At 74.5% G+C, this 47,889-nt stretch carries 37 protein-coding genes and 1 pseudogene (1 of these 38 cut by a window edge); 17 read left to right on the top strand and 21 right to left on the bottom strand.

The window, feature by feature from the left end; all coding sequences use genetic code 11:
• From AB0O91_RS25500 to AB0O91_RS25490, 3 genes are all read left to right on the top strand, one after another.
• A partial coding sequence (locus tag AB0O91_RS25500) for an alpha/beta hydrolase (RefSeq protein WP_363437197.1) occupies positions 1-1,134 on the top strand: 1,134 nt, incomplete at its 5' end.
• Positions 1,131-1,694, top strand: coding sequence for a hypothetical protein (locus tag AB0O91_RS25495; protein ID WP_363437195.1), 564 nt, complete (start codon positions 1,131-1,133; stop codon positions 1,692-1,694). The genes AB0O91_RS25500 and AB0O91_RS25495, both read left to right, overlap by 4 nt.
• 261 nt (positions 1,695-1,955) lie before the next feature.
• On the top strand, positions 1,956-2,366 hold the full coding sequence (locus tag AB0O91_RS25490; protein ID WP_363437193.1) for a hypothetical protein: 411 nt from the start codon (positions 1,956-1,958) through the stop codon (positions 2,364-2,366).
• A gap of 183 nt (positions 2,367-2,549) precedes the next feature.
• On the opposite strand, the gene AB0O91_RS25485 is transcribed toward AB0O91_RS25490, so the two are convergent.
• Positions 2,550-3,263: a TetR/AcrR family transcriptional regulator gene (locus AB0O91_RS25485; RefSeq protein WP_363437190.1), complete on the bottom strand. Its 714-nt coding sequence runs from the start codon at positions 3,261-3,263 to the stop codon at positions 2,550-2,552.
• Between the two features lie 221 nt (positions 3,264-3,484).
• Between AB0O91_RS25485 and mca the strand changes: the two genes are divergently transcribed.
• Complete coding sequence (gene mca, locus AB0O91_RS25480) at positions 3,485-4,477, top strand: mycothiol conjugate amidase Mca (RefSeq protein WP_363437188.1); 993 nt, start codon at positions 3,485-3,487, stop codon at positions 4,475-4,477.
• Entirely contained in the window at positions 4,474-5,022 is a 549-nt protein-coding gene (locus AB0O91_RS25475) for a PaaI family thioesterase (RefSeq protein WP_363437186.1), read from the top strand. The genes mca and AB0O91_RS25475 overlap by 4 nt, the downstream gene beginning before the upstream one ends.
• A gap of 121 nt (positions 5,023-5,143) precedes the next feature.
• On the opposite strand, the gene AB0O91_RS25470 is transcribed toward AB0O91_RS25475, so the two are convergent.
• The 4 genes from AB0O91_RS25470 to AB0O91_RS25455 form a co-directional block, all read right to left on the bottom strand.
• Positions 5,144-6,142, bottom strand: a complete 999-nt coding sequence (locus AB0O91_RS25470; protein WP_363437184.1) for a YdcF family protein — start codon at positions 6,140-6,142, stop codon at positions 5,144-5,146.
• A 143-nt stretch (positions 6,143-6,285) separates the two neighbouring features.
• On the bottom strand, positions 6,286-7,248 hold the full coding sequence (gene pip, locus AB0O91_RS25465; RefSeq protein ID WP_363437181.1) for a prolyl aminopeptidase: 963 nt from the start codon (positions 7,246-7,248) through the stop codon (positions 6,286-6,288).
• 212 nt (positions 7,249-7,460) lie between these two features.
• Positions 7,461-7,952, bottom strand: a complete 492-nt coding sequence (locus tag AB0O91_RS25460; protein WP_363437178.1) for a hypothetical protein — start codon at positions 7,950-7,952, stop codon at positions 7,461-7,463.
• Between the two features lie 69 nt (positions 7,953-8,021).
• On the bottom strand, positions 8,022-8,699 hold the full coding sequence (locus AB0O91_RS25455) for a TetR/AcrR family transcriptional regulator C-terminal domain-containing protein (RefSeq protein ID WP_363437175.1): 678 nt from the start codon (positions 8,697-8,699) through the stop codon (positions 8,022-8,024).
• A 215-nt stretch (positions 8,700-8,914) separates the two neighbouring features.
• Between AB0O91_RS25455 and AB0O91_RS25450 the strand changes: the two genes are divergently transcribed.
• Positions 8,915-10,486 (top strand): MFS transporter, encoded by a 1,572-nt coding sequence (locus AB0O91_RS25450; RefSeq protein WP_363437172.1) that lies wholly within the window; start codon positions 8,915-8,917, stop codon positions 10,484-10,486.
• Between the two features lie 137 nt (positions 10,487-10,623).
• Here AB0O91_RS25450 and AB0O91_RS25445 read toward each other — a convergent pair whose 3' ends face one another.
• The 8 genes from AB0O91_RS25445 to AB0O91_RS25410 all read right to left on the bottom strand — a co-directional run bounded on the left by AB0O91_RS25445 (position 10,624) and on the right by AB0O91_RS25410 (position 22,081).
• A complete protein-coding gene (locus AB0O91_RS25445) occupies positions 10,624-11,487 on the bottom strand; it encodes a lysophospholipid acyltransferase family protein (RefSeq protein WP_363437169.1) in 864 nt (287 codons plus the stop codon).
• Positions 11,484-12,317, bottom strand: a complete 834-nt coding sequence (locus tag AB0O91_RS25440; RefSeq protein WP_363437166.1) for a GNAT family N-acyltransferase — start codon at positions 12,315-12,317, stop codon at positions 11,484-11,486. Before AB0O91_RS25440 ends, AB0O91_RS25445 begins: the two co-directional genes overlap by 4 nt.
• 393 nt (positions 12,318-12,710) lie before the next feature.
• Positions 12,711-14,108, bottom strand: a complete 1,398-nt coding sequence (locus AB0O91_RS25435; protein ID WP_363437164.1) for a serine hydrolase domain-containing protein — start codon at positions 14,106-14,108, stop codon at positions 12,711-12,713.
• Positions 14,109-14,253: 145 nt separating this feature from the next.
• The gene (locus AB0O91_RS25430; protein ID WP_363437162.1) at positions 14,254-15,648 is read right to left on the bottom strand and encodes a M1 family metallopeptidase; all 1,395 of its coding nucleotides are present in this window, start codon (positions 15,646-15,648) and stop codon (positions 14,254-14,256) included.
• A 56-nt stretch (positions 15,649-15,704) separates the two neighbouring features.
• Complete coding sequence (locus AB0O91_RS25425) at positions 15,705-19,694, bottom strand: Pls/PosA family non-ribosomal peptide synthetase (protein WP_363437160.1); 3,990 nt, start codon at positions 19,692-19,694, stop codon at positions 15,705-15,707.
• Between the two features lie 367 nt (positions 19,695-20,061).
• Positions 20,062-20,928, bottom strand: a complete 867-nt coding sequence (locus AB0O91_RS25420) for an NmrA family NAD(P)-binding protein (protein WP_363437157.1) — start codon at positions 20,926-20,928, stop codon at positions 20,062-20,064.
• On the bottom strand, positions 20,925-21,446 hold the full coding sequence (locus AB0O91_RS25415) for a hypothetical protein (protein ID WP_363437155.1): 522 nt from the start codon (positions 21,444-21,446) through the stop codon (positions 20,925-20,927). Before AB0O91_RS25415 ends, AB0O91_RS25420 begins: the two co-directional genes overlap by 4 nt.
• Before the next feature lie 113 nt (positions 21,447-21,559).
• Complete coding sequence (locus AB0O91_RS25410; protein WP_363437153.1) at positions 21,560-22,081, bottom strand: MarR family transcriptional regulator; 522 nt, start codon at positions 22,079-22,081, stop codon at positions 21,560-21,562.
• 170 nt (positions 22,082-22,251) lie between these two features.
• Between AB0O91_RS25410 and AB0O91_RS25405 the strand changes: the two are divergent.
• Both AB0O91_RS25405 and AB0O91_RS25400 read left to right on the top strand, forming a co-directional pair.
• Positions 22,252-22,368, top strand: a pseudogene (locus AB0O91_RS25405) (TetR family transcriptional regulator); the annotation flags it as partial.
• A 226-nt stretch (positions 22,369-22,594) separates the two neighbouring features.
• A complete protein-coding gene (locus AB0O91_RS25400; RefSeq protein ID WP_363437150.1) occupies positions 22,595-24,217 on the top strand; it encodes an alpha/beta hydrolase in 1,623 nt (540 codons plus the stop codon).
• Between the two features lie 919 nt (positions 24,218-25,136).
• On the opposite strand, the gene AB0O91_RS25395 is transcribed toward AB0O91_RS25400, so the two are convergent.
• Entirely contained in the window at positions 25,137-25,886 is a 750-nt protein-coding gene (locus AB0O91_RS25395; protein WP_363437147.1) for an ABC transporter ATP-binding protein, read from the bottom strand.
• A gap of 406 nt (positions 25,887-26,292) precedes the next feature.
• Between AB0O91_RS25395 and AB0O91_RS25390 the strand changes: the two genes are divergently transcribed.
• From AB0O91_RS25390 to AB0O91_RS25380, 3 genes are all read left to right on the top strand, one after another.
• The gene (locus tag AB0O91_RS25390) at positions 26,293-29,628 is read left to right on the top strand and encodes an ABC transporter permease (protein ID WP_363437144.1); all 3,336 of its coding nucleotides are present in this window, start codon (positions 26,293-26,295) and stop codon (positions 29,626-29,628) included.
• Positions 29,625-32,432, top strand: coding sequence for a hypothetical protein (locus tag AB0O91_RS25385; RefSeq protein ID WP_363437142.1), 2,808 nt, complete (start codon positions 29,625-29,627; stop codon positions 32,430-32,432). Before AB0O91_RS25390 ends, AB0O91_RS25385 begins: the two co-directional genes overlap by 4 nt.
• A gap of 193 nt (positions 32,433-32,625) precedes the next feature.
• Positions 32,626-33,612, top strand: coding sequence for an ABC transporter ATP-binding protein (locus tag AB0O91_RS25380; protein ID WP_363437139.1), 987 nt, complete (start codon positions 32,626-32,628; stop codon positions 33,610-33,612).
• Between the two features lie 7 nt (positions 33,613-33,619).
• Here AB0O91_RS25380 and AB0O91_RS25375 read toward each other — a convergent pair whose 3' ends face one another.
• From AB0O91_RS25375 to AB0O91_RS25360, 4 genes are all read right to left on the bottom strand, one after another.
• Positions 33,620-33,802 carry a hypothetical protein gene (locus tag AB0O91_RS25375; protein WP_363437137.1) on the bottom strand — a complete coding sequence of 61 codons (183 nt, stop codon included), beginning with the start codon at positions 33,800-33,802 and terminating at the stop codon, positions 33,620-33,622.
• A gap of 150 nt (positions 33,803-33,952) precedes the next feature.
• Complete coding sequence (locus AB0O91_RS25370) at positions 33,953-35,587, bottom strand: AMP-binding protein (protein WP_363437134.1); 1,635 nt, start codon at positions 35,585-35,587, stop codon at positions 33,953-33,955.
• A 99-nt stretch (positions 35,588-35,686) separates the two neighbouring features.
• Entirely contained in the window at positions 35,687-35,893 is a 207-nt protein-coding gene (locus AB0O91_RS25365) for a hypothetical protein (protein ID WP_363437132.1), read from the bottom strand.
• A gap of 246 nt (positions 35,894-36,139) precedes the next feature.
• Positions 36,140-37,147: a hypothetical protein gene (locus AB0O91_RS25360; RefSeq protein ID WP_363437129.1), complete on the bottom strand. Its 1,008-nt coding sequence runs from the start codon at positions 37,145-37,147 to the stop codon at positions 36,140-36,142.
• 537 nt (positions 37,148-37,684) lie between these two features.
• Between AB0O91_RS25360 and AB0O91_RS25355 the strand changes: the two genes are divergently transcribed.
• From AB0O91_RS25355 to AB0O91_RS25345, 3 genes are all read left to right on the top strand, one after another.
• Positions 37,685-38,926, top strand: coding sequence for a serpin family protein (locus tag AB0O91_RS25355; protein ID WP_363437127.1), 1,242 nt, complete (start codon positions 37,685-37,687; stop codon positions 38,924-38,926).
• Between the two features lie 139 nt (positions 38,927-39,065).
• The gene (locus AB0O91_RS25350; RefSeq protein ID WP_363437125.1) at positions 39,066-39,818 is read left to right on the top strand and encodes an alpha/beta fold hydrolase; all 753 of its coding nucleotides are present in this window, start codon (positions 39,066-39,068) and stop codon (positions 39,816-39,818) included.
• Between the two features lie 255 nt (positions 39,819-40,073).
• Complete coding sequence (locus tag AB0O91_RS25345) at positions 40,074-41,336, top strand: styrene monooxygenase/indole monooxygenase family protein (protein ID WP_363437122.1); 1,263 nt, start codon at positions 40,074-40,076, stop codon at positions 41,334-41,336.
• Between the two features lie 40 nt (positions 41,337-41,376).
• Here the strand turns inward: AB0O91_RS25345 and AB0O91_RS25340 are convergent, their stop codons facing one another.
• Together AB0O91_RS25340 and AB0O91_RS25335 are read right to left on the bottom strand one after the other, a co-directional pair.
• Positions 41,377-42,033: a response regulator transcription factor gene (locus AB0O91_RS25340; RefSeq protein ID WP_363437120.1), complete on the bottom strand. Its 657-nt coding sequence runs from the start codon at positions 42,031-42,033 to the stop codon at positions 41,377-41,379.
• Positions 42,021-43,307 (bottom strand): histidine kinase, encoded by a 1,287-nt coding sequence (locus AB0O91_RS25335; protein ID WP_363437117.1) that lies wholly within the window; start codon positions 43,305-43,307, stop codon positions 42,021-42,023. The genes AB0O91_RS25340 and AB0O91_RS25335 overlap by 13 nt, the downstream gene beginning before the upstream one ends.
• Before the next feature lie 165 nt (positions 43,308-43,472).
• On the opposite strand from AB0O91_RS25335, the gene AB0O91_RS25330 reads away from it, so the two are divergent.
• A complete protein-coding gene (locus tag AB0O91_RS25330) occupies positions 43,473-44,405 on the top strand; it encodes a CPBP family intramembrane glutamic endopeptidase (protein ID WP_363437115.1) in 933 nt (310 codons plus the stop codon).
• Positions 44,406-44,523: 118 nt separating this feature from the next.
• On the opposite strand, the gene AB0O91_RS25325 is transcribed toward AB0O91_RS25330, so the two are convergent.
• On the bottom strand, positions 44,524-46,014 hold the full coding sequence (locus tag AB0O91_RS25325; RefSeq protein WP_363437113.1) for a carboxylesterase family protein: 1,491 nt from the start codon (positions 46,012-46,014) through the stop codon (positions 44,524-44,526).
• Positions 46,015-46,109: 95 nt separating this feature from the next.
• Between AB0O91_RS25325 and AB0O91_RS25320 the strand changes: the two genes are divergently transcribed.
• Positions 46,110-46,781, top strand: a complete 672-nt coding sequence (locus AB0O91_RS25320) for a TetR family transcriptional regulator C-terminal domain-containing protein (protein WP_363437110.1) — start codon at positions 46,110-46,112, stop codon at positions 46,779-46,781.
• 69 nt (positions 46,782-46,850) lie between these two features.
• A protein-coding gene (locus tag AB0O91_RS25315; protein WP_363437108.1) for a TIGR03617 family F420-dependent LLM class oxidoreductase crosses the window boundary here: on the top strand, positions 46,851-47,889 show its 5' portion. It continues 8 nt past the right edge of the window; only the first 1,039 of its 1,047 coding nucleotides appear in the window; the start codon lies at positions 46,851-46,853; its stop codon lies beyond the right edge, outside the window.

The following is a 47,889-nucleotide window of genomic DNA, read 5'->3' as shown; positions in this document are numbered from 1 at the left end:
GACCAGCAGCAGCGGATGATCCTCAACCACCCCGACCAGGTCGGCAACCTGGACGGCATCCCCGCCACCGACCGCAACCAGGCCAACCGGATCAATCTGACGAACCTGATCCAGGACTACGACCGTCGGCTCGCCGGTCTCGGCCCCGAGCCGAAGAAGATGCTGAGCGTGGCCGAGACCAACGGCGGGCCGGTGGAGAACCCCGACTACACGGCGTGGAAGCGCAAGCACGACGATCTGACGCAGAAACTCGCCGGCTTCCAGTCCATCCAGGACCGGCTCGACGGCAAGGTGGACGGTGGTGTCGGCGGGCCGGGCTCCAACCCGCCGCTGCTGTTGCTGGGGATCGGCGACCAGGGGCAGGGCCGCGCGATCATCTCCTGGGGTGACCCGGACAAGGCCAAGAACGTCTCGTCGCTGGTGCCCGGGCTGAACAGCACCCTCGCAGGCGTCGGAGGCGGTGACGCCAGGACGGCGAAGCGCATCTACGATTCCGCGGAGAACAGCGCCAGGGCCAACGGTGACGTGCCGTCGAGTGTCGCGTCCGTGTTCTGGCTCGGGTACGACGCCCCGCAGTTGGAGGGCACCGGCTCCTCGGTGCTCGGGCAGGACCGGGCGGAGAAGGGCGGGGCCGCGTACAACGAGTTCCTCAACGGACTCCGGGCCAGCCACGACGGCGCGCCGGCGCACATGACCGCGCAGGGGCACAGCTACGGCTCCCTGGTGGTCGGGAAGGCGACCCAGCAACCCGGAGGCCTGCCCGTCGACGACATCGTCCTGGTGGGCAGCCCGGGCGTCGGGGTGGACAAGGCGTCGCAGCTCGGGATCGGTGCGGATCACGTGTACGTCGGCACGGCCAGGTACGACCCCGTCGCGATGGCACCGGCGCCCGGGATGCTCGTTCCCGGGCTGGCCGCCTACGAGGCGATCGCGAACCCCGACGGGTTGTGGCACGGCACCGATCCGGCGAGCCAGCACTTCGGCGCTCAGCGCTTCTCGGTGGCGGACGGGACCATCACCGACTCCCATGACGACTACTTCGGGAAGGACGGCAAGGGCGGCGATTCGCTCGCGAACATCGGGAAGATCGTGAGCGGCCACGGGAACACGATCACCAGGGAGGATCCGAGATGAGGGCCGCGGTATGGCGCACGGCCGTGCCGGGGGCACTGTTGGCGCTCCTGGTCGGTTGGTACGCCTGGCCGGAGCCGGCGGAACCCGCCGTGCCGGTCGGGCAGGCGCAGCACCGGATCGAGGCCGAGCTCGCCGATGTCGCGGGGGCCTTCCATCCGGGGCTCCAGTGGGGCGAGGCGAGGTACGACAGCGACCCCGATCTGAAGGGACTCTGCGGTACCTCCGGGTGCGAGAAGACGGGTCGGTCGGAGATGCAGGCCCGTCAGGCGGCCCGGGTCAGGATCGCCTCCGGGCGGGAGGCCGAGCCGCTCGACACCGTCCAGGCACTGTGGGCGGCCAAGGGGTACCCGGTCCGTCGTGAAGGGCGGTCCCTGGAGGTGAAGGACTCGGGGTTCGGGCTCTGGTTCGTCTCGGACGCGAACGGCTGTGCTGAGGTGCAGGTCTCCGTGTTCAACGTCACCGACATCAGTGGTGAGAACGGGAAGGGCGGGTTCGGCCAGGGCCCGCTCGACTACGCCGCCCAGTGCGCGACGGTCGACGACCCCTACTGGTCGCACTGAACCGGTGCCGGTCGCAGCCGTCGTGGAACGGCGGGGGCCGGCGCCGGGGCGCCACCGCCCGACCCGACACGGTCCGTGCCCCGGCGGGCGGTGGTGCGACCCTCGGCCAATTCGCTTGGTAACGAGGACTGTTACCCGACAGTGACGTTTTGTGCACAATCAATGGCGCTGGGTGGGGAATTCACTTAGGTGACAGCGTCCGTGCGGCACCGACCGTGCCCTCGGGCCGAACGACCACCCTCCCCTGAAAGGGGTGCACCCGTGATCGTCTCCAAGCGGAACTCCCTGCGCCTGGCCGCCGTCGCCACCCTCGGTGTGCTCTTCCTCGGGGCGGCCGGCCCCGCGTTGGCGGCGGCCGACCCCGCGCCGGTCGCCGCCGCCTCGGCCGCCGCGTCCGTCGCTGCCTCGATCACCGCCAAGCCGTCGGCCGCGTCCGTCCAGGCCTGGCAACTGTTCCGGGTCACCGGCACCACCACCGGTCTCAAGGCCGGGAGCACCGTGACGCTGGAGCAGAAGCAGCACGGATCCTGGGTCGCACTGCCGGCCTCCGTGCAGACGAACCGCAACGGCTCCTACTCCCTGGGCGTGAAGCTCGGCCTCAAGGGCGTGAACGAACTGCGCGTCGTCAGTGGCAGCACCGCCTCGCCGGTGTTCACCGTGACCGTGCGCTGACGTCGCGTCCGGTCCTGGCCGGGGCGGCGCCGAGGGCTGACCCGGTGCTCCGCTCCGGCTCGGTCCGGGGCAGCCCGGCTCGGTTCGGCTTTGCTTCGGTTCAGGTCTGGTTCGACGGTCCGTCGTGCGCAACCACGTTGCGTGCGGCGGGCCGTTGTCGTTCCGGGAGTGCTCCCGGCCCGGTCAATCGGCGCGGACGGCGTAGGAGCCCAGGGCGCCCTCCAATCGGTCGAAGGCCCGGACGGCGGCGGGGTGCACCGCGGCGGCGACGGTGCTGTGGTCCTCCCCGGCCAGGATGCGGCGGAAGACCTCCGCGAGCACGGCCCGGTCGACGGCGGCGAGCAGGGCGGCGGCGACCCGGCTCTCGAAGTCGACGCCCTCGCCCCTCCCGTCGGACCCGTCGGGTCCGTCGGGGTGGCCGGATTCGGCGGCGGGGTCGGCGGCGGGTGGGCCGGCGGCTGCGGCGAGTGCTTCGGCGAGCGCGGCCTCGCCCTGCTCGTGCAGTTCGCGGAGCCAGCTGCCGAGGGCCGGGCTCTCGGCGATGGTGCGGGCGAAGTCCGCTCCGGAGAAGCCCAGCCGGGGATCGTGTCGGCCCAGCCCGGCCAGGCAGTCGCGACGCAGGGCGGCGAGGGCGGACTCGCCGACGGCGCGACCGGCGACGGCGCGGGCGAGCCGGTCGACGAGCTCCTCGTGCAGGTCGAAGAAGAGGTCCTCCTTGCGCGGGAAGTGGTTGGTGACGGTCATCTTGGCGACCCCGGCGGCCGCTGCGACCTCGGCGATGGTCGTGCGGTCGAAGCCGTGCTCGATGAAGAGCCTGGTCGCGGCGTGCGAGATCGCCTCGCGGGTGCGGCGCTTGTTGAGCTCGCGAAGGTTCGGAACGGCTCCGGTGTCGGTCATGGCGGTGAGCCTAGCGCACTTCACTGGGTCGGGCACAGTAATTATGCTTGACCTAGTGAGTGGGTCCGTCCTAAGTTCTCCTCGGGCGGTCGGAGCGGCCGCCGGAGGAGCGTGCGGGCCGGGGCGGAGCGGCCTTCGCCACGGTCCTCGGGTGGCCGCTCCGACCGCTCCGGGAGCCGTCCCGGTCTCCCGTCCACGATCCCGACCTCCTGGAGGCACCCGTGTTCACCAAGCACCCCGACGGCCTGCGTCTGCTCACCGTGCACGCCCACCCCGACGACGAGTCCAGCAAGGGAGCGGCGACCCTCGCCCGCTACGCGGCGGAGGGCGTGGACGTCCTGGTCGCGACCTGCACCGGCGGCGAGCGCGGGTCGGTGCTCAACCCGGCGCTGGACCGGCCCGAGGTCCGTGCGGACCTCACCCGGATCCGACGCGCGGAGATGGCGGCCGCGCGGGAGATCCTCGGCGTACGGCAGCACTTCCTCGGCTTCGTCGACTCCGGGATGCCGGGCCCGGGCGAACCGCTGCCGGAGGACTGCTTCGCCGCCCTGCCGGTGGAGGTCGCGGCGGCGCCGCTGGTCGCGTTGATCCGGGAGTTCCGTCCACACGTCGTCATCACCTACGACGAGACGGGCGGGTACCCGCACCCGGACCACGTGATGACCCACCGGGTGGCCGTCGAGGCCTTCGAGGCCGCGGCCGACCCGGGGCGCCATCCGGGGCGCGGCGAGCCCTGGCAGGTGGCGAAGCTCTACTACCACCTGGCCCTCTCCCTGGCCTGGTTCCGGACCTTGCACGACGCCATGACGGAGCGCGGAGTCCCCTCGGGGATGGACGGAATCCTCGCCGGGTGGCCCGACACCCCGCCGGCGCTCGCGACCACCACCCGGATCGCCTGCGCCGAGCAGTTCGCCGTACGGGACGCCGCACTGCTGGCGCACGCCACCCAAGTCCAGCCCGGTGTCGCGTTCATGGCCCACCCCCGGGACATCGAGCGGGAGGTCTGGCCGACGGAGGACTACCACTTGGCGCGCACTGTCCTGCCGAGTCCAGGCGGCCCGGCAGGTCGGGCAGGTCCGGCAGACCCGGCGGATTCGGTGGACCCGACCGGGGCGACCGGTGGGGCGGGCGGGGTCGAGACCGACCTGTTCGCCGGGCTGCGGTTCGGCGGCGGCTTGAGTCGGCCGTCCGGAGGGGGCAGGTTGATCCCATGACGAATCCTCAGCCCGCCTCCGCTGGACCGCAGCCCCCGACCGGCCGGGAACCGCGCACCCGCACCCACACCTGGACGCCCGCTCCGCCGATCTCCGAGTACGCCCACCTCTCCGGTGAGGAGATCCTCTTGGAGTGGATCGCGGGGCGGATCCCGGAGCCTTCCATCTGCAGCACCATGGGATTCCACCTGACCGAGGCCAAGCCGGGAACGGCGGTGTTCGAGGGGGAGTTGGGGGACCACCTCTTCAACCCGATGAACACCGTGCACGGCGGGTACCTGGCCACCCTGCTCGACTCGGCGCTCGGCTGTGCCGTGCTGAGCAAGCTGCCGGCCGGGATCGGCTACACCACCACCCAGCTGAACATCCACCTGCTGCGCCCACTGTTCGGCGATTCGGAACTGCTGCGCTGCGAGGGCGTGGTGTTGCATCTCGGCCGGACGATGGCGACGGCGGAGGCGAAGGTGGTGGGTACGGAGAGCGGCAAGCTCTACGCGCACGCGACCACCACCTGCGCCATTCTGACGCCGCGCCCGGCCGCCTGACGCACGGCGCTGGCCTGCCGACGCCGATTCGAACACCCGTGAAGAGCGGAGGAGTGGGGGAGAGGAACGGACGGACAGAGGAACAGGAGAGCCGAGAATCCGGACAACCAGGAGGTGGGGCTCAGAGCACCGCCAGCACCCCGCAGAGCGCAAGGAGGCCGCAGATCCCGAAGTTGATCAGCTTGTGCGAGAGGAAGACCGCCGCGAACTCGCGGATGGTCGCGCTCGGCCAGTAGTACCGGGCGGTGGGCGAACCGAAGACGTGCCCGTTGACACCGGTCTTGCGGGCGATCAGGGCCGCCCGGAAGGCGTGGAAGTTGTTGGTCACCACGACGCAGTGGTAGTCCGGCTTGGCCTGCTCCATGATGGCCCGGCTGAACAGCAGGTTCTCCTCGGTGGTGCGCGAGCGGTCCTCCCGCGTGAGGTGCTCGTCCGGGAAACCGCGTTCGACCAGGTAGTCGGCCATGGCGTGGGACTCCGGCAGCTTCTCGTCCGGCCCCTGGCCGCCCGAGGTGATCAGCACCGGAGGGTTGCCGCGGGCGGCCTGGGCCTCGTACACCTCGCAGCCCCGGTTGAGCCGGCTGGCCAGCAGTGGCGGAACGCGCTCGCCGCCGATCAGCCCGGATCCGAGGACCACCACGAAGTCCACGTCCCGGCGCGGCCGGTGGCGGCCGTACAGGAAGGCGTAACCGACGAAGCAGACGAAGAGGAAGGAGACATAGCCCACCACCAGGACGGCGGTGCCCGCGAGGATGCCGAGCTTCGGCGAGCGGGTGGCGATGGCGGCGAAGAGCAGGGCGATCACGGCGATGATGCCCAGTCCGGCGAGCAGGGACAGCAGGTTGGCCGGCCGCCGGCCCTCCTTGCGGATCATCGTCAGGCCGTTGGCGAGGAGGAACCAGACCAGGGCCACCGTGCCGACGGTCGGCAACAGGATGATCGCCACCGCCGCGAGCTCCGCCACCAGTGTGGGCGCCTTGCGGAGTTCGGCGAGCAGGGCGAGTGCGAAGAGGGACACGGCGATGCCGAGCAGGACGGCATTGCTGAATTGCCGACGGTCGCGGAGTACCCCGATTCCGAACAGGAGGAAGAACAGGGCGGCTGGGGCATAGGCGAGCATGGTTCGTATCGTAGGGGGAGCGGATGGGTCGATCAGCTGTGCGAACGGCCGGGGTGCCCCAGGGGCCCTACCGTCGCGGGCGGCGCCTCGCGCGCGGCGCCTCCTGTGCGACGTCTCCTGTGCGGCGCCGCACAGGAGACGGCTCAGGCGAAGCGTTCGACGGCGGCCAGCAGGGCCTCGGCCATCTTCGGACTGCCGGTGTGCCCGGCCTCGTCGATCACCGTCAGCCTCGCCTCCGGCCAGGCCTTGGCCAACTGCCAGGCGGTGTCGAGCGGTCCGCCGAGGTCGAGCCGTCCGTGGATCAGCTCGCCCGGGATCCCGGCCAGCCGTCCGGCGTCGCGCAGCAGTTGGCCGTCCGCCAGGAACGCCCGGTTCGAGAAGTAGTGCGCGGTGATCCGGGTGAAGGCCATCAGGGCATCGGCGGGGCGGTCGGAGTAGGCGTTCGGCTTGCCGAGCACCTCGTGCGAGATGACTGCGTCCTCCCAAGCAGCCCAGGCCCGGGCGGCGGCCCGACGGACCTCCTCCTCGGGGCTGTTGAGCTGTCGGCTGTAGGCGGCGAGCAACTCGAACACGTCGCCGTCCCGGTCGGCGGCGGGCAGGAAGTCGCGGAACTCCTCCCACGGGCCCGGCAGGAAGCGGCCGACGCCCTGGTAGAGCCACTCGGTCTCCTCGGGGCGGGTCATGGTCACCGCGCAGAGCACGATTCCGGAGACCCGCTCAGGGTGGGCCTGCGCGTAGGCGAGGGCCAGCGTGGAGCCCCAGGAACCGCCGTGCAGCAGCCACTTGTCGATGCCCAGGTGTTCGCGCAGTCGCTCCAGGTCGGCGACCAGGTGCGCGGTGGTGTTGTGTTCGAGCCCGGTCGACGGGTCGGCGGCGTGCGGCAGGCTGCGCCCGCAGCCGCGCTGGTCGTACTGGACGACGCGGAACCGTTGCGGGTCGAAGTGCTGCCGGGTGCCCGGCCGGTGGCCGGAGCCGGGTCCGCCGTGCACGGTGACGGCGGGTCGGCCCGCCGGGTTGCCGGAGCAGTTCCAGTGGATCCGCTGCCCGTCGCCGACGTCCAACAGCCCCTGGGCGTAGGGCTCGTCGTGGTGGTAGGGCTCGGGCACGGTGGACTCCTCTGCGGACGCGCGGTCGAGTGGCCGGGGCACCGGTTCGCCGGGCGAGCCTACCCGCCGTCGGCGGCGACGGCCGCTCGGTTCCGATGGCGGCCGGGTTCCGACGGCCGCTCGGTTCCGATGGCGGCCCGGTTCCGACGTCCGCTCGGTTCCGATGGCGGCGCGGTTCCGACGGCGCGCGGGGCGGCCGGAACCCGGAGTCGTCAGAACCCGGAGCTCAGATCGAGGACGTCGCCGAAGGAGGCGTACCCGACGCAGAGGATCAGCCAGACGCCGAGTCCGCCCGTGACACGGGCCGTGATCCGCCCGGGTCGGCTGCGCCGCTCGGCCGGCCGGCGATGGTGGCGGATGCCGTGGAGGAGTCCGAGCAGGCCCAGTGCAGCCAGTGCGTACGCACCCGCCGGGCTGGCCCGGTGCACCGTTATGGCGAGGACGAGGACCGCTGCCAGCGATGCCGTGGTCAGGACGGCGAGGACGGCGCCGCCGACGAGTTCGAGTCCCAGCTCGCCGAGACAGCCCAGCGACGTACGGGCGGCGCCGACCAGCAGTCCGGTCTGGCCGCCGGGGACGGGGGTCGGGTCCCCGGGCTGGTGCCCGACCTCAGGCCGCCCGTCCCCCTGTCCGTCCGCCCGCCCGTCCCCCGGCCCGTCCCCCCGTCCGTCCCGTTCGTCCTGCGTCACCGGCTCCCCGCCCATGCCCCACCACTCCTTTGCTCAGCCTTTACCGAGGGGCATGGTAGCCGAGCGTCGGGGCGACGCCGCAGGTCAGCGCCGGTCCGCCGGTAGCAGGGTGGCCAGTCCGTCGAGGACGCGCTGGACGCAGAACTCGAAGCGGGCGTCCATGTCCGGCCCGGTGAGGTGGTCGGCCAGCTCCGCGAGGTTGGGGTACTGGGTGGTGGGCAGTCCGCGGAAGAGGTCCCCGGCGGCGTCGGCGATGTCCCTTCGGCTGGTCCCGAGCACTTCGGCGGACGAGATCGGCGACTGCTCCTGGAGCACGAAGCCCTGGACGAAGGCACCCAGCAGGTAGCTGGCCATGGCCGTGTCGGCGTCGGAGAAGCCGGCCGCGCGGAGTCGGTCGAGCTGGTCCTCCATCACGTTGAGCAGGCACGGCCCCGGTGCGAGCCGCCCGGCCACGACCTTCGCGGCGTCGCGGTTGTCGAGCAGCAGTCGGCGGTAGCGGAAGCAGTACTCGTGCAGCTCGGCCCGCCAGTCCTCCTGGCGGGGCGGGGGCTCGGCCAGCGCGAGGATCGCGTCGCTGAGCAGGTCGAGCAGTTCCTGCTTGTTGCGGACGTGCCAGTACAGCGAGGCGGCCTTGACGCCGACCTCGGCGGCGACCTTGCGCATCGACAGTCCGTCCAGGCCGTCCCGCTCCAGTACGCGCAGTGCGGCCTGGGTGAGGGCTTCGCGGGTGAGGGCGGGGGTCGCGTCGTCGTTCTCCGGCATGGCTGTGCGGACGTCTCCAGTGGTCGGGCAGCGGGCGGGGGGTGGTCGGACGGCGGTGGATCGACGGTGTGGCGGGGTCAACAGTGCCACGACCGCTCGGCCGGCGAGTCCGCAGGCCGGGAATACGACTTGCGCTCTAACGGTGTTAGGGGCAATCTGTGCGTGTCGTACCGAGCCCTAACACTGTTAGGGGATAGCAAGTGGGAGGGATTTCCATGGGGGAGCCGAGCACGCGCCGCAGACAACAGCTGGCGCTGCTGACGCTCTGCGTAGCCATGTTCATGGCCATGCTGGACAACGTCGTCGTCAACGTCGCCCTGCCCCGGATCGGGCAGGACCTGGACGCCGGGGTCAGCGGCCTCCAGTGGGTGGCCGAGGGCTACAGCCTGGTCTACGCCGCACTCGTGCTCACCGGCGGCGCCCTCGGTGACCGCCACGGCCGCACCCGGATGTTCGTCCTCGGACTGGGCCTGTTCACGGTCGGCTCCGCGGTCGCCGCACTCGCCGGGACGATCGGCGTGCTGGTGGGCGGCCGGATGGTGCAGGGTGTCGGGGCCGCACTGCTCACCCCGGGCAGCCTGACCCTGCTGAGCCATGTGTTCACCGGGGAGCGCGAGCGCGCCAGGGCCATCGGCCTGTGGTCCGGGGTGTCCGCCCTGGGTCTGTCGATCGGCCCGGTGATCGGTGGGCCGATGGTCGAACACCTCGGCTGGGCCAGCGTGTTCTGGATCAACGTGCCGATCGGCGTGGCCGGGGTGGTGCTCGCCGCCAAGGTCCTCCCGGGGATCCCGCCGCGCGCCCGGCGGATCGACTTCGGCGGCTTCGTGCTCTCGGCGGCGGGCCTCGGCCTGCTGGTCTACGCCCTGATCGAGGGCCCGTCGCGCGGCTGGACCGATGTCCGGGTGGCCGGCAGCGGGGTCCTCGCGGTGGTCCTGCTCGCGGCCTTCCTACTGCTCGAACTGCGCCTGGCCGAACCGATGCTGGAGCTGCGGCTGTTCCGGGACGGCGGGCTCAGTGCCGGGCTGCTGAGCGGGTTCATGGTCAGCTTCGGGATGTTCGGGGCGCTGTTCTTCCTGCCGCTGCTGATGCAGAGTGTGCTCGGCTGGTCCCCGTCCGGTGCGGCCTACGGCGGGCTGCCGATGACGGCGATGCTGGTGGTCGCGGGGCCGCTGTCCGGCCGTCTCGCCGCCCGGTACGGCCCCCGGCCGCCGATGGTGCTGGGCCTGGCGCTCTGCGCGGTGGGTCTCGGCGGGCTGTCGCTGTACGGTGACCACGCCCGCTATCCGGAATACCTCTGGACGCTGTTCGTCCTGGGCTTCGGCATGGGACTGACCTTCACCCCGGTCTCGATCGCGGTGCTCCAACGGGTCGCCCCCGCGCAGACCGGCATGGCCTCGGCGACGGTCAACACCCTGCGCGAACTCGGCGGGGTACTGGGGATCGCCGTGCTCGGCGCCGTCCTGACCAACCGGATGTCGGACCGGCTGACCGCGGCCCTGCACCGGCTCGGCGTCCCGGCGGACGCGGTCGGCCCGGTCGCGGACGCGCCCACCGGCGCGGCGCACGGCGGCGGCGGAACGACCGGCACGCTGCCCGAGCCGGTCCGGCACGCGGTGGACGGCGCCTTCATCGACGGCATCCACCTCGCGCTGCGGTGCGGCTCGGTCGTGCTCGCCGTCACCGCCGTCCTGGTCGCCGTACTGCTCGGCCGGGCCCGCCCGCTCGCCCCGGCCGCCCCGGCCGGTGAGCCGCGGGCGGAGGAACTGGCCGAGGCCCGTTCCTCCTGAGGGACGAGCCTCCCGGGGGCACGCTTCCTGAGGGACAGGCCTCCCGAGGGACGCGGCACCAGGCCGCCACCGTTCGCTGCGACCGTTCGCCGTCCGCCGCCGCCGTCACCAGCGCGGTCGCGGCCGGCGGTCGCGCCTCAGCGGATCCCTTCCACCGCCGCCTGGGCCGCCCGGGCCAGCTCCCGCCGGGCCCCCGCCCGGGTGGGCTGCGGTCCGGGCGGCGGGATCGGCGGCAGGAAGGTGACGTCGGCGACCAGCCCGCGCACCGCGACCACCCGGGCGAGCGAGGTGAGCAGCCCCTCGTCGCCGATGAAGGCCGGGGCGCTGGTCGGGCGCCCGTCCGCCAGCCGGTAGCGGATCGTCACCGGCTGGACGAAGGCGCCCGCCTCGACCGCGGCCTGGAACAGCGCGGGCCGGAACCGTCCGCTCTCCCGTCCGCACCAGGTCGACCCCTCCGGGAAGACGATCACCGGGTGTCCGGAGCGCAGCACCTCGGCCACCGCCGCCACGGTGTCCGGGAGGGTGCGCAGCCGGTCGCGGTCCAGGAACACCGTTCCGCCCCAGGCGACCAGCGGCCCGAGCACCGGCCACTTCCGGACCTCGGTCTTGGCCAGCGACCGGCCCGGCCGGCCGGCCGCCAGCAGCGGGATGTCCAGCCAGGACACGTGGTTGGCCACCACCAGCGCGCCGTCGGCGCCGACCGCCCGGCCGCCGGCCGCCCCGGCCGAGCCGGGCGCTCCCGGTCGCCAGGGCGCCCGGGGCGTCCCGAGGTGGACGGTCACCCCGAGGGTGCGCAGCAGCACCCGTGCCCAGAGCCGGATCAGCCGGTCGCGGGTGCCGTACGGCAGCAGCCGCACCGGCAGGCTGAGCAGCACCCCGGTCAGCACCGTCAGCAGGCAGGCGGTCAGTCGCAGCACCCGCCGGGGGAGCGAGACCTCCGGCGCGCGCTCGCCCAGGCAGGTCTCCGGCCGGCAGGTCGCGGTCGGCAGCCAGACGCTCATGACGAGGCACCCGGGGCGGTCGCTCCGGACAGGAAGTGCCGCAGGTAGCGCGGGTCGGTGCGCTCCAGGGACAGCAGCACGTACAGGTCGGCGCAGTTGAAGTCCGGGTCGTACGCGGGCTCCCCGCAGACCCAGGCGCCGAGCCGCAGGTAGCCGCGGAGCAGGGCGGGCAGGGCGCCGCGGTCGGCGCGCGGCACTCCGGTGGCGTCCCAGCGGCGGTGCGGGGTGACCCGGTACTCCTCGGGGGCCAGGTACTTGGCGCTCACGGCGTCCCAGACCCGGGCGGCGGTGGCGCCGCCGTCCGCCAGGTCGATCGAGCAGCAGCCGCCGACCCAGGTGTTGCCGGTGTCGGCGAGGTAGCGGGCGATGCCGCCCCACATCAGGTTGATGACGGCCCCGTTGCCCCGGTGGTCGGGGTGGATGCAGGAGCGGCCGAGCTCGACCAGGCCGGGCCGGACGGGTGCCAGTGCGGAGAGGTCGAACTCGCCCTCGGAGTAGAGCCGTCCGGCCCGGCGGGCGGCCTCGGGGCGGAGCAGCCGGTAGGTGCCGACGACGGGGCCGTCCTCGCCCTCGCGGACCAGCAGGTGGTCGCAGTGGTCGTCGAAGGGGTCGACGTCGAGCCCGGCGACCGGGCTGTGCAGGACGGCGCCGAGTTCGGCGCCGAAGACCTGGTGGCGCAGCCGCTGGGCGGCGCGCACGTCGTCCTCGTCGCGGGCGAGGGAGACGGTGTAGCCGACCGGGGCGGTGGCCGGGGTGCGGGGCGCGGGGACCGCCGGGGCGTCGTGGGTGGGGGCGACTGCGGACGGAGCGTACGTGGGGACGGTGGTCATGGCGGACCCTCCAGGGCAGCACGATCGGCGGTGCCGTGGATCACCAGGGCACCGTCCCGGCCCGCCGGGGTTGGGCTTTGACGCGGACCGGTCCCCGTATGTGTCTCCAAGCCGGTTGGCATCCACGTTGCGACCCGGCGGATCGCAGATGTGCACCTGTTGAATGGGACCACCCGTCGCGGCCCGTGGTCTGCCGGTCACCTGCGCGGCACCGGGCGGTCGGTTGCACGGGGTGGACAACGGGGGCGTGCACCTGCCGTGCACGCTCCCGCCGTCCCGGCCGCACGGTCGGCGGCGAGGACGTTCCCACCCGCACCGCCCCGCTGCCGACGCCCGCAGCCACCGACGCGCCGTCGCCGCCTCGCCGCTACCGCCCCGTGGCCCGCGGTGGGCTCAGAAGGCCCGCCAGCCCTCCGGGTCGACCCCGCCCGGGACGGCGCCCGCCGGCCCGTACGGTTCGCGGGTGTAGACGAAGGAACCGATGTCCAGGTGGCTGACCGTGCCGTCGGGGTGCCGCACCACCCGGAGGGTCTCGCCCGTGTAGTAGTTGTCCAGGCCGAGCCAGCTGCCGTCCGCGCAGGGCCGGAACCGCGACCCCCGGCGGCCGCCCGCGAGTTGGGCCAGTTCCAGCACTCCGTCGGCGCGCAGGCTCAGGACGTTGGGCGCGGCGCCCCAGTACCAGGGGCCGGTGAGCGCCAGCAGTTCCTCGTCCACCTCGGTCAGCGGGCGCCAGGGTTCGGGCAGCCGGGGCTCGTGCGCGGCCGTGATGCCGATCAGCTCGGCGGCCAGCTGCGGGGTGGAGGGGCCGCTGGTGGCGTTGGAGAGGGCGAAGGCGGCCAGGCCGTCGGCCGCGCTGACCCACAGTCCGGCCGTGAAGCCGGGCATCGAGCCGGTGTGGCCGTACAGCACCCGGCCCTCGTGGCGGCGCAGTTGGAGGCCGAGGCCGTAGCCGGAGGTCCAGTCGGCGTCGTCCGGTCCGACGGCGGGCCGGCGCATCTCGGCGAGGGTGTCCGCGCTCAGCACCGCGTCGTCACCGGCGGCGAGGAAGGCCGCCCAGCGGCCCAGGTCGGCGCCGGTGGACCAGAGTTGGCCGGCCGGGCCCATCCGGCCGGTGTCGGTGAGGGGTTCGGGGAGCATGACGTTGGCCCACGGGTGGACGGCGAAGCCCCCGGCGTGCGGGTGCTCGGGCAGCAGGGTGGTGCGGTCCATGCCGAGCGGGACCAGCACCTCGCGGCGCAGCACCTCGCCCCAGGACGCACCGCGCAGCCGCTCGACCAGCGCGCCGAGCAGCGCGTAGCCGGGGTTGGAGTAGTGGTGGAGGCGTCCGGCCGGGTGCTTGAGCGGGCTCTCCTGCTCCAGCAGGTCGTCGAGCCCGGGCCGCAGCGCGCCGTCGGTCCGCTCCCACCAGGGCGCCGGCGTCTCGGCGGCCAGCCCGCCGGAGTGGGCGAGCAGTTGGGCGACGGTGACGTCGTCGGCGGGGGTGCCGGGCAGGTGGCGGCCCAGTGGGTCGGCCAGGTCGAGCAGGCCCTCGTCGCGCAGTCGCAGGACCAGCACCGCGACGAAGGTCTTGGTGATCGAGCCGATCCGGTACTGCACGTCCGGGTCCGGCGCGTGGCCGTCGACCATGCTGCGGGCGCCGGTCCACACCAGCAGGCCGTCCCGTACCACCCCGGCGACCAGTGAGGGGGTGCGGCCCTCGGACTGGGCGACGGCGACCCGGTGCAGCAGGGCGCGGCGGGTGGTGGGCAGCAACCGGTCGGACCGGCCGGTGATCCGATCGTCTTCGGTCATCTGATCGTCTGAGCTCTTCGACATGCTCGGACACTAGCCCAACCGGGCCCGGTACCAGGGCGGACGGTCGTCAACGGGACCGGTGCCGACGGCCGTCAGCGGGAGCAGGCTGGACGGCCGTCAGCAGGACCGGTGCGGACGGCCGTCAGCGGAACCAGCCGAGCCGGCCGAGCACCCCGGACCGGCCCGACGGCTCGTCACCCGGCAGCGCCGGCAGTTCCGGCAGCGGCGGCAACTCCGGCTGCTCCAACCACGCCTCGAACAGCGGGCCGAGCGGCGCCGTGGTGTACCGGGACGCGTGCGCCAGCAGGTCGGCGGTGGCGACCACGCCGTGCCGGTTGACGCCGGCCCAGTCCCGCAGCATCGCGAAGAACGCGTCGTCGCCGAGGGCCCGCCGCAGCGCATGCACCACCAGGCCGCCGCGCTGGTACAGCCGGTCGTCGAACATCAGCCGGCGCCCCGGGTCGCCGAGCCGGAGGTCCTGCGGCAGCCCGGCCAGCAGCCGGTGCGCGGCGGCCGCGTGCACGGCCGCGGCCGGACCGCCGGTGTGCTCGGACCAGAGCCACTCCGCGTACTTGGCGAAGCCCTCGTTGAGCCAGATGTGCCGCCAGTCGGCGATCGAGACGCTGTTGCCGAACCACTGGTGGGCCAGCTCGTGGGCGATCAGCCGCTCGCGCTCCCAGCCGCCGCCCAGGTGGTTGGTGCCGAAGGTGGCCACGCCCTGCGCCTCCACCGGGACGTCCAACTCCTCGTCCGCGACCACCACCGCGTACTCGCCGAACGGGTACGGACCGAACACCTCGGAGAAGTAGGTCATCATCGCGGGCTGCCGGGCGAAGTCCCGGGCGAAGTCGCCGACCAGCCGCTCCGGCACGTACCCGGTCTGCGGCACCGCCGGTCGGTCGGCCAGCGGCACCGGCCGGTAGTTCCCGATCGAGACCGTCACCAGGTACGGCGAGGTCGGCGCGCTCTGCTCGTACACCCAGGTGGTGCTGGACGCCCGGGTGGTCCGGGTGAGCAGCCGCCCGCCGGAGAGCACCGTGAACGGGGACGGCGTGGTGATCGCCACCTGGTAGGTCGCCTTGTCCGCGGGCCGGTCGTTGCACGGGAACCAGGACGGCGCGCCGACCGGCTGGCTGGCCACCAGCGCGCCCTCGGTCAGCTCCTCCCAGCCCAGGCCGCCCCACGGGCTGCGCACCGGCCGGGGGTTGCCGGTGTAGTGCACCTCGGCGGTGAAGGCCGCCCCCGCGGTGAGCGCCTTCGCCGGACGGATCCGCAGCTTGCCGCCGCGGTGGGTGTAGCGGGCGGCCTTGCCGTCGACCAGCACCCGCCCGATCCGGAACTCGGCCAGGTCGAGCGCGAACTCGCTCAGGGCCGTGTCCGCCACCGCGCTCAGCCGGGCCGAGGCGGCCAGCCGGTTGGGCCCGGGCCGGTAGTCCAGCGCGATCTCGTAGCGGTGCACCCGGTAGCGGTGGTCGCCGCTGTTCGGGAAGTACGGGTCCGGGCCGGGGGCGGCGGGCTGGGCGTGCTTGGGCTTCACGGGGTCGGGCGCTTCCTGCGGGCCGGGACGGGGGGTCGTACCCGGGGGAGGGGTGGTCACGGCGTGGTCTGCCACGCCTCGATGGGGTTGCCCAGCCACCGCGTGTCGGCGGGGACGGACTCGGCGCGCATCACCAGCGAGGCCGGGCCCAGCGTGCTGCGCGCGCCCACCGTGCTGCCGGGCAGCACGATCCCGCCCGGGCCCAGGGTGGCGCCCTCGCGGAGGACCACAGTATCCATCCGCATGATCCGGTCGTGGAAGAGGTGGGTCTGCACCACACAGCCCCGGTTCACGCTGACCCCGTCCCCGAGGGTGACCAGGTCGGCCTCCGGCAGCCAGTAGCTCTCGCACCAGACGCCGTGCCCGACCTTGGCGCCGAGCGCCCGCAGCCACAGGTTGAGCACCGGGGTGCCCGGCACCGCGCCGACCAGCCAGGGCACCGCCAGCACCTCCACGAAGGTGTCGGCGAGCTCGTTGCGCCACACGAACCCGCTCCACAGCGGGTGCTCCACCGCCCGGAACCGCCCGACCAGCAGCCACTTCGCGGCCACGGCGACCAGGCAGGCCACCGCGCCCGCCGCCAGCAGCACCAGCCCGGAGAGCAGCGCGGCCAGCAGGGGGGAGACCGCCGCCAGCCGGGCCAGCGCGGCCACCGTCAGCAGGCCCAGCGCCCCCGAGGCCAGCACCGGCAGCAGCCGGGCCAGCTCGACCAGCCCGCGCGCCCAGCGCAGCCGGGCCGGCGGCTCGTAGGTCAGGCTCTGGTCCGCCCGGTCCGCCGCGCGCGGCAGCCGCACCGGCGGCATGCCCAGGTACGAGCGGCCCTTCTTGGCCTTCGCCGGCGTCGCCGACAGCACGCCCACCAGGCCGCGCTTGGGCACCGAACGGCCCGGCGCGGTCATCCCGGAGTTGCCGAGGAAGGCCCGCTCGCCGATCTTCGCCTCGCCCAGGCGCATCCAGCCGCCGCCCAGCTCGTACGGGGCGATCAGGGTGTCGTCGGCCAGGAAGGCGCCGTCCCCGACCGTGGTCAGACTGGGCAGCGCCAGCACCGTGGACACCTCGGCGCCCCGGCCGACCCGCATCCCCAGCGCCCGCAGCCACAGCGGGGTGACCAGCCCCGCGTACAGCGGGAACAGCACCTCACGGGCCCGGTCCATCAGCTGGCTGACCGTCCAGGCCTGCCAGCTGACCCGGCCGTGCAACGGGTGCATCCCGGGCACCAGGCCGAGGCTGAGCAGCCGGACCAGCACCACCAGCTGCGCCGCGTACACCGCGCCGTACGCCAGGGTGGCGGGCAGCAGGCCGAGCAGGGCGCCGCCGAGGGCCGGACCGAGCTCCGCCCCCTGGTCGACGAAGCGGGAGAGCACGGCGAGGGCGGCCGCGGCCGGCAGCACCGGCAGCAGGCCGAGCAGGGCGTCGCCGACGCCGTACAGCGCGGCCCAGAGCGGCCGGCGGACCGGGTCCTGCTCCGGGAAGGACCACTCGGCCCGGCCCAGCTTGACGGCGGGGGCGCCGCCCCAGCGCTGGTTGGTCGGCACCTGGCCGGTGACGCTGGAGCCGGGCAGCACCTGGGCGTTCTTGCCGATCCGGGCACCGGGCAGCAGGGTCGAACGGGTGCCGACCACCGCGCCGGCACCGACCTTGACCTGGCCGACCTCCAGCCGGTCGCCGTCCAGCCAGTAGCCGGACAGGTCGACCTCGGCCTCGACGGCGCAGCCCCGGCCCAGCTTGAGCATCCCGGTGACCGGGGGCAGCGAGTGGAGGTCCACCTCGGGGGAGACCTTGGCGCCCAGCACGCGGGCGTAGGGGATCAGCCAGGCGCCGGACAGCCCGGTCGCACCGCTCAGCTCGGTGAGCCGCTCGGCGGCCCAGAGCCGCAGGTGCACCGAGCCGCCGCGCGGGTAGCTGCCGGGCCGCAGGCCGCGCAGCAGCAGGCGGGCGCCGCCGGCCCCGATCGCCAGCCGGCCCGGCGCGCTGAACAGCGCGAGCGCGCCCGCGCCGACCGCCCACCAGGAGGCGGTGGGCGCCCACGGGTAGTCGCCGAGGTGCGAGAGCAGGTTCCCGGCCGCCAGCAGGGCGACCGTCCAGCGCAGGCCGACCACGGTGAACAGCGGGATCAGCAGCAGCAGCTGGAGCAGCTTGGCCCGGGTCGGCACCAGGGCGATCGTGCGGGCCTCGCCGCTCTCGGCCCCGGTCCGCTCCAGGTGGCGGGCGAGCTTGCGCAGGGTCGGGTGCTGGTAGATGTCCAGCACGGCGGCGCTCGGGTACCGGGTGCGCAGCAGGGTGGTCAGCCGGGCGGCGGCCAGGCTGCCACCGCCGATCGCGAAGAAGTCGTCCCGGGCCCCGCTCACCTGCACGCCGAGGATCTCGGACCACTGCTCGGCGAGCCAGGCCTCGGTGCCGTACAGCTGCTCGCCGGGCCCGGCGGCCTCCAGCTCGGGCAGCGGCCAGGGCAGGGCGTTGCGGTCGACCTTGCCCGAGGTGCGGGTGGGCAGGGTGTCGACCGGGGCGAGCAGCGGCACCAGGGCGGCGGGCAGCTCGGCGCGCAGCCGTTCGACGGCCTGCTCGCGGTCGAAGCCGTCCTGGACCACCAGGTAGCCGACCAGCAGCTGGTTGCCGCCGCGCGCGGTGCGCACGGCCGCGGCCGCGCCCGCCACGCCGGGCAGCGCCTGGAGGGCGGCGTCCACCTCGCCCAGCTCGATCCGGCGGCCGCCGAGCTTGATCTGCTCGTCGGTGCGGCCGAGGAACAGCAGCCCGGCCGGGTCGGCCTGGACCAGGTCGCCGCTGCGGTAGGCGCGCTCCCAGCCGAGCGAGGGCAGCGGCGCGTACTTCTCGGCGTCCTTCTCCGGGTCGAGGTAGCGGGCCAGGCCGACCCCGCCGATCACCAGCTGGCCGGTGCCGCCCGGGGCGACCGGCTGCCCGGCCTCGTCCACCACGACGAGGTCCCAGCCGTCCAGCGGCAGGCCGATCCGGACCGGGCCGTCGCCGGTGAGCAGGGCGGCGCAGGCGACCACGGTGGCCTCGGTCGGGCCGTAGGTGTTCCACACCTCGCGGCCCTCGGTGACCAGGCGCTGCACCAGCTCGGGCGGGCAGGCCTCGCCGCCGAAGATCAGCAGCCGGACCTCGTTGAGCGCCTCGGCCGGCCAGAGCGCGGCCAGGGTGGGGACGGTGGAGACCACGGTGATCTCCTGCTCGGCCAGCCAGGGGCCCAGGTCGGCGCCGCTGCGCACCTGGGAGCGGGGCACCGGCACCAGGCAGGCGCCGTGCCGCCAGGCCAGCCACATCTCCTCGCAGGAGGCGTCGAAGGCGACCGACAGACCGGCCATCACCCGGTCGCCGGGGCCGATCGGCTCCTCCTGGAGGAAGAGCGCGGCCTCGGCGTCGACGAAGGCGGCGGCGTTGCGGTGGGTGACGGCGACGCCCTTGGGCTTGCCGGTGGAGCCGGAGGTGAAGATGATCCAGGCGTCGTCGGCCGGGGTGGGGCGGCGTTCCAGCGCGGGCGCGCGCTCCGTGGTGGTGCTCAGGGCGCGTCCGGCACCGAGCACGGCGGCCACGGCGGCCTCGCCGAAGACCAGCTGGGCGCGCTCGTCCGGGTCCTCGGCGTCCACCGGGACGTAGGCGGCACCGGCGGCGAGCACGGCCAGGATCGAGACGTAGAGGTCATTGGTGCCGGAGGGGACCCGGACGCCGACCCGGTCGCCGGGGCCGATCCCGGCGGTGGCCAGGCGGCGGCGGAGCTGCTCGACCTCGGCGGCCAGGGCGCGGTAGCTGAGCACGGTGTGGCCGTCGTCCAGCGCCGGCTCGTCGGGGTGGGCGTGCACGGTGGCGGCCAGCACGTCGACCAGGGTGCGCGGGGTGGCGGCCGGGCGGCCGGGGAACAGGGCGCGCGGCTCGGCGTGCGGCGTTCCGGCATCCGGCGTTCCGGTGGGCGGGGTCCCGGGGTGCGGGCCTCCGGCGTGCGGCGGTTCCGTGCGCGGGCTTCCGGCGTGCGGCGGTGCGCCCTGCGGCTCGGCGGCGTCCTGCCCGGGGTGGCTCGGTTCAGCTGTCATGGCAGCCCGTGCACTCCTTGTGTTCGCCCCGTTCCGACCGATGTCCGGCCCCTGGGGCGGTGGGGACACCGCCTGATCGGGGGACCCCACTCCGGGGCCGGAGCGGACAACCCGATCGATGGTAGCCCCGGGGGGCCGCACCCGCAGGAGCGCGAACTCGCCCCAACTCGGTCTGGAGTGAGCAAATCTGACGTCATGTCAGATCACAATTGAGGCTCCTTCGCTCGGATATGACGGGATGTCAGTCGAATTGACGGGGCGTCAGCTCTGTCATCCGGCTGTGATCCATGCCACAGGGATTGCTGCTCCCTCCGGGTGGCGGGCCGGTCGCTGCGGTGGCGCGTCCGGCCCGCCAGGGGGTCCGGGATCAGCGGAAGTGGTGCAGGTGCTCGCCGAGGAAGGCCTCCATGGTGCGCGGAGCGCGACCGGTCAGCCGGGTGAAGGTGTCGTCCGGCACCTCCTTGCGGACCACCGCCAGCTGCTGGATCTCCACCACGTGGGCGGCCAGCCAGTCCGGCATCCCGGCCCGGGCGACCAGGTGGGCGTGCAGCGCGGCCGGGGCCAGGTCGAGGTAGCGGACCGGTCGGCCGAGCAGCTCGCCCAGCAGCGCGGCCAGCTCGGGGTAGCTGTAGGCCCGCCCGCCGGTCAGCGGGTAGGTGCCGCCGGCCAGCTCCGGGCGGGTGAGGATCTCCGCGGCCGCCTCACCGATGTCCCGGACGTCCACGTAGTTGCACCGGGCCTGCCCCATCGCCCCCTGCACCACGCCGCCGGCGGCGATCCCGGGCGCCAGGAGCAGCAGCTTCTGGAGGAAGGCGTACGGGCGCAGCACGGTGGTGGTGACGCGCAGCGAGCGCAGGTGCTCCTCGATCAGGTGGTGACCGCGCGAGACGGCCACGGGGGAGTCCGGCTCGGCGGCGGGCGCGGACACCTTGACGATGTGCTCCACCCCGCAGGCGACGGCCGCCTCGATCGCGTTCAGCTCGTGCTGCACCTGGCGCGGGCCGTTGGCCATGGTGAGGAAGAGCTGGTGCGCGCCCCGGAAGGCCCGGTGCAGCGATTCCGGGTCGGCGGCGTCGGCCTGGAGCGGCGTGGTCCGGCCGAGGGTGCGGTCGTCGAGCGCCGCGGCCAGCCGGGCGGGGTCGCGGCTGAGGGCGCGGCTGGGCGCGCCGAGGGCGGCGAGGCTGCGCAGGGTGGCGCCGCCGGTGGCGCCACCGGCGCCCATGATGACGATCATGAGGACTGCCTTTCGGGTCGGGGTGTGGTCGTGGCGGAGAGCCGGTGTTGCGGTTCGCGGGTCGGGCGGCTGCCGCGCCAGCGCCAGACGGTGATGGTGGCGGCGATCGCCGAGGAGACCGGCAGGTCGACGGGCAGCCGGGGCGGCCACGGGCTGGTGGCGAGCGGCGGGAGGTGCGGGAGCCAGCGCGCGGCGGCGAGCCCGACGGCGAGGCCGAGTGCCGCGGCGAGCAGTCCGCCGGCGGCGGCCGCGAGCGCCCGGGGGGTCCGGGGAGCGTGGGGGGTTAGGGGAGCGTGGGGCGGTCCGGTGCGGCGGGCCCGGCGGCGCAGTGCGAGGCCGAGCGCGGCGGCCACTGCGGCGGAGGTGCCGCCGATGGTGGTGAACGCGGCGACGATCAGCTGCGGTTGCCGGGTGACGGCCCCGCCGAGGCCCGCGCTGACGGCGGGCATCGCGTAGGCCGTCAGGACCTCCCGCCACAGGACGAAGGGCGGCGGCGCGCCGGGGGCCTTCTTGCTCATGGGTGCTCCTCGGGGCGCCTGGAGAGGTGCCCGCGTCTTGGTGATTAGGCAACTAACTATTGGGGCGTGAAAAGGGCGGGCCGTGTTCCGCGGCCCGCCGACGGGGGTGGGGCTCAGTCCTCGGTGAGGGCGTCGATGCCCGCGACCACCCGGGCCAGCAGGTCCAGGAAGGTGCTGCGCTCCTCGACGGTGAGGCCGCCGACCAGCGCTTGCATCCGGGCGAAGTGCTCGGGGGCCAGTTCGCGCAGCTTGTCCGCGCCGCGCGCGGTGAGGATCACCACGTTGCCCCGGCCGTCCTCGGTGGACGGCCGCCGGGCCACCAGCCCCTCCCGCTCCAGGCCGTCGACCAGGCCGGTCACGGTCGCCCGGGAGACCCCGAGGGTGGCCGCGAGCTGGGAGGGCGACTTCTCGCCGCCGTGGTCCTCCAGGTCGGCCAGCAGGCGGTAGCGGCCGGTGGAGAGGCCGAAGCGGCCGAAGTGCACCTCGCCGGCCTGGCCGAGTCGGGCGCCCGCGGTCATCAGCCTGGCCGCGACCAGGAACGCCTGCGGGTCGGCCGTGAGGCCGTAGCGGGCGATCTGGCGGCGGGCCTGGTCGAGGGAGGGGGCGGCCGGATCGGCCTCTGGGCGCTGCGTCATGAAAGTAATATGGCGGCTTATCAGTTGCCGGTCAAGTCGCCGCCGTGGTTCTTGCCCGGGAGGCACGGGCGCCGGACCGCGCCGGGCGGTAGCCGGGCCTCGGCCACCGGGAACCGGGCCGTGCCGCGCAGGGCCGGCAACGGGTGCGGAACCGGGGGTGGGCCACCGTTCTGCTGGCCTGCATCGACGGACTGGTCTTCGACCGCTCGGTGGGTGGGGGCGAGGCCGGGGCCGATGAGCTCCAGGGGTTGGTGGCGGCCGCTGTGCGCGGCGCGACCGGGGCGTAGTCCGCCGGATCGGGAATCGGGCCGTCGGAAGTCGGGCATCGATCTCCCTTCGACGATCGAAGTGGTTGAACCACCGTCAGGTCAATCAACCGTCAAGTCCGGTCATTCACAGAATGTTCCGACTGACTGTGATCTGACGATCGGATAATTTACGCCGCCACAAGGTCTTCACACGGAGATCTCCGGCTGACAGGCTGGGGCCGCCCTTTCCTACGGAGGAGGTTCCTTGTCCCGCATATCCACGTTGGCCGGAGCGGTCACCTGCGCGCTCGCCCTTGTCACCGGAACCGCAGTGGCCGCGTCGGCCGCGCCGTTCGACCAGGCCCCGGGTGCGGCGGCCGCCGAGGCGAAGGTCGGCCCCGTCGACTGGAAACCGTGCAACCCCGACCCGAGCAAGCCGGACCCCGGCATTTATGACTGTGCCGTCTACCCCGTGCCGTTGGACTACGACAACCCGTCCGGTGAGAAGGTCGGCATCGCCATGATGCGGCGGCGGGCGAGCGACCCGGCGAAGCGGATCGGTTCGCTGTTCCTCAACCCCGGCGGCCCCGGCGGCAGCGGTTACCTGTGGGCGACCAGCACCCGCTTCGGCCCCGAGGTGCAGGCCAAGTTCGACCTGGTCGGCTTCGACCCCCGCGGCGTCGCCCGGAGCAACCCGCTCAAGTGCTTCAAGACCCAGGAAGAGGCCGACGCGGTCAACAACCGCATGGTGGGCGTGCCCGTCACCAAGGCCGAGATCAACGAGACCCTGGACGCCGACCAGGACTACACCGACGCCTGCAGCAAGAACGCCGGCCCGCTGATCGAGCACATGTCGACCATCAACGTGGTGCGCGACCTGGACCGGATGCGCCGTGCCGTCGGTGACTCCCAGCTCACCTTCGCCGGGTTCTCCTACGGCACCCTGATCGGGTCGACCTACGCCGCGATGTACCCGAACAAGGTCCGCGCGATCATCGTCGACGGCAACGTCGACCCCGACCTCCGCCTGCACAACGGTCTGGAGTACGACCGCCAGCGGGCGGGCGGCTTCGAGCTGGCCCTGGGCGAGTTCCTGAAGCGCTGCCAGGCGGCCGGCGCCCCGCGCTGCGCCTTCGGCGAGGGCGACACCCGGGCCAAGTTCGACGAGCTCCGCGACCACCTGCGGACCAGCCCGATCACGCTGGCGGACGGCTCCCAGGTGACGCTGAGCAGCTTCACCAGCGAGGTGGCCAGCGCCCTGTACTCGCAGGCCAAGCTGGCTCCGCTGGCGAAGTCGCTGCAGGCCACCTACCAGGTGCTGCACAAGCCGGCCGCGGCCGCGCTGCTGGCGCCGAAGGCGAACGTCGCGGACGACGAGGCCAACCAGCTCACGGTGAACGTTCCGCGGGCGCTGCGCGAGGCCCCGGCCGACTCCGAGTACGCCGCCGACGACTCCTACATGGGTGTCAACTGCCAGGACAAGCCGTACCCGTCGAACGACCGGGTGTTCGCCAACGCCGCCAAGGCGTGGGAGAAGGAGTCGCCGACCTTCGGCCGCTACCAGGCGTTCGACGCGCCGGCCTGTGCGAGCTGGCCGGCCCCGGCCCGGGATGCCGAGCGCTTCAGCGGCCCCTGGAACAAGAAGACCTCCAACACCGTGATGGTCATCGGCAACCTCTACGACCCGGCCACCCAGTACAAGTTCGCCCAGCGGATGCAGCAGGAGCTGGGCAACGCCGTGCTGGTCAGCGTCGACGCGATCGAGCACTGCGCGGTCGGCCGCAGCAAGGCGCTGAACACGCTGGTCACCCGCTACCTGGTGGACGGCACCGCGCCGAAGCCCGGTCAGCTGCTCAAGCCGGACGCCGAGATCTTCCCGGCGGTCTGATCCCCGGTGATCCGATCCCCGGCGGTCCGGCCCCTGGTGATCCGATAGCCGGTGGTCCGGAGGGTCCCCCCGGGTGCCGCGCGGCCTCCGCCCGGTACCCGGGGGGACCCGGTGCGAACGCCCGGCCGTCGAGGCCGGGGTTGTGGTGGTCGACGGTCCCGTCGGCCACCACAGCCGTGTCGGCCCGCGGAACTGCCGGAGCGTGCGGAGAATGCGGCAGTGGATCGTCATCGAACCTCCAGGTGAAGCGGATTCCGCCGAGTTGTCGTGGACCGTATCCGATGCCACTGACAATCGACCGCCGGCGAGGTGCGCCCCGGCTCCGGACAAGTCGGTTTCAGAGCATTGAAAATGACGTACTGTCACACTTCTTCGTCAATGAATTCACACCGCGGAATGCCGGTGCCAGCGTGCGGCTCGCCAGACTCTCTCGGACCAGGGAAAGTGGGGGACGGCCATGCGACACGAATTCCGCGGGCGGACGGTGCTGCCCGGCGATCCCCGTCGCCGAACGCCGAGCCGGGGCTTCGGCCGGCGCCGGCACGACGGGACGGCCCGGTTCCGGCCGGTGGTGGACGGAACCGGGCGCCACCGGTGCACTCGATCCGCCGCTGCGGGTCCGGATCGGCGGCGTCGCACACCGTGGGGCGAACCGGGCGACCGGCCGGGCGACTTCGAGACGTCGTCGGCCGCCTTCGATGCTTCCCGGGTGGACCGGGCCTGAGGGGCGGCCGACGGCGCGGTGAGCGGGCCATCGGCGGACGTTGAGCGGGCAGCCGACGGTACGTTGAGCGGCAGGTGGTGCGCCGAGTGGTGACGGGTGCGCGACTGACGGTGTGTTGAGCCGGGAGGGAAGGCGCGGGAGGGCGGAGACCGTCCGTCCCGCCGGGGCCCGCCTTCCCTCCCCGGCCCGCCGTCGCTACGCCGCCTGCTCCGACTCCGGCTCGACGATCCGACCGTCGTGGAGCTCGATCACCCGGTCGGCGAGCCCCATCAGCGTCGGGTCGTGGGTGGCGACCAGGACGGTGACGCCCTCGCTGTGGACCACCGCGCGCAGCAGCTCCATGATCGAGCGGCCGGTCTCCGAGTCCAGCTGACCGGTGGGCTCGTCGGCGATGATCAGGCCGGGGTCATTGGCCAGTGCACGCGCGATCGCGACGCGCTGCTGCTGGCCGCCGGAGAGCTCGCCGGGCCGCTGGTTGGCGTGGTCGGCCAGCCCGACCAGGGCCAGCAGGGTGTGAGCGCGCTCCTCGCGCTCCGCCGGCGGGACCTTGCGCAACCGCATCGGCACGCCGACGTTCTCGGCGGCGGTGAGCATCGGGATCAGTCCGAAGGACTGGAAGACGAAACCGATCCGCTCCCGCCGCAGGGCGAGCCGCCCGTCCTCGTCCAGCCCGCCGAGGTCGATGCCGTCCAGCTCGATGGTGCCGCTGGTCGGTGCGTCCAGGCCGCCGACCAGGTTGAGCAGGGTGGTCTTTCCGGAGCCGGACCGGCCCTTGAGCGCGGTGAGTTCACCGCGCTCGATCGAGAAGTCGATGCCGCGCAGGGCGTGGACGGTCCGCTCGCCGGTGCCGAAGCTGCGCCGGAGGTCGGTCACGGCCACCATCGGGCCGGTGGCGGTCGGGCCGGCGGTCGTCGCGGTGGTGCCGGCGGCCTGGTGTTGCGTCATGCGGCTTCCCCCTGTGGGCGGTGAGGGCCCGGTTCTGTCCGGGTCAACGGATGCATCGTCATCACGGGTTCAACATCCCGAGCGGAGAATTCACGAAAAGGAGAGTTCCCAGGTCAAAGGAGTGCGAGGAAGTCGAACTCGTGAGGTGTGCATGGCATTTCAGAGGCTTCTCCCCGGTGGGGATGCTACCAATGCAAGGAATTTGCTCATTGCTTACTTGATTCGCGCAAGTCCCTTCCGTTCGCGGATCGGATCTGACAGCATCGTCCGCTATCCGGCGACCGAATGCCGGTGATCACTGCGCCGGTGTGCCCGTGGAGCATCCGTGTGCGGCCGATGGCCGCCAGGAACGGATCGATGGGTGGGGCCGGGATGCTACCGGGGACGCAACCGGGGGAGGAATTTGATGCTCGGCTTCGTCGTGCGCAGACTGCGCGGGCGACTGCCGCTGGCTGCTGCCGTCCTGCTGACGGTCCTGATCACCACGGCGGTTCTGACCGCCTTGGTGACCTTCAACAGCAGTGTCGGTCAGGCCGGCCTGAGGCAGGCGCTCCAGGGGGCGGGCCATGCCCGGACCACCGTGGTGGTGACCGCCGAACACGGCCTCGACCAGCGGCAGAAGGACGAGGAGGCACTCGCCTCCTACCGGCAGAAGCTCTTCGGTGACCTGCCCGTACACACCGACAGCCTGCTGCGCAGCCGCTCCTACGGCCTGCCGGACGGCAGCGCCGCACCGGCCGGGAGCGGATCGGCCGGGAGCGCACCGTCCGGCACCGCGCAGAGCGGCCAATCCGCCCCGGCCAAGGTCGACTTGACGGTCCTCGCCGACCTGGACCGCACCCGGGTGGGCCTGGTCGCCGGCGCCTGGCCGGGCACGACCAACGGGCCGGTCGGCTCCACGGCCCCGCAGGTCGCCGTCCCTCCCGCCATGCTGGCCCGGCTCGGTCTGACCGCCGAGGCGCTGCCCGCGGACGTCCGGCTCACCGACCGGCTCGTGGACACGCCACTGACCGTCCGGGTCACCGGCGTCTACCGGGCGGTCGACCCGTCCGCCCCGTACTGGCGCATCGACCCCGTGGGCGGCCACGAGATCCAGATCGGCGGCTTCACCACCTACGGTCCGATGCTGGTCGACCAGAGCGCCTTCACCGCCGGCGGCCTGCCGCAGAGCAGCCGCGGCTGGCTGGTCGACGCCGACTTCGCGGGCGTCGACCAGGACACGGCCGAGGCGATCGGGGGCCGGGCCGCCGCCCTGGCCACCGACCTCCGGAAGTCCGCCGGTCTCAACTCCACCACCGAACTTCCTGACCTCGTCCGTGAGTTGTCGGCCAGTCTGATGGTCGCCCGGTCCACCCTGCTGATCGGCGCCCTGCAACTCGCCGTGCTCGCCACGGCCGCCCTGCTGCTGGTCGTCCGACTGATCTCGACCCGCCAGGAGCGGGAGAACGAACTCCTCGCCGCCCGCGGTGCCTCCGGCGCCCGGCTCGGCGGCTTCACCGCCCTGGAGTCGGTGCTGCTCGCCCTCCCGGCCGCCGTGCTGGCACCCCTGATCACGCCGTTCCTGGTCCGCGTCCTGGCGGGTCTCGGCCGGTCCCACCAGGTCGCCCTGGACACCCGACTGCAGTGGACGCTCTGGCCGATCGCCGTGGTCTGCGCCCTGGGCTGCATCGTGCTGACCACCGTGCCCAGTCTGCTGCGCGGTGCCGGTGCCGCCCTGCGCCGCCGGGCCGGCCGCCGCCAGGCGCTGGTCTCCGGCATCGCCCGCAACGGCGGGGACCTCGCGGTGCTCGCCCTGGCCGTGCTCGCCTACCAGCAGCTCGACCAGTACGGCAGCGGACTGTCCACCGACTCCACCGGCAAGCTCGGGGTCGACCTGCTGCTGGTCGCCACCCCCACCCTCGCGCTGTGCGCCGGGACGCTGGTGGTGCTGCGCCTGCTGCCGCTGGTCGCCCGGCTGGGCGCCCGGGTCGCCGCCCGGGGCAGCGGGCTCGGCCCCGCCATGGTCGGCTGGCAGTTGGCCCGTCAGCCCGCCCGGGCCACCGGGCCGGTGCTGCTGCTGGTCATGGCGGTCGCCACCGGGGTGCTCGCGCTCGGCCAGCACGCCACCTGGACCGCCTCCCAGTACGACCAGGCCTCCTTCGCCACGGCGGGCGGCCTGCGGATCTCCGCCTCGCAGAGCGCCCTGATGGGCCAGGGCGGCCGCTACGGCGCGCTGCCCGGCGGCGACCGACTGGTCGCGGTGAACCGCGAGGAGCAGGCCCTGCCGAACGGCACCGGACAGGTGGTCGCGGTGGACTCCGCGGCCTTCGCCGCCCGCATCCCGGTCCGCGAGGACCTGCTCGGCGGGGCCGACCGGGCGAGCGCGTTCGGCACGCTCGCCGAGCCGCTCCCGACCGGCACGAAGGGCGGCGTCCCGCTGCCCGGCCGCCCGATCCGGATCGACGCGGACGTGGCCGTCCAGCAGACCTTCGACACCAGCACGCAGTTCCCCGGCCTGGAGGTGGTGGTCGCCTCGGCACCGGAGCTGACCCTCCTGCTGAGGGACCGGTTCGGCTACGTCCACAAGGTCCGTCTCACGGGCATCCAGCCGGACGGCGAGCAGCACGTCTCGACCTCGCTGAGCACGCTGGTGGACGCCCCGATGGGCTCCGTCGCCGCGCCGCTGACCCTGGTCGGGGCGACGGTCACCTCCAGCGACCGGGCCGCGGGCACGGTGACCGTCCGTCGGCTGGCCGTCTCGGACACCGCCGACGGGGCCGCGACCGACGTCCCGGTGCCGGCCGGCCTCGGTTGGACGGGGGCACTGGTCGACGGACCGCCGCGAAAGCCCGGGGACCCGCTGCCGGCCAACGTGCTCCCCGCACCGGCCGACCCCGAGCGGCTGTTCACCGTCGAGTACCGCCGCGCGCCGGGCGTTCCGCTGCGGATGGTCCTCCGGGTCGCGGGGGCGGACTCCTCGGGGGTCCTGAACGGCGTGGCCACCCAGGACTACCTGGACAAGGTCGGCGCCCACTCCGGCGACACGCTCCGGGTGCCGTTCGCCGGAGCCATGGTGCAGGTCAAGGTCACCGGGGTGGTCCGGGCCGTGCCGGCGACCGGCCCCGCCGCGCTGGTGATCGACCTGGGGAGCGCCGGCCGGCTGCTGGCCGAGCAGGGCCGCGCCCTGCCCGGCCGCGCCGAGTGGTGGCTGCCCGCCGACGGTCCGGGCGACCGCCTCCCGGCCCGGGCCGCCGCCGCCCTGCGGGACGCCCCGGGCTCCCAGACGGTCCAGCTCTACGACGAGGTCTCCGAAGGGATGCTCAACGACCCGGTGGGCGCCGCCCCGCAGAACGCGCTGATGGCCATCGCGCTCGTCACCGCCCTGCTCGCCGCGATCGGCTTCGTCGCCGCCGTGGCCGGCTCCGCCCACGAGCGCGCCCGGGACTCCGCGCTGCTGCTCGCCCTGGGCGCGCCGCGCAAACAGGTCACCCGCACCGTCGCGGCCGAACAGGCGCTGCTGGTCGGCCTCGGCGGGACGGTTGGGCTCGTCCTCGGGGCCCTGCTCGTCCACCTGATCGTCCCGTTCGCGGTGCTGACGCCCGCCGCCCGGCGGCCGGTGCCCGAGGCCCTGATCGAGCTGCCGTTCGGCCAGGCCCTGCTGTTCGCGGCCGCGATCGCGGTCGCCCCGCTGCTGTCGGCCTTCCTCATCGGACGCCGCCGTCGAGACGTGGCCAACCGGCTGCGCCACGTGGAGGAGATGTGACCACCCAGGGCGGCACCCGCGTGCCCACCTCCGAGAGCGCCCACCGCCCCGCGCGCTGGGTCCGCACCAGACTGCGGGCGAACCCGCTCGCCGCACTGCTCATGGCGGCCCTCGCGTTCGTCACCGTCTTCCTGGCGGCGGCCTTCCCCCGGGTCACGGACCGGGGCGCGGACGCGGCACTCCAGGACTTCGTCCGGCAGAAGGGCATCAACCAGACCAGCCTGCAGACCACCTCCAAGACCATGGAGGACGACAAGGCCGTCGACCTCGACCGGGTGCAGCAGGAGATCACCGGGGCGATCGGCGAGCAGCTGACGCTGCTCCCGTCGGGGCAGGCCTACGGCGCCCGCGCCCTGGCCGAGCGCGGCATGCGCAATCCGGGCTACGTCCGGATCGCGGAGAAGTACACCGACCCGGTCCTCGGCCTGCTCTACGTGCACGACCTGGCGAGCCGGGTCACCCTCACCGACGGGACCTGGCCGACGCCGGGCTCCATCGGCGGTCGGCTGCCGATCGTGCTCGACAAGAAGGCCGCCGAGACCATCCACATCAACCTCGGCGACACCATCGACAACGGCGTCGAGGGCTCCGGCACCATGCGGTCCACCGTCGTGGTCGGCTTCTACCGGGTCAACGACCCCCTGGACCCGTTCTGGGACGACCTCGGCTGCCCGGCCCGCGCCTGCCTGCGCACCCCGCCCGGGCACGAGCACTGGATGACCACCGGTTTCGTCGACGGCGGCAGCCTGCCGGCGTTGGCCCGCTGGGGGTCGAGCGCCGAGAACTTCTGGCGCCTGCCCGTCGACACCTCCTCGCTGCACGCCGACCGGCTCGACCACACCCGGGGCGTCCTCAGCTCCTTCCTGACCGGCCGGGACGCCACCGCGATGGCCGGCCTGACCGGGCGTCTCGACCTGCACACCTCCTCGGGCCTGCCCGACATCCTCAGCCGGGCGAACGACCGCTACCAGGCCTCGCTGCCGCTCAGCACGATCGGCCCGGCCGGTGTCGCGGGCGTCGCGACCGTGGTGCTGTTCCTGGCCGCGGCCCTCACCACGGACCGCCGCACGGCCGAGGTCCAACTGCTGCGGGCCCGCGGCGGCTCCCTCGCCGGGGTGGCGCGACGGCTGATCGGGGAGGGCCTGGTGACGGTACTGCCGGCCGCCGTCCTCGGCACGGTCCTCGCCCTGGTGCTGCTGCCGAGCCCCCGGTGGGACCACTCGGTGCTGGCCGCCCTGGTCGCGACCCTGATCGCCCTGCTGGCCTTCCCGGCCCGCGCCGCCCTGCTGTGGGCGCGCCGCGGGCCGACCGGCGGCCGCCGCCGACTGGTCGGCGAACTCGCGGTCCTGGCCGTCACCGCGGCCGCCGTGGCGGAGGTCCGGCGCCGGGGCGTCGGCACCGGAGCCGGGCTGGACCCGCTGCTGGTCGCCGCCCCGCTGCTGCTCGCCGTCACCGGCGGGCTGCTGCTGGCCCGGATCGAACCGGTGCTGGTCGGCCGGCTGGCCGCCCTCGCCGGCCGCGGCCGCGGGCTGATCGGCTTCCTCGGCCTGGCCCGGGCCGCCCGGGACACCACGGGTCGGCGCAGGCCCTCCGTGCTGCCGCTGCTCGCCCTGCTGATCGCCGTCACCACCACCGGCTTCGGGGCCAATGTGCTCGACACCGTCGACCACGTGCGGACCCGTGCCGCGCGCATCGCGACGGGCGGGGACATCAGCGTGTCCCTCCCGGACTACTCGACCCTCTCCGACTCCTTCCTCAAGGCCGCCGCCGCCCTGCCGGGCGTCCGGGCCTCGACCGGGGCGTGGGTCGAGCCCAAGGCCCGTTTCGTCGACGCCGACCAGGACTTCATCGATACCTACCTGGTGGTGGTCGAGCCGACCGCGTACGCGGAGATCGCCCGGACCCTCGGGGTCGGCGAGTTCGACCCGGCGAAGCTGGCGGGTGCGCCGGGCGGCCAGGACACCCCGGTACCGGCGCTGTTCAGCCGCAGCCTGGCCAAGCGCCTGGCGGCCGGTCCGGCCGCGGTGCGCACGCCCAACGGCAACGACCTGCACACCACGGTGGCCGGGATCGTCACCGCCACCCCCGCCCTGCCGGACCCGGGCAAGCCGTTCGTCGTCGTCCCGGCCGACCCCTCCTGGGCCCGGCTGCCGGACGTCAAGCAGGCGAACAAGTGGTTCGCCGTCGGTGACGTCGACCCCGAGCAGGTCAGGACGGTGCTGCGGAACAACGGCGGCGCCCAGCCGACGGGCATCGCCAAGCTGATCGGCGACAGCGCCGTCGAGGCCGGTAAGGCCTCGCACGGGCTGCCCGCCGGGTACACGGTGCACAGCAGCCAGGAGACCACCGCCGCGCTCGCCGACGATCCGCTGCAGCACGCCGCCGGGCGGCTGTTCTGGTACGCGGCCGCGGCCGGTGCCGGGTACGCCCTGCTCGCCGTCCTGCTGACGCTGTTCCGGGCCGCGCCCGACCGCACGGCCGTGCTCGCCAGGCTGCGCACCATGGGCCTGCGGCCCCGCCAGGGGCTGGCACTGATCATCACCGAGGCGCTGCCGCAGACCCTGGCGGCGGCGGTCGGCGGCGGCCTGGTCGCGGCCTCGGCGGTCGCGCTGCTGGGCGGGGCGTTCGACATCTCGACCCTGGTCGGCGCGCGGGTCGGGGAGATCGTCACCCCCTCGCTGCTGCCGGTGCTGCTGCCCACCGTGGGCCTGGCGCTGCTGGTCGGGCTCGCGGTGGTGGCGGAGACGCTGGTCGCCGGCCGGCGCCAGATCGCCACCGAACTCCGGGCGGGGGAGCAGTCATGACGGCGGGACCGACCGCAGCAGCACCGGCAGGAGCACCCGCGGGAGCACCGGTGAGGCCGGGGCCGGGGGAGCGGTCCGGCACCGGCCCGGCCGCTCGGACCGCCCGACCCTTTCCACCCCTTCATCCCCTTCAGACCGTTCGAGCCGTTCAGACCGTTCGAGCCGTTCAGACCGTCGAGACAGGAGACCAGCCGTGAAGAGCACCCCCCAGGAGCGGCCGGCCACCCAGGCCCCCAGCCTGCAGGAGCTCCGGCAACGGGCTCTCGCCGCAGCCTCGCCCAAGGCGTACGGAGCGGGCGCGGCCATCGTCTGCGACCGGCTGGTGCGGATCTTCAGCGCCGAGGGGATCGAGGTCCAGGCGCTGCAGGGCCTGGAGCTGACCATCCAGCAGAGCGACCTGGTGGCCCTGGTCGGCGCCTCCGGCAGCGGCAAGTCGACGCTGCTCACCATCCTCGCCGGGCTGGACGTGCCGACCGCGGGCACCGCCACCGTCGCGGGCTGCGACCTGCTGGAGATGTCCGCCAAGGAGCGGCTGCGCTACCGGCGCGAGGTGGTCGGCTTCATCTGGCAGCAGACCGCCCGTAACCTGCTGCCGTTCCTGACCGCGGCCGAGAACATCGCCCTGCCGATGCAGCTGCGCGGCCGGTCCGGCGCGACCGGTGCCAAGCAGCAGGCCGCCCGGGTGGCCGAGTTGATGGAGGCGCTGGAGATCGGGGAACTCGCCCACCGGCGGCCCAATGAGCTCTCCGGCGGCCAGCAGCAGCGGGTCGCGATCGCGGTGGCGATGGCCAACAACCCGCCGGTGCTGCTCGCCGACGAGCCCACCGGTGAGCTGGACTCCGAGACAGCGGGGGTGATCTTCGAGTCCTTCCGCACCGTCAACCGGGAACTCGGCACCACCGTCGTGATCGTCACCCACGACCCGATGGTCGCGGGCGAGGTGCGTCGCACGGTGGCCATCCGGGACGGGCGGACCAGCAGCGAGGTGCTGCGCCGCACGGTGACCGACGAGCACGGCGAGGAGTCGGTGAACGAGCGCGAGTACGTGATGCTGGACCGCACCGGGCGGGTGCAGCTGCCGGTGAAGTTCCTGGAGGCGCTCGGCATGGAGCACCGGGTGGCGGTCGACCTCGCGGCCGACCACATCGCGGTCCGTCCGGACGACGTCGTCGAGGGCTGAGCCGCCCTCAGCCGTCGCCGCCCGTCCGCTGGAAGAGGCCGCTGCCCTCGGCGTCCTTCCGGAGGTCGGGCGGCTCGGCCCCGGTCTGGCGCTCGCCCCGGGAGGCGGCGGTGCACAGGGCGAAGACGAGCAGGGCACTGGCCGCCACGGCGAGGATGCCCAGTGCGGTCAGGACGCGTAGCCAGGTCAAGGGAGTGCCTCCTGGGGACGGTGCGAGGGAGCGCCGTCGGGGTGTATCGGCAGCTCGGCCCGCACGGTCGAGCGCCCACGGTCGGTTATGCCCGCCGGTGGTGGTGCGACAGGTGGCCTGGGTGGGCGCTCGAAGCAGAGGAGGGGCGCGTCACGCCCTCCCGTGCGCCCCTGTGGAGAGCGTGGCGGCGGTCACGCCGGCGGCTCCGCCCGCAGGCTCCCCGTTCGCCCGTTCCCCCTCTGCCCGTTCCCCGACCGCCCGTTCCCCGGCCAGGGTGCGGAGCGCCCGCAGGTCCGGCTTGCCGAGCGCGTCTAGCGGGATCGCCGGGAGCAGCAGCACGCTGTCCGGGGCGCACCGGGGGTCCCCGTGCTCCCGGGCCCAGTGGCGCAGTTGCTCGGCCGTCACCCGGGAGCGCGGCCCGACCGCCACCGCGGCGTGCACCCGCTCCAGCCGGTCCGGGTCCACGGTGGCGAACATGACCGCCTCGCGGACGTCAGGGTGGCTCCGCAGTGGCTCCTCGACCTCGTGCGGGAACACATTGTGCCCCTCGCGGATCGCCATCGGGTCCCGCCGGCCGGCCACGGTCAGATAGCCCGCGGCGTCCAGACTGCCCAGGTCACCGGTGTGCAGCCAGCCCTCCCGCAGCACCCGCCCGGTCGACTCCGGGTCCCGCCAGTACCCGGCCATCGCGGTCGGCGTGCGGACGCAGATCTCCCCGGTCCGCCCGGGCGGCAGCGGCAGGCCCTCCTCGTCCAGCACGCGCACCTCCGTGTCCGGGTACGGGCGCCCGGCGGTGGTCAGCAGCCGCGGGTCCAGGTGCTCGTCGGGGCTCAGCCGGGAGACCGGCCCGCACTCGGTCAGGCTGTAGGTCTGGTGCAGCACCCGGCCCAGCCGCCGGGTCGCCTCCGCCAGCCGGCGCGGCGAGGGCGGACAGCCGGTGTAGCCGACCCGGCGCAGGCTGCCGGTGTCGGTCGTGGCCAGCAGCGGGTGGTCCAGCAGGCGGTAGAGCAGGTGCGGCGGCAGGTAGGCCCGGGACACCCGGTGCCGCTCGACCGCCGCGAGCACCTCCTCGGCGGCGAACCCCTCCTGCAGCACCACCGTCCCGCCCGCCGCCAGCGCGAGGTCGGCGGTGGCGCCCCCGCCGTGGCTGAGCGGGGTGCAGAGCAGGAAGCAGGCCCCGGAGAGCAGCGCGGGCCGGGCCGGCCGGGCGAAGCGGCGCAGCACGCCCTTCGGCCGCCCGGTGGTGCCGCTGGTGAACCGTACGGCCATCACGTCCTCGGGGCGGCCGCGCGGTTCCAGCGGGGCGGGTGAGCAGGCCGCGGCGAGGTCCAGCAGGTCGGTGCCGAGCGCGGTGCCGCGGGTCGTCCCCCCGCCGGCGGGCGGGCCGAGCGGGAGGAGGGCGACGGACGGGAGCGCCCGGGCCACCGCCTCGGCCGCCGCGGTGCAGCGGACCGGGTCGTACACCAGCGCCGCGGTGTCCGCGAAGGCGGTCAGCGCCACCAGGTCGGTGACCGGGAGCTCCCGGTGGGGCATCGCGACCCGGCAGCCCAGCAGGTTCGCGGCCGGCCGCACCAGCAGCGCCTCCGGGGTGTTCCCGGCGAACACCGTGACCCCGTCGCCGTGCCCGAGCCCGACCCGGTCCAGCGCCCGGGCCAGCCGGTACACCGTGTCCAGACACTCCTGGGCGGTCAGCGCCACCTCGCCACAGCGCAGGGCCACCCGCCCCGGATCCCGCGCCAGCCCGTCCAGCACCAGTTCGGTGTGCGTCCGACCAGCCTCTGCCATGCCCGCCCTTCCCGTCGGTGACGACGCGTCAGCCTAGTGGGTGGTGGCACCGGGGGACGTCGAGGACCGGCGGAGGCCCTGCCGGCGGTGTGCCCGGGCTCAGCGGTGGGCGCGACGTTCCGCCTCGGCGTGCCACCAGCCGGGCGGGCCGGGGCCGTCGACGACGGCGGTCGGCTGGTCGGGATGGAGGCCGAGCCGGCGCAGGGCCTCGGCCTCCACCCGTACGACGAACCAGCACTGCCGGCGGCCGTCCGGGCCGATGCCGCAGGGGGCGTCGCAGCGGAGCGCCTCCGGAGGGAAGGGCATCCAGTCGATGCCCCGGTCACGCAGTCAGGTGCGGAGGGCGGCCGGCGGCGTCGGGCGGCCGGACCGGTTCCGGTAGGTGGTGACGGTGATCCATTCGGGCATGGCGGTGACGGCTCCGGACTCGAGGGGTGCACGGGGAGTGCCGGTGGGCATCATGCCCGATCCCGGGGAACTCGTCCTGGCACTTTCCGGTCGGACAGCGGTCGTTCCATGGCCGCCCGCCGACGTCGCGTCATCCTGCCCGCGTCACCCCGCCCGCGGTGCCGCGTAGGCGCGGGCGACGGCGGTGAAGGCGGCCTTGGGGGTGGTGCGGCCGTCCGGCCAGGAGCGGACCAGGCCGTAGCCGACCGTGTCGAGGTCCGCCGCGGGGTCGTCGGCCGTGGGGTAGGCGGGGGTGATGTAGGTGAAGACGAACGCGCCGGCCAGCCCGGCGGTGGTCAACAGGTCGAGCAGTGAGGTCAGTTCGGCGGCCTGGGCCGCCTCGTCGCGGACCAGGCCGGGGCGTGGTCGGCGCGTCCCGTCCGAGCGGTCGACCAGCATCCAGGCGGCGCTGCCGTGCGCCGCCGCCCCGGTGAAGGTGGCACAGCCGAACTCGGCGGCGACCACCGGCTTTCCGTGCCGGCGCAGCGCTTCGAGGTCGGTGCGGAGGGTGTCGGCGTTGGCCGCGTCCCGGTAGGCGTCGACCGCCACCAGGTCGAACGGCGTCCAGTCGACGTCCTCCCAGAGGCCGGCGGCGTAGGTGACCGGGCCGGCGAAGTGCCGGCGGGCGGTCGCGGCCGCCGTGGCCAGGAAGGCGTTGAGCCGGGCCGGCGGCGGGCCGGCCGCGAGGAACTCCGGCGGCCAGCCCGTCGGATCCGTCAGCGAGGCGAGGCGGGCGGAGATGCTGTCGCCCGGGACCAGGCCGGTCAGGAAGACGCTCAACTCGCAGCCGACGACCAGGGTGACGTCACCGCCCGCCCGGTGAAGCTCCCCGGCGACCTCGGCTGCGGCCTCGAGCGTCGCCAGGGTCGCGGTCTCGTCGGCGTTCGGCACCATCGGGGAGATCCACACCGCCAGGCCCAGCCCGACCGCCGCCCGTCCGGCCAGCCGCAGCCGGGCGGGGTCGTCCCCGGTGATCCGCACCGCGGTGCAGTGCAACTCCCCGGCGATGGTGGCGAGTTCCCGTTCGATCGTCGCTGCGGCGAGATCCGGTCGGGTGACCGAGCCGTCGACGGTCGGGGTGCCGATGTCGTAGGTGATGCCCTTGATCCTCACCGCGTCAGTTCTACCAGGGCGGTGATCGTCCGCGCCGGGGCTGTGGAGAACAGGCGGTCCGGTCCTGCCCGGCCGATCGGCGCGGGGTCGGCACGGCCCGGCTGCGCAGCGCTCCCGGGCCGGACGGGCGCCTGGTCGCGGTCGGGCGGGACGGGCGCCTGGTCCGGGAGGCAGCCGAGGTGTTCGAGGACGATCCCCGGGTGCGGCTGCTGCACGGGGGCCGGCGGCTGCTCGACGGGCACGCGCCCTTCGACGTGTTCTGCCGCGACGGCGGCGGAGAGCGTGACGACCCCGACCACAGGGTCGAACTGTGCTCCCCCGGCACCCTGTTGGTGCTGGACGACGGCACGCCCTCGCCGCACCGGCCGCCGCGCGACGTCGGCGAGGTCGCCCGGCTGCGGGGGCGCCACCTGACCCACCCGCAGTGGAGGACCTCACCGGGCGAGGGAAAACCGATCGCCGTGGCACCTGCGCGCCTCCTACGCTCGGCGCACCGCGGCCGCGACGGCCGCCGCGAGCACGAGCACGGGGGAGTCCATGGGCAGGGCCGAGGCGGCACGGGCCGCCAACGCGTTGGGGGAGCGCTGGGTGGCCGAGGCCGACCACCGGCGGGGGACGGTGCTGATGCCGGCCGGCGTCTGGCCGCTGCTCGGGCTGCTGGCCCCGGCCGGAAGCCCGGCCGTCCGGGCCGAGTTGGCGCAGGCGCTCGGGCTGCCGGGCGCGGCCGCCGCCGAGCGTGCCCGCGAACTGCTGGGCCTGCTGCAGGACATCCCGGCGGTGCGGTCCGCGCTCGGTGTCTGGAGCGGTGACGGGCTCCGGCTCCGCCCGGAGTGGCTGGTCGGCGTCCCGGCCGACCTGGTCGGCCGGCTGAGCGGTGACGCGGACCGGGACCGCGCACTGCTGGACGGGTGGGCGGCCGAGCGGACGGGCGGCGCGATCGACGCCGTGCCGGTCGCCCTGACCCCGGACACCCGGCTGGTGCTGGCCGCCGCGCTCACCGTCCGGACGGACTGGATCAAGCCGTTCGACGACCTCGGCGGCTACCGGGAGCCGGACCCGGCGGGCTGGGGTCGACGGGTCCACCAACTGTCCCGGATGACGCCCCTGCTGGACCGCGCCGCGCTGCTGGAGGCGCCGGACGGCCCGGTGACCGAACTGCGGGTGCTCGGCCGCGGGGACATCAGTGTCCACCTGCTGCTCGGCGAGCCGGACACCGCGCCCGGCCGCGTGCTGGCCGCCGGGATCGGCGTGCTCGCCCAGCGGTACCGGCGGACCACCGCCGACCGGCTGCCCGTCGGAACTCCCGGCCCGGGGCTGACGATCGAGAGTCGGCGGCGGTACGTGCCGCAGGACGCCCTGGTGGTGGGCGTCCCGCAGTTCACCGTCGAGGCCGATCACGATCTGCTGGCCCGTCGCGGGCTGTTCGGCCTGGAGACCCTCGGAACGGCCTCCCCGACCGAGGACCGGCTGCCCGGCCTCTCGGGCGGCACGGAGCGGCTGTTCGTGAGCTCCGCGCGCCAGCGGGCCACCGCGACCTTCGGTGCGCGCGGGTTCCGGGCGGCCTCGGTGACGGCCCTCGGGATCGCGGTGACCGGTGCGGGCGGCATCCGGAGGCCGCCCCACCTGCAGCGCATCGTCGAGGTGGGCTTCGACCGTCCCTTCGGGTTCCTGGCCGTCCACCGGCTCTCCGGGCTGGTCCTGGCCGCGGGTTGGGTCACCGACCCGGACGCGGGCGTCGATCCCTGGGAGGTCCGGTGGGAGGACCCGGCGGAGGACTGAACGGGGCGGCCGGGGCCGGAACCGCGGAAGCCGCCGGGGCGGGTGATCCAGATCGCAGCCCCCGACCTCCCCCGGTACGGCGGGTGCACTGCGAGACTGGGGTGAGCAGCGTCCGTCACGGAGAGAGGTCACACCCCGCATGTCCAGCAGCGCAGCCGTCGACAACCCGTGGTTCCGCCGGTTCAACCCGTCGGACTTCGCTCCCGCCCGGATCGTGATCTTCCCCCACGCCGGGGGCTCGGCCAGCTACTACATGGACTACGCCAACGCGCTGGCGCCGTACGCCGATGTGCTCGCCGTCCAGTACCCGGGGCGGCAGAACCGCTTCGCGGAGCCGACGATCGACTCGGTGCCCGAACTCGCCGAGCGGGCCTACCGGGAGCTGCGGGAGTGGATGGACCGGCCGGTCCTCTTCTTCGGGCACAGCATGGGTGCGGCGGTCGCCTTCGAGGTCGCCCGCTGCTTCGCCCGCGACGGCCTGGCGGGGCCGGAGCGGCTCTTCGTGTCCGCCGGCCGGGCGCCCTCGCTGCCCCGGGACACCTCGGTGCACACGCTGTCCGACGACGGGATGCTGGCGGAGATCATCCGGCTCGGCGGGACGGACGAGCGGATCCTCGACGTCCCCGCCCTGCGCGAGCTGATCATCCCGGCGCTGCGGGCCGACTACACGGCCATCGAGACCTACCGGGCCGCGCCGGACGCCGTCATCCCGCAGCCGATCACCGGCCTGGTGGGGGAGAGCGACCGCAACGCCACGGTCGAGCAGGTCTCCCAGTGGGAGCGGCACACCAGCGGCGGCTTCAGCCTGCGGGTCTTCCCGGGCGGGCACTTCTACGTGGCCGAGCAACTGGACGCCGTGGTGCGGCTGCTCGCCGCGCACCTGGGCGGCTGAGCGCCCGCGGCCAGGGACGGGCGGGAGCCGGGAAGAGCAGGGCGGAACAGGGCAGGGCGGTGCCGAGGGCGAACCGCCGGGCCCGGCGCGCCGATCCCGCCCGGCCCCTGCCGGTGGCACGGTGACTCGGCTACTGTGCCTGCTTGATGCGTTCGACACGTTCGGTACGGTCGACGCGCTCCCACCCCGCTCGCACCCTGTCCGCGCCGTCGACGGGCCCCACGGGCCGTCGGCAGACCACCGGGAGGCCGCCGTATGCGCCGGATCGCCGTCGTCGGAGCCGGCCAGGCCGGCCTGCAACTCGCGCTCGGGCTGGTGGCCGACGGGTACGAGGTGACGCTGGTCGCCGAGCGCACTCCGGAGCAACTGCGGGGCGGGCGGGTGCTGTCCACCCAGGCGATGTTCGGCCCGGCACAGCGGATCGAGGCGGCGGCCGGGCTGGACCTGTGGGCGGACCGGGCCCCGGCGGTGTCCTCGGTCGAGGCGACGCTGGTGGCGCCGCCGGCCACCCGGGCGCTGGAGTTCACCATGACCCTGGACGAGCCGGCCCGGTCGGTGGACCAGCGGATCAAGCTGGCCCGCTGGCTGGAACTGCTCGCCGAGCGCGGCGGCCGGGTCGAGTACCGTTCGCTGGACCGGGCCGGGCTGCACCGGCTGGCCCGGCAGCACCAGTTGACGGTGGTCGCGGTCGGCCGCGGCGACCTGGCCGGGATCTTCGAACGCGACGCCGCCCGCTCGCCGTTCGACCGGCCGCAGCGCGCGCTGTCCTGTCTGTACGCCCACGGCGTCGGCGCGCCCGACCCGGCGGCCGGGCCCCGGGCCCGGATGCACGCCCTGCCCGGCCTGGGCGAGCTCTACCTCCAGCCCGCGCTGACCCGCTCAGGCCCCTGCGACATCCTGCTCTGGGAGGCACTGCCCGGCAGCCCGCTGGACGTGTTCGGCGACGGACCCGCGGTCGACGCCCAACTCGACCGGATCCGCGCCCTGTTGGCCGAGTACCTGCCCTGGGAGGCGGAACTCTGGCGGGACGCCGAGCCGACCGACGCCGGCGCCGGCCTGTCGGGCGCGGTGACCCCGACGGTCCGCCGCCCGGTCGCCGAACTGGGTTCCGGCGTCGACGCCGTGCACGTGCTGGGTCTGGGTGACGCCGTGGTGGTCAACGACCCGATCACCGGCCAGGGCGCCAACGGCGCGGCCCGCGCCGCCGAGGCGTACCGCCGGGCGATCCGCGAGCACGGCGACGCCCCGTTCACGGCCGACTGGATGTGCCGCACCTCCGAACGGTTCTGGCAGCAGCACGCCCGCCACACCGTCGGGTTCACCGCCGCGATGCTCACCATGCCGGACCACCTCCAGGGCGTCTTCGCGGCCGCGGCGGAACACCCGGCGGTCGCCCGCCGCCTCGCCAACACCTATGCCGAGCCGAGCGATCACGCCGCCTGGCTGGCCACGCCCGAGCTGACCGCCGCGTACCTGTCGTCGCTCCGAGCCCCGGTCGCCCACCCGCCGTCCCGCTGAGCGCCGGCCGCGGACGGCGTGAGGGCCCACCGGGCGGCCCTCACGGCCGGCCCCGGCGCTGGGGGGCGCCGAGGTGGGCGAGGACCGCGAGCACGCGGCGGTCGCCGCTGTCCTCGGGCGGGAGGTCGAGCTTCCCGAAGATGTTCCCGACGTGCTTGTGCACGGCCCTCTCGGTGACGACCAGGCGGGCGGCGATCTCGGAGTTCCCGTACCCCTGGGCCATCATCGCGAGCACCTCGCGTTCGCGCTCGGTCAGCCGGGACAGCGGGTTGCCGCGGGTGGCGAGCAACTGCCGGACCACGTCCGGGTCCAGCGCGGTGCCGCCGGCCGCGACGCGGTGCAACGCGTCGAGGAAGTCGTCGACGCGGGCGACCCGGTCCTTGAGCAGGTAGCCGACGCCGGCGCCGTCGTCGAGGAGCTCCCGGGCGTAGGTGTCCTCGACGTACTGGGAGAGGACGAGGATCGGCAGGCCGGGGAGCTGTTGCCGGGCGCGCAGCGCGGCCCTGACCCCCTCGTCGGTGAAGGACGGCGGGAGCCGGACGTCCACGATCGCCACGTCCGGCCGGTGGGTGACGGCGGCCGCCACGAAGGACTCGGCGTCCCCGGTGGTGGCGAGCACCTGGTTCCCCAGGGCCTCCAGCAGCGCGGTGAGCCCCTGGGCGAGCAGCGCGTTGTCCTCGGCGATCACGATCCGCACGGGCACTCCACGGTGATCACGGTGGGCCCCCCGGGCGGGCTCTGGACCCGCAGGGTGCCGTCGACCGCCTCGATGCGCTGCCGCATGCCGCGCAGTCCGGTGCCGCCGCCCTCGGCCGCGCCGCCGCGGCCGTCGTCGGTGATCCGCGCGCGGAGCGTGCCGCCGGCCCGGGCCAGGGTGACCGAGACGGAGCCGGCCCGGGCGTGCTTGGCCGCGTTGGTGAGCGCTTCGGTGACGACGAAGTACACGGCCACCTCGATCCGCGCCGGTACGTCGCCGAGGTGGTCGGGCCCGTCGGGGCGGTCGGGCCCGCCGGGGTCGCCGGGGTCGCCGAACGCGAGGGTGGCGGGCACCGGGCAGCGGGCGACGACCGCCGCGACCGCACCGGCGAGGCCCCGGTCGGCGAGGATCGGCGGGTAGACCGAGCGCAGCACGTCGCGCAGTTCGGCCATCGCCTCCTCGGCGCCCTCCCGGGCCCGGGTGAGCAGGGGGCCGACGGCGGTCGGATCGGTGCCCAGCGTCCGCTCCGCGAGCCCGAGTTGCATGGCCAGTGACACCAGCCGGGCCTGGGTGCCGTCGTGCAGGTCGCGCTCGATCCGGCGCAGCTCGTCGCCGTGGGCGTCGAGCGCCCCGGTGCGGGTCCGGTCCAGCGTCGACACGCGTTCGGCGAGCACCGCGGCGGCCGAGGGGGCGAGCAGCCACCGGTTCACGGCGGCGGCTGCCCCGGCGAGCAGCGGCGGGCCCGCCACGGCGAGCAGCAGGCTGAGCAGGAACTGCGGAACTCCGGCGTAGAGGGCGGAGCCCCAACTGTCGATCGGGACGTTCAGGATCAGCCTGATCGGATCGTCCACGGGGAACAGCCACCACAGGCACCCGAGCACCAGCACGGCCGCCGGGAAGAGGAACAGCGCCGTGCCGAGCAGCCCGAGCACGGTGCCGACGACCGCCATGGCGGCCGCCCACCGCAGGTCGCGGCCGGTGGCCGGATCCGACAGCACCGGTACCAGGCGGCGCCGCGCGTGCGGCCCGGCCGGTGGCACGGGCGTCGCCCACCGTCCCAGCCGGGCGCGTTCGCGGTCGGCCAGCCGGCGCAGCAGCCGGAGTTCGTGCGGCAGGACGAGCAGTCCCAGGCCGACCAGGCAGAGGACGGCCGAGTAGATCAGGACGGGCACCAGCACGACCAGGGCCAGGGCCCGGCCGAGCACGGCCGCGCAGTATCCGGCGGCCCGGGCGGCACGCGCCGTGCGTGCCCGCATCGTTGACGAGTCGTTCACGCCGCCCAGTCTTGCCGCTGCCCGGCCCCGGCGCAGTGGAGCGTGCTACACCATCGATCGACGGGCCTGCGCGATCGCCCCGGCCGGCCCGCGGTCCTTAGCGTCACGGCCATGGAACCGACGACCGCTGAACCGACGACCGCTGAACCGATGACCGCTGAACCGATGACCGCTGAACCGACGACCGCTGAACCGACGACCACGGAAGCGACGACCGCTCCGGGCCGCTCCCGAGCCGATCTCCTGCTCTTCCTGACGATCAGTTTCGTCGGTGCGTGGATCACCATGGTCCCGCTCTGGGCGGACGGCCTGCGCCGGACCAGCGCCGGGCAGGGGACGCCCCGGCTCGCCGCGCTGTGCATGGTCCTGATGATGCTGGTGCCCGCGCTGACCGCCTTCGGCCTCACCGCGCGCGGTCGGGGGCCGCGCCGGGCCGCGCGGATCCTCGGGCTGACCAGGGCCACCCCGTGGCGGCGTGAACTCCGGTCCGTCGCCGTCGCCCTGACGATCCCACCGGCCCTGACCGCCACCGGGCTCGCGCTGGCCACGGCGGTCGGCTGGTACGCCCCCGCGCACCTGCCCGGGCCGGGCGCGGTCGGGGCCCTGGTGCTGAGTGCGCTGCTGTCCGTTCCGCTCTACTTCGGTGAGGAACTCGGTTGGCAGGGCTACCTATTGCCGCGGCTGCTCCGTCACGGCAGGATCCGGGGGCTGCTGCTCGGCGGCGCGATCTGGGGCGCGTGGCACGTGCCGATGACCGCGCTCGGCGGGAGCTACCCCGGCCACCCGGCGGTGCTGGGCGTGCCCGTCGCCGTGGTGACCGCGATGCTGCTCGGCACGGTGATCGCCACGATCCGGTTGTCCACCGGGTCGGTGTGGGCGGCCGTCGCGGCGCACCTGTCGCTCAACGAGTTCACCCTGCCCCTCACCCGTGCGGTGTCGGGCCGGGTGGTCGACCCGCTGCTGGCGGGCCCGCTGTCCGTCTCGACCTGGCCGGTGACCGGGCTCGCCGTGCTGGGCATCTGGCTCGCCCACCGGCGCGGCGCCGGGCGGCGCCGGTCCCTGCCGGTGCCGCAGCCACGGCCCACGGCGGGTCGGTAGCGGGCGGCCGGGCCCGGTGGCCCGCCCCGACGACGGTCGTCGGGGCGCGCCACCGGGCCCGCTGACGGGGCTCGGGGCCCGGGGGCCGGGGCTCGGAGGCCCAGGGGGCCGAGGGGGCTCAGGCCAGGTCGTAGGCGGTGGGACCGCCCCCGGTCCAGATGGTGCGGGAGGCCTGCTCCGGGTAGCGGACGGTCGCCGAGGGGGCGTTCAGGACCCGGGTGAGCTGCTCCCGCGGTTCGTGCGGGGCCCAGCCGGGATCGCCGGTGGTGACGAAGCCGACCCAGGCCCGCTGGAGCTCCCGGGAGACCTCGACGGCCTCCGGGGCGGTCGGGTCGCCGAGGAAGTGCCGGGCGGGCGGGCTGTCCAGGCTGCCGAAGGCCAGCGGGACGTCCAGGCCGTGGCAGGGGCCGAAGAGTCCGCCCAGGGCGGGGGCGGGGTAGGCGAGTTCGAACAGGTACGAGGTGCCGCCGGCCGCCGTGTTGCCCTCGGCCAGGTGCAGCGAGGGCATCCGGAACAGGGCGTCGGACATGACGGTGGTGAGCAGGTCCTCGGGGGTGGCGCCCGGGAGGGCGGCGCGGTAGGCGGCGGGGCCGCCGGGGCGCGGGGCGAGCAGGTCGAGGGCGGTGTCGGCCTCGGCGTCGGTGAAGGTGCCGTGCCGGCCGGCCAGGACGGCGAACAGCCGGAACTCGTCGCGGGTGTGGCCGACCAGCAGCTCGGTGCCGGCGGCCCGTCCGGCGGCCAGTGCGGTCCAGGGTTCCTCGGGCAGGACCTCGCCGTCGACCACCGGGACGGTGGCGACGCCGGTCTGGGCGAGCCGCCCCCAGCGCGGGAGGTGGCCGGGGAGCGCGGTGCCGAGCTCGGTGACGGCGGCGGCCAGCCGCCAGGGGTCGGTCCGAGCGAGGGCGGCGGCGGTGGGGGCGGTGCCGAGCTGCTCGGCCAGGGCGGCGGTGACCTCGGCGGCCAGCGCCGGGGTGGCGAGGTTGGCGCCGACGGAGTGGGCGACGGCCCGTCGGAACAGGCCGCGGGCCCGGTCCATGGCGAGCAGTGCGGCGACCGAGGAGGCGCCGGCCGACTGGCCGGCGACGGTGACCCGGTCGGGGTCGCCGCCGAACGCGGTGATGTTGCGCTGCACCCACTCCAGGGCCGCCACCTGGTCGAGGAAGGCGCGGTTGGCGGGGGCGCCGTCGAGCAGCAGGAAGCCCTCGGCACCCACCCGGTAGTTGACGGTCACCACGACCAGGCCGGCCCGGGCCAGCGCGGTCGGGTCGTACAGCGGGTCGTTGGCGGTGCCGGAGATGAAGCCGCCGCCGTGGATCCAGACCAGCACCGGCAGGCCGGCGGCGCCCGGGTCCGGGGTGCAGACGTTGAGCGTCAGCCAGTCCGTCCCGGTGGTCGGCTCGGCCTGCAGCGGACCGGACTGGGGGACGACGGGGCCGTGGTCGAGGGCGTCCCGGACGCCGTCCCAGGGCTCGGGCCGGACGGGGGCGGCGAAGCGGAGCGGGCCGACCGGCGGCCGGCCGTACGGGACGCCGCGGAAGACCGCGAGGCCGCGGTCCAGGCGGCCGCGGACGGTTCCTTCGGTGGTGCGGGCGACGGGTTGTACGAGCATCGGGGCACTCCTCCCTCGGAATGCCCCCAGCGTTGTCGGTCAACTGTATTATGTCAACTGTACGGAGAAGCGGAACCGCGGAGGAGCGCCCGGCCATGCCCAAGCAGGTGGACCACCAGGAGCGGCGCGAGACCATCGCCCGCGCGCTGTGGCGGGTCGTGGAGCAGCGCGGCGCCCGGCACCTGACGCTGCGCGAGGTGGCCCAGGAGGCGGGGATCTCGCTCGGGCAGCTCCAGCACTACTTCGGTTCCCGGGCCGAGCTGCTCGGCTTCGCGATGGACCTGGCCGGGGAGCAGAGCGGGCAGCGGGTCGCCCGGGCGCTGGCGGAGCTGGGCGGGCGGCCGCACCCGCGCGCGGTGCTGCGGGCGATGCTGCTCGAACTGCTGCCGCTGCACGCCGGCTCCCGGGTGACCAGTCGGATGGGCGCCGCCTACGTGCTGGAGGCGCTGCACGACGAGGAGGTCCGGGCGCGGGCCCGGACCGGGCTGCTCCAGGGGCGCGCGGCGGTCGAGCAGGTGGTCCGGCAGGCGATCGCCGACGGGCTGGTCGGGGCCGACCGCGACCCGGTGGCGGAGACCGACCTGCTGCTCGCGCTGACCGGGTTCAGCACCCTGCTGGAGCTGAGCGTGGTCGGGCCGGAGGCGGTGCTGACGGCCGTGGACGGGCACCTGGACCGGCTGTTCACGGGGGAGGGCTCCGGCCCGGGCGGGGGCACCGGCGCGGGCGGGAGCGCGGGGGCGGGGGAGGGCGGGGCGGCCGGCCGGTGACGGCGTGGCAGGCTGGGCCGGAGCCGCCGCAGTGGCGCGGCACGCCAGCCCGTGACCAGGAGCACCCGCATGGACCGACCCGCCGCCCTCCGCCTCGACGCCACCGCCTCCGGGCACCCGGCGGGCATCCTCGACGCCGCCGAGCAGGCCGAACGCTGGGGCATGGACCGGCTGGTGGTCGCCGAGACCGCGTACGACCCGTTCCTGCAGCTCGCCCGGGCCGCCGACCGCACGCGGTCGATCGAGCTGGCCACCGGCATCGCGGTCGCCTTCGCCCGGACCCCGATGACGCTGGCCTACCAGGCCTGGGGGCTGCACGCGGCCTCCGGCGGGCGGGCCGTCATCGGGTTGGGCTCGCAGGTCAGGCCGCACATCGAGAAGCGCTTCGGGATGCCCTGGGACCGTCCGGCGGCCCGGATGCGGGAGTACGTGCACGCGGTGCGGGCGATCTGGCACAGCTGGCAGACCGGTGAACGGCTGCGGTTCCGGGGGGAGTTCTACACCCACACGGTGATGACGCCGGTCTTCTCGCCGGACCCGGTGCCGGCCGGGGTGCCCCGGATCCTGCTGGCGGGCGTCGGGCCGCTGATGACCCGGACCGCCGGGGCGGTGGCCGACGGCTTCCTGGGCCACCCGTTCTCCTCCACCGCCTACCTGGCCGAGCAGGTGCTGCCCGGGCTGACCGAGGAGCGGGCGCGGGCGGAGGCCGAGGGGGCCGCGTGGACCGCCCGGCCGTTCGAGGTGGTCGGCAACGTGCTCACCGCCACCGGCCGGACGGCGGAGGAGCTGGCGGCCAACCGGGCCGGGGTGCGGGAGCGGCTCGCGTTCTACGCCTCCACCCCGGCCTACCGTCCGGTGCTGGCGCAGCACGGCTGGGAGGGGCTCCAGGAGGAGCTGCACACCCACTCGGTGCGCGGGCGCTGGGCGGAGATGACGGCGCTGATCTCCGACGAGGTGTTCGACACCTTCGCGGTGTCCGGCACGGTGGAGGAGGCCGCGCGGGAGATCCACCGCCGGTACGCGGGGCTGGTGACCCGGCTGTCCGTCAACCTGCCCGAGGACGCGGACCCGGCGCTCGGCCTGGACGTGCTGGCGGCGGTCCGGGCGC

It is taken from the genome of Kitasatospora sp. NPDC089797, assembly GCF_040684795.1.
Classification (GTDB): Bacteria; Actinomycetota; Actinomycetes; order Streptomycetales; family Streptomycetaceae; genus Kitasatospora.
The sequence above is the reverse complement of the archived record's forward strand: the minus strand, read 5'-3'. Positions and strand labels throughout refer to the sequence as shown.

Excerpts from the sequence above, each read along its gene's own strand:
- AB0O91_RS25450 (WP_363437172.1), top strand. The coding sequence starts at position 8,915 with ATGGGGGAGCCGAGCACGCGCCGCAGACAACAGCTGGCGCTGCTGACG.
- AB0O91_RS25350 (WP_363437125.1), top strand. The coding sequence starts at position 39,066 with ATGTCCAGCAGCGCAGCCGTCGACAACCCGTGGTTCCGCCGGTTCAAC.
- AB0O91_RS25470 (WP_363437184.1), bottom strand. The coding sequence starts at position 6,142 with ATGCTCGCCTATGCCCCAGCCGCCCTGTTCTTCCTCCTGTTCGGAATC.
- AB0O91_RS25445 (WP_363437169.1), bottom strand. The coding sequence starts at position 11,487 with ATGAGCGTCTGGCTGCCGACCGCGACCTGCCGGCCGGAGACCTGCCTG.
- AB0O91_RS25320 (WP_363437110.1), top strand. The coding sequence starts at position 46,110 with ATGCCCAAGCAGGTGGACCACCAGGAGCGGCGCGAGACCATCGCCCGC.
- AB0O91_RS25475 (WP_363437186.1), top strand. The coding sequence starts at position 4,474 with ATGACGAATCCTCAGCCCGCCTCCGCTGGACCGCAGCCCCCGACCGGC.
- AB0O91_RS25420 (WP_363437157.1), bottom strand. The coding sequence starts at position 20,928 with ATGATCGTCATCATGGGCGCCGGTGGCGCCACCGGCGGCGCCACCCTG.
- AB0O91_RS25325 (WP_363437113.1), bottom strand. The coding sequence starts at position 46,014 with ATGCTCGTACAACCCGTCGCCCGCACCACCGAAGGAACCGTCCGCGGC.
- AB0O91_RS25435 (WP_363437164.1), bottom strand. The coding sequence starts at position 14,108 with ATGACCGAAGACGATCGGATCACCGGCCGGTCCGACCGGTTGCTGCCC.
- AB0O91_RS25410 (WP_363437153.1), bottom strand. The coding sequence starts at position 22,081 with ATGACGCAGCGCCCAGAGGCCGATCCGGCCGCCCCCTCCCTCGACCAG.
- AB0O91_RS25425 (WP_363437160.1), bottom strand. The coding sequence starts at position 19,694 with ATGACAGCTGAACCGAGCCACCCCGGGCAGGACGCCGCCGAGCCGCAG.
- AB0O91_RS25370 (WP_363437134.1), bottom strand. The coding sequence starts at position 35,587 with ATGGCAGAGGCTGGTCGGACGCACACCGAACTGGTGCTGGACGGGCTG.
- AB0O91_RS25330 (WP_363437115.1), top strand. The coding sequence starts at position 43,473 with ATGACCGCTGAACCGACGACCGCTGAACCGACGACCACGGAAGCGACG.
- AB0O91_RS25395 (WP_363437147.1), bottom strand. The coding sequence starts at position 25,886 with ATGACGCAACACCAGGCCGCCGGCACCACCGCGACGACCGCCGGCCCG.
- AB0O91_RS25440 (WP_363437166.1), bottom strand. The coding sequence starts at position 12,317 with ATGACCACCGTCCCCACGTACGCTCCGTCCGCAGTCGCCCCCACCCAC.
- AB0O91_RS25345 (WP_363437122.1), top strand. The coding sequence starts at position 40,074 with ATGCGCCGGATCGCCGTCGTCGGAGCCGGCCAGGCCGGCCTGCAACTC.
- AB0O91_RS25415 (WP_363437155.1), bottom strand. The coding sequence starts at position 21,446 with ATGAGCAAGAAGGCCCCCGGCGCGCCGCCGCCCTTCGTCCTGTGGCGG.
- AB0O91_RS25455 (WP_363437175.1), bottom strand. The coding sequence starts at position 8,699 with ATGCCGGAGAACGACGACGCGACCCCCGCCCTCACCCGCGAAGCCCTC.
- AB0O91_RS25485 (WP_363437190.1), bottom strand. The coding sequence starts at position 3,263 with ATGACCGACACCGGAGCCGTTCCGAACCTTCGCGAGCTCAACAAGCGC.
- AB0O91_RS25365 (WP_363437132.1), bottom strand. The coding sequence starts at position 35,893 with ATGCCCTTCCCTCCGGAGGCGCTCCGCTGCGACGCCCCCTGCGGCATC.
- AB0O91_RS25390 (WP_363437144.1), top strand. The coding sequence starts at position 26,293 with ATGCTCGGCTTCGTCGTGCGCAGACTGCGCGGGCGACTGCCGCTGGCT.
- AB0O91_RS25355 (WP_363437127.1), top strand. The coding sequence starts at position 37,685 with ATGGGCAGGGCCGAGGCGGCACGGGCCGCCAACGCGTTGGGGGAGCGC.
- AB0O91_RS25495 (WP_363437195.1), top strand. The coding sequence starts at position 1,131 with ATGAGGGCCGCGGTATGGCGCACGGCCGTGCCGGGGGCACTGTTGGCG.
- AB0O91_RS25460 (WP_363437178.1), bottom strand. The coding sequence starts at position 7,952 with ATGGGCGGGGAGCCGGTGACGCAGGACGAACGGGACGGACGGGGGGAC.